The sequence below is a fragment of the Serratia sp. BNK-4 genome, from assembly GCF_048685115.1.
In the GTDB taxonomy this organism is placed as follows: domain Bacteria; phylum Pseudomonadota; class Gammaproteobacteria; order Enterobacterales; family Enterobacteriaceae; genus Serratia; species Serratia bockelmannii.
The window spans coordinates 569,702-626,146 of the sequence record NZ_JBLQTM010000001.1 but is presented as its reverse complement, the minus strand read 5'-3'; the positions used below and the strand labels follow the sequence as shown (position 1 = coordinate 626,146).

The following is a 56,445-nucleotide window of genomic DNA, read 5'->3' as shown; positions in this document are numbered from 1 at the left end:
CCAACGCGTGGAAACGGGTGCCCACCGGCTTGCCTTCAATCACGTCCGCCACCACACCCGGCTTGCTGCCGGCGGCGATCACTACGTCGATGCCGGCGCGGCAGGCCACGTCGGCCGCCTGCAGTTTGGTGCCCATGCCGCCGGTGCCCAGACCGGAGACGCTGTCGCCGGCGATGGCGCGCAGCGCGTCGTCGATGCCGTGCACTTCACGGATCAGTTCGGCCTGCGGATTGTTGCGCGGATCGGCGGTGTAGAGGCCCTGCTGATCGGTCAGCAGCAGCAGTTTGTCGGCCCCGGCCAGAATGGCCGCCAGCGCCGACAGGTTATCGTTGTCGCCCACCTTGATTTCGGCGGTGGCGACGGCGTCGTTCTCATTGATTACCGGCACGATGCGGTTATCCAGCAGCGCCGTCATGGTGTCGCGCGCGTTGAGGAAGCGCTCGCGGTCCTCCAGATCGGCACGCGTCAGCAGCATCTGCCCGACGTGAATGCCGTAAATGGAGAACAGCTGTTCCCACAGCTGGATCAGCCGGCTCTGCCCTACCGCTGCCAGCAGCTGCTTGGAGGCGATGGTGGCGGGCAGCTCGGGGTAGCCCAGGTGTTCGCGCCCGGCGGCGATGGCGCCGGAAGTGACGATGACAATGCGGTGGCCCGCGGCGTGTTGCTGCGCACATTGGCGCACCAATTCGACAATGTGGGCGCGGTTCAGACGCAGCGATCCGCCGGTCAACACGCTGGTGCCCAATTTCACAACCAATGTCTGGCTGCCGTTCATAGTATTTCTGCCGTGTGTAATGATGAGAAGAAGAGTGCAAAGGTCTTTGTAACAGGAGAGACGCGTTATGCCAACAGGCACAACGCGAAATCAGCACAATACGTGGTCAAACGGGGTCAGGCGGAGAGTTTGATCAGTTTTTCTTTGAAATCGTCGGCGGGTTCCAGCCCCAGTTCCATGGTCGCCAGCAGCTCGCCCAGGCGGCGATGGAAGTCGCGCAGGGTGTCTTCCAGCTTGGCGTTTACTTCATCATCCTTAATGTTTTGCGCCGTCCAGTCGCCTTCCTTGTCGAACAGGCCGAATTGGTACGAATAGGTGAAGCGCGCCTCTTCCGCCTGCAGCTCCATCCACCAGCCCCAGAACTCACGCTTCTCCGGAGCGGGCTTTACATTGACGCAGACGGCCAAACAATCAAAGAAAAAACGGTCGTTTTCACATTGCCCTTCACGCAGGTACGGCCCCAAGCTGGCAAAACGTTTCATTAGTCGGCTTTTAGGGTGACCACTCGGTAACGTCATTCTCTAACCTCCTCAATGTAGACCACTCTTTTTAACAAACTGTTAAAATTTAGCAACTAATTAACGCATTTTGTCCCTCAGCCAACCGGACATCTGCAGCAACGCCCGGTGGAAGCTGTCGTACACCGGGGTGCGCGGGATGGCGACCAGCTTGCCGCTCACCGAGGAGGTGACGATCAGCTGCGACTCCTCTTTCGGACTGAGCGTATCGCGCTCCCAGTAGCCGGAGATCATCGGCGTCGGGCAACGGCGCCCCAGCAGCCCCTGCATTTTCAGCGAGTAGCTGTTCAGCTCCACCTTCAGCACGTTGTCCGAGGCGTTAGCCATGCCCATGCGGCTGGCCAGCACGTCCATATACATGTCCGGCACGTTCAACTGGGTGCTGCTGTCGCACAGCAGGCGATGCACCACCGGCCCCAGGCAGGCTACGCCGCGCAGCCGCTGCGGCTCCAGATAGGCCAGCCGCACCGCCACGTTGGCGCCGAAGCGGAAGCCGAAGGCGCTCACCCGCTGATGATCCACCCACGGCACCGAGGCCAGCTGGATCAGCACCTGTTGGTGCAGGTAGCTGGAGTCCTGCGTCAGCTTCCATTTGCACGAAGAACCGATCGACGGCATGTCGAGCGTCAGCATGGCGATGCCGTGCGGCGCCAGGTAGTCGCGGAACAGGCGATGATAGTCGGTCTGCAGCGTATCGAGGCTGCCGCACATCAGCACCGTCGGGAACGGCGCCTCGCCCTTCTCCGGCATGTGCAGGAAACCGGTGACGCTGCCGCCGCCTTCGATGCGGAACTCCAGCTCTTTCAGCTGATACGGCAGCAACAGCGCCGCCTCTTCGTAAGCGCGGTTGGCGAGCATCTCCGCCTGTTCGGCCAGCTCGTCGCCCTTCAGGTGCGGGTAACCGGCGATGCTGTACAGGCTCGCGGCCTTCAGCCAGTACTCGCCGCCGAGCAGCGGATCCTGCTGTTCCGTCGCCCGCTGCTGCCACTGCATGCCCTGATGGATCCACTCGTAGATCCAGTTGCCGTTGCGGTAGCCCACCACGGTATCCAGCCGCTGCGGATTGCTGCGTTCGGCGTCAGAGGCGGCGATGCGCGCCAACACTTCGTGGATTTCGATCGGGCTGACGCCGCGCCAGGCCCACAGCAGCGGGTTCAGCATGCGGTACCAGCTACCGGTGGTGTCGCCTTCCAACGCGGAATGCATGGCGGCGCTCACTTTGTTGCGCGCGCGCAGCACCAGCGTCGAGGTTTCAGGGTGTTTGAATTTGGGCTTGAAAAGAATTTCAGAAAGGTTGGCCTGTGCCATGGTAACAACAGCCTCCGTAAATCTGGCGATAGGCCGCAAAAGGCCTACTTAACTGGAGGTAGTGTACCTAACTCTGGCGGGATAAACCAAGATAACGCAAACGCCCGGCATAACCGGGCGTTTGGCTGGAACTGGCTGGGCTTAGCGGCCGCCGATCGGGGGAACGAAGCTGACGCCCATGTCCCACGGCTGTTCGATCCAGGTATCCTGCGGGATGTCGACTTCGTAGTCGTCCACCAGCGGACGGCCCGCCGGCTTGGCGAAGATGGTGACGAAATGCGCTTTCGGGTACATGTCGCGGATCGCTTTCGCGGTGCCGCCGGTATCCACCAGATCGTCCACCACGATGAAGCCTTCACCGTCGCCTTCGGCGCGCTTGAGCACTTTCATTTCGCGTTGGTTGTCATGGTCATAGCTGGAAATGCAGACGGTATCCACATAGCGGATGCCCAGTTCGCGCGCCAGCAGGCCCGCCGGTACCAGACCGCCGCGGCTTACGGCAATGATGCCTGTCCATTTGTCGGCAGGCAGCAGGCGGTGCGCCAGCTTGCGTGCGTGCATTTGCAGCATATCCCAGGTAACAACGTATTTTTCGCTCATAGAATCGTGTCCCAGCCGGCGGTGAAGCGGCTTATTTGTAGTTCAGGGGAAAAAAGGTTGCGCGAGATTATAGAGACTGGCCGCGTTGAATTCCAGCTGTACCGAGGAAAACCTCGCGATTTCCGCCGGGCGGCTTTTCGGTGATTGATGCTGAAAAAGCGAGCGTTCCCGCAGCGAAGCCATGTGATCAAGCGCTTAAACCGCACAATACGGGGGGCGCACCGCCGGAAATAAAGTGATATTCTCTGACGATCGTGCCACGACGCACAGATACCCGCTCACCTTAACCGCGCGGCATGCCCGTCCTGTCGGAGCCTGCCGTCACAGGAGACTTATAGTGTCTGAATTGTCTCAGCTTTCGCCACAGCCGCTGTGGGATATTTTCGCCAAGATCTGTTCTATCCCGCACCCTTCTTATCATGAAGAAGCGCTGGCGCAGCACATCCTCACCTGGGCCAAAGAAAAGAACCTGCACGCCGAGCGCGATCAGGTCGGCAATATCCTGCTGCGCAAGCCGGCCACCAAAGGCATGGAAAACCGCAAGCCGGTCGCGCTGCAGGCGCACCTGGACATGGTGCCGCAAAAGAATAACGACACCGTACACGACTTCGCCAAGGATCCGATCCAACCTTATATCGCCGGCGAGTGGGTGAAAGCGCGCGGCACCACGCTGGGCGCCGACAACGGCATCGGCATGGCCTCCGCCCTGGCGGTGCTGGCCGACGACAGCGTTGAGCACGGCCCGCTGGAAGTGCTGCTGACCATGACCGAAGAAGCGGGTATGGACGGCGCCTTCGGGCTGCAGCCGAACTGGCTGCAGGCGGATATCCTGATCAATACCGATTCCGAAGAAGAAGGCGAAATCTACATGGGTTGCGCCGGCGGTATCGACTTCATCACCACCCTGCCGCTGCAGCGCGAAGCGGTGCCGGCCGGTTACCAAACCCTGAAGCTGACCCTCAAGGGCCTGAAAGGCGGCCATTCCGGCGCCGAGATCCACGTCGGGCTGGGCAACGCCAACAAACTGCTGGCGCGCTTCCTGTTCGCCCATGCGGCAGCGCTGAACCTGCGCGTGCTGGACCTGAACGGCGGCACCCTGCGCAACGCCATCCCGCGTGAAGCCTCCGCGGTGGTAGCGGTGCCGGCGGACAAGGCCGACGTACTGAAAGCGCTGAGCCAGGAGTTCCTGGCCGTGCTGCAGAACGAACTCTCCGCCAAAGAGAAGAACATCACCGTGCTGTTGGAGCCGACCACCAGCGCTTCGCTGGCGCTGAGCGCCGACAGCCAGCAGCGCTTCCTGGCGCTGCTGAACGGCACGCCGAACGGCGTGATCCGCATGAGCGACGCGGTGAAAGGCGTGGTGGAAACCTCGCTGAACGTCGGTGTGGTCACCACCAGCGAAAACGAAGCGGAAATCATCTGCCTGATCCGCTCCCTGATCGACAGTGGCAAAGACTACGTGGTCGAGATGCTGACCGCGTTGGGCCAGCTGGCCGGCGCTAAAGTGGCGCCGAAGGGCGGCTACCCGGGCTGGCAGCCGGACGCCGACTCGCCGGTGATGCACCTGGTGCGCGAGCTGTATCAGGATCTGTTCGACAAGACGCCGAACATCATGGTGATCCACGCCGGTCTGGAATGCGGTCTGTTCAAAAAGCCATATCCAAACATGGACATGGTATCGATCGGGCCAACCATCACCGGCCCGCATTCGCCGGATGAGCAGGTGCATATCGAAAGCGTCGGCCTGTACTGGAAGCTGCTGACCTCGTTGCTGAAAGCAATCCCTGAGCGCGCGTAATCTGCACGCTTAACGCAAAAAGCCGGCGACCGCCGGCTTTTTTATTCCCACGACAGCGCCAGCTGCCGCTCCAGCTGCGGATCGAGCAGCGTCACATGCAACCCCACTAGCCGCACGCCGCGCCCTTCGCGCCGCTCGCGCCACGCCTGCCGCGCCACCTCCAGCAAATCCTGCCGGTTCAGCACCGGGAACACGTGCTCCTGGGTGGTTTGCTGAAAATCCTGAAACTTCAGCTTCACGCCCTGCCGGGCGATGTGCAGATCCGGCTTCACCTTGCGCAGCCGCATCTCCAGCTCGGGATAGAGTTTGTCGATAATCAGCGTTTCGCAGTCTTCCCAGTCGTGAATATCCTCCGCCAGCGTGCGCTCCACCCCCACCGATTTGCGCAGCCGCTCAGGAGAGATTTCGCGCCGATCGATGCCCTGACAGCGCTCCCACAGCACCCGGCCGAACTTGCCGAAGCGCTTGAGCAGCTGCGCCAAATCGTATTGCTGCACGTCGGCGCAGGTGATAAGCCCCACTTCCTCCAGCCGCTTGGCGGTCACCTTGCCGACGCCGGGGATCTTGCTGAGCGGCAGCTGCTGCAAAAACGCCGGCACCTGCGCCGGCGTGATCACGTATTGCCCGTTCGGCTTGTTCATCTCGGAGGCGATTTTAGCGAGAAACTTGATTGGCGCGATGCCGGCCGACGCGGTGAGGTTCAGCTCGTCGGCGATCGCCTGACGGATTTCCTGGGCGATCAGCGTCGCCGAACCGTTGCATTGCGGGCTGTCGGTCACGTCGAGATAGGCTTCATCGAGCGACAGCGGCTCGATCAGCGGGGTATAGCGGGCGAAGATTTCGCGGATGTGCAGCGAAGCTTCTTTGTAGGCCGCCATGCGCCCCGGCAGCAGGGTGAGATGCGGGCACAGTTTGAGCGCCATCGCCGTGGACATGGCACTGTGCACGCCGTAGCGCCGCGCCGGGTAGTTGGCGGTGCTGATCACCCCGCGGCGATCGGCGCTACCGCCAATCGCCAGCGGGATATCGCGCAGGCTGGGATCGTCGCGCATCTCCACTGCCGCGAAGAAGCAGTCCATATCGACATGAATGATTTTACGCATCGCACCCTCCAACAATACTGTATAAGTATACAGCCAGGTGCCAAAAGCTCAAGGCCGCAGAGCTCGAGGAAAGCGGCGTTTCTGACAGATATTTCCGCGTTGTTAAAAAAGCTTAATTTTTCAATAGTATGATTTCCGCCATCCCGTGCGGCTCACCACAACGATAACGACAAGGTACCCTACATGATCAGATTTTCTCATTTGCTGCTGGCTTCCGCGCTGTCGCTGAGCGCGCTGGCGGCCAGCGCCGCCGCCGGTCATGCGCCGGCGATCGTCGCCCATCGCGGCGGCACCGCCGATGCGCCAGAAAACACTCGCATCGCCATCGAAACCGCGCTGAAAAACGGCGCCGACGCCATCTGGATCACCCTGCAAGCATCCAAAGACGGCATCATCGTGCTGTATCGCCCCTCGGACCTGAAAGCGCTGACCAATCGGCAGGGCCCGGTTTCTGCCTATACCGCCGCGCAGCTGGCCGAGACCGACGCCGGTTGGGCCTTCGCCAAGGGTGACGCACACCCGTTCCGCGGCCAGGGTATCGGCATTCCACGGCTCGACGACGTGCTTAAAGCGTTTCCGCACGTCACTTTTTATCTGGACATCAAATCCCCGGACGCCGATCCGGCGCAGTTTGGCCAAACGCTGCTGGCGACGTTGCAAAGCACCGACAGCCTGAACCGCATCCGCGTCTACTCTACCGACGCCAAATACCTGCAGGCGCTGCCGCCGGCCATCCCGCGCTTTGAAAGCCGCGACGAAACCCGCACGCTGCTGGCCAACGTCACCATGGCGCACCAGTGCGACGTCAAACCGGACAACCGGCAGCCGCGTTGGTACGGGCTGGAGCTGAAGCGCGAGGTGGAAGTGGTGGAGAAATATACCCTCGGCGAAGGGCGTTCGAAGGCGTTTCTGACCTGGGATAAAGAGTCGATGGACTGTTTCCGCTCGCAGGGCCCGGCGCACATTATCCTGTTCGGCGTCAACTCGCCGCAGGAATATCAGCAGGCGCTGGCGCTGGGCGCTGACGGCGTGATGGTCAACTCGCCGGCCGAGGCGAAAAGCTTCCGCAAGGCGAAATAAAAAACCCGGCCAAGGCCGGGTTTTCGCTACAGAATACGGTGCTTTTCCAACTGCTCGCGCCGCTGCGCCGCTTTGGCTTCGCGCTTTTTGCGCGCATCGCACGGCTCCGGGCAGTCGCAGACTTTCTCCATGCCCAGCGCGGTGATGCCGCCGCAGCTGCCCTGCAGGCTTTTGCGTTTGAACACATAGCCCAGCGACATGCCGCCGACGATCAGCAGGAACAACACGAAAGTAGCGGCGAATACCGTCAACATAGCAACCTCACGAACGCTTTTTCAGATAGGGCTTGAACGCGTCTGAGTAACGCTCCTCAAACCCGTCGGCGGTTTTCACGATCATGAACACCGGGATACCGAGCAGGTTGGCCAGCGCCAGGCCGCGCTCCGGCCCCATCACGTTCAGGCCGGTGGACAGGCCGTCGGCGGTCATGCAGGTCGGGCTCAGCACGGTGATCGACACCAGGCGGTGGTTGATCGGCCGGCCGGTGATCGGATCGATGGTGTGCGAATAGCGCACCCCGTCCTGCTCGAAGTAGTTGCGATAGTCACCCGAAGTAGCGATCGACATCTCCCCCGGCTGGATCACCAGTTGCGCCTGCTGCTGCGTGCCGGCGGTCGGGCGCTCGATGGCGATGCGCCACGGCTTTTGCTCGCCGTTGCGCCCGCGGGTGCGGACTTCACCGCCGATATCCACCATGTAGTTTTGCACGTGTTGTGATTGCAGGTACTCCGCCACCACGTCCACGCCGTATCCTTTGGCGATCGACGACAGGTCGACATACAGCTCGGGGATGTTTTTCACCAGCGCGTTGCCCTGCACCGACAGCTTATCGGCCCCGGTCCAGGCGCGACGGTGCGCCAGCTCCGCCTCGCTCGGCACTTTGTCCGGCCGCCCTTCCGGGCCGAAGCCCCACAGGTTGACCAGCGGCCCGACGGTCACGTCCAGCGCGCCGTCGGTGACGCGGTTGATGCGCAGCGCTTCGCGCACCACTTCGGCGGTGGCCGGCGAAACCGGGAACGGCCGGTCAATGTCGCGGTTGGCATTGAAGCGGCTCAGCTCGGAATCCGGCCGGTAGGTGGACATCTGATCGTTCACCTGCTCCAGCCGTTTGTCGATCTCCGCCTGCATCTCGCGCGCCGACGGCGTATCTTCGCCGGTCACGTAACGGATCGAATACGAGGTGCCCATGGTTTTACCCATCAGGTCCACCTGTTCCGGCCCGCAGCCGGTCAGCAGCAGGGTGGCGCTCAGCGCCACACCCGTCAGCCAGTTCTTCATCGCCAATGCGCGCAATTTAGCCACCAAAGTCATCCAGCATGATGTTTTCGTCTTCGACGCCCAGATCTTTGAGCATCTTGATCACCGCGGCGTTCATCATCGGCGGCCCGCACATGTAAAACTCGCAGTCCTCCGGCGCCGGGTGGTTCCTCAGGTAGTTCTCCAGCAGAACATTATGGATAAAGCCGGTGTAGCCGGTCCAGTTATCTTCCGGCTGCGGATCCGACAGCGCCACGTGCCAGGTGAAGTTTTCGTTCTCCGCCTGCAGCTGGTTGAAGTCGTCTTCATAGAACATCTCGCGCAGCGAACGCGCGCCGTACCAGAAGGTGATCTTGCGCTTCGAGTTCAGGCGCTTGAGCTGATCGAAGATGTGCGAACGCATCGGCGCCATGCCCGCGCCGCCGCCGATGAAGATCATTTCGGCGTCGGTGTCCTTGGCGAAGAACTCGCCGAACGGCCCGGAGATGGTCACCTTGTCACCGGCTTTCAGCGACCAGATATAGGAAGACATGATGCCCGGCGGCACGTCCGGATTATTCGGCGGCGGCGTGGCGATACGCACGTTGAGCATGATGATGCCCTTCTCTTCCGGGTAGTTGGCCATCGAGTAGGCGCGCACCGTGGTGTCGTTCACCGTCGAGCGGTAGCGGAACAGGTTGAACTTGTCCCAGTCGCCGCGATACTCCTGCGGCACGTCGAAGTCGGCGTAGCTGATGTCGTGCGCCGGTGCTTCGATCTGGATAAAGCCGCCCGCGCGGAACGGCACGTCCTCACCATCGGGGATCTTCAGCTTCAGCTCTTTGATAAAGGTGGCTTTGTTATCGTTGGAGATAACCTCGCACTCCCATTTCTTCACGCCGAAGATCTCTTCCGGCAGCTCGATCTTCAGGTTCTGCTTCACGTTCACCTGGCACGCCAGGCGGCACCCTTCTTTCGCTTCGCGCTTGTTGATGTGCGAAAGCTCGGTCGGCAGGATATCGCCGCCGCCCTCTTTGATCACCACCCGGCACTGGCCGCAGGAACCGCCGCCGCCGCAGGCCGAGGAGACGAAGATCCCCTGGCTGGAGAGCACGTTGAGCAGCTTGTCGCCCGCCGGCGCATGGAAGCTCTTATCCAGATCGCCGTTGATCTCCACCGCGATGTCACCGGTGTTCACCAGCTTCGATTTGGCGAACAGGATCAGCAACACCAGCACCATCACGATGGTGGTGAACATGGCTACGCCTAAAATAATTTCCATAAATTCTTCCCGCCTTTACAACTGAACACCGGAGAAGGACATGAAGCCCAGCGCCATCAGTCCGGTGGTGATAAAGGTAATGCCCAGGCCGCGCAGCCCTGCCGGCACGTTGGCATACTTGAGTTTTTCGCGGATCCCCGCCATGGCGACGATCGCCAGCATCCAGCCGGTGCCGGAACCAAAGCCGTACACCACCGATTCTGCGAAGTTATAGTCGCGCTGCACCATGAAGGACACGCCGCCGAAGATGGCGCAGTTCACGGTGATGAGCGGTAGGAAGATGCCGAGCGCGTTATACAGCGACGGGAAGAAGCGATCGAGGATCATCTCCAGAATCTGCACCAGCGCCGCGATCACGCCGATGAAGGTAATGAAGTTGAGGAAGCTCAGATCGACGCCTTCCACCAGCGCGCCGTCGCGCAGGATCAGGTTGTAGACCAGGTTGTTCACCGGCACCGAAATGCCGAGCACGATGGTCACCGCGATGCCTAGACCAAAGGCGGTCGAGACCTTCTTCGACACCGCCAGGAAGGTACACATCCCGAGGAAGAACGCCAGCGCCATGTTCTCGACGAACACCGCGCGCACAAACAGGCTGATATAGTGTTCCATCGGCCTTTACTCCTTTTCGATCTGCGCCGGCTTCAGGGTGCGCAGCACCCAGATCAGCAGGCCGATGATGAAGAACGCGCTCGGCGCCAGCAGGAACAGGCCGTTCGGCTGGTACCAGCCGCCGTTCTGCACCGTTTCCAGCACCGGGACGCCGAACAGCTTGCCGGAGCCGATCAGCTCGCGCAGGAAACCGACCAGCACCAGGATCACCCCGTAGCCCAGCCCGTTGCCGATGCCGTCCATAAAGCTCTCGATCGGCGGCGACTTCATGGCGTAAGCCTCGGCGCGCCCCATCACGATGCAGTTGGTGATGATAAGGCCGACGAACACCGACAGCTGCTTGGAGATCTCGAACGCATAAGCGCGCAGCAGCTGATCGACCACGATCACCAGCGAGGCGATGATCGCCATCTGCACGATGATGCGCACGCTGTTGGGAATATGGTGACGGATCAGCGAGATGAAGAAGCTGGAGAACGCGGTCACCAGCGTCACCGCAATGGTCATCACCACCGCCGTCTCCAGCTTGGTGGTCACCGCCAACGCAGAACAGACGCCCAACACCTGCAGGGCGATCGGGTTATTGTCGAACAGCGGCCCCAGCAGGACCCGCTTTATCTCTTTGGAATCAGCCATTTTTCAGCGCTCCTTCACGAACTTTTTTCAGGAACGGGCCGAAGCCGTGCTCGCCCAACCAGAAATCAAACGTATGCTGCACGCCGTTGGAGGTCAGCGTGGCGCCGGATAGGCCGTCCACTCCGTGCACATCCCCCTGACGTGCGCCGCCTTTCACCACGCGGATCGCCGGCTGGCCGTTGTCGTCGAACAGCTGCTTACCGACCCACTGCTGGCGCCAGGACGGATTCTCGACCTCACCGCCCAGCCCTGGGGTTTCCCCCTGGTCGTAGTAGGTGATGCCCTTGACCGTATTGCCGTCGTTATCCAGCGCCACGAAGGCGTACATCATCGACCACAGGCCGGTGCCGTATACCGGCAGCACAAGCTTGTTCACCTGGCCGCTTTCGTCACGCACCAGGTAGATTTCCGCCTGGTTGCTGCGGCGCTTGATGCCGGCCGGATCGTCGCCCGCGGGCAACGCCACGCTTTTGGCGTCGTCGCGCAGCGCGGCGCCCAGATCGAACGCCGCCGCCTTGCCGGCGACAAACTCACCGCTGTTCAGATCCACCAGGCGCGGTTCGATGCGTTCGCTGTATAAGCGCTTGACCTGCTCGCTCTCCATTTTCGGCTGCAACAGGCCGGCTACGTCGAGAATATTGCGCTGCTTATCGAGCAGCTTTTGCTCCTGCTGTTTGGACTTCAGGCCGACGGCGGAGCCCGCCACCACCACTGAACACACCAGACATAGCAGCAGCACTACCAGCAGCGTTTTACCGATGCCGTCGTTTTTCGCTTCATTCGCCACGGGCTTTTCTCCGCTTGATGTTGGCCTGCACCACCAGGTAATCGAACAGCGGTGCGAACAGGTTGGCGAACAGGATCGCCAGCATCATGCCTTCCGGATAGGCGGGGTTGACCACCCGGATCAGCACGCACATCACGCCGATCAGAATGCCGTACCACCATTTCCCCTTGTTGGTGAAGGAGGCGGAAACCGGGTCGGTCGCCATAAAGATCATGCCGAAGGCGAAGCCGCCCAGCACCAGATGCCAGTACCACGGCATGGCGAACATCGGGTTGGTGTCCGAACCGATGGCGTTGAACAACAGGGCGGAAGCCACCATGCCGAGCATTACGCCGGCGACGATGCGCCAGGAGGCCACGCGGCCGAGCAGGATTATCGCCCCGCCGATCAGGATCATCAGCGTGGAGACTTCACCGATGGAGCCGGGAATGTTGCCGAGGAAGGCGTCCAGCCAGCTGATGGACTGGCCGGTGGCCACGTTGCTCAGGCTGTGCGCCCCGCCAGCGCTCCACTGCGCCAACGGCGTCGCACCGGAGAAACCGTCCGCAGAGGTCCACACCAGATCGCCGGAGATCTGCGCCGGATAGGCGAAGAACAGGAAGGCGCGGCCGGCCAACGCCGGGTTGAGGAAGTTGCGCCCGGTGCCGCCGAAGATCTCTTTGGCCACCACCACGCCGAAGGTGATGCCCAGCGCGGCCTGCCACAGCGGCAGGGTCGGCGGCACGATCAGCGCGAACAGGATAGAGGTGACGAAGAAGCCTTCGTTGACCTCATGTTTGCGGATGATGGCGAACAGCACTTCCCAGAAGCCGCCGACGACGAACACCACGGCGTAGATCGGCAGGAAGTAACAGGCACCCAGCACCATTTTGCTGACCCAGCCGGCGTCGGCCGCCAGCGAGGCGCCGAGCCACTGCGCCAGACGATAATGCCAGTCGCCCGCCAGCACCTGTTGCAGCGCGTCGCCGCTGTACAGATGGTGCAGCGCCGGGATCGCCTGCTGGCCGACGTTGTACATGCCCCAGAACATCGCCGGGAACACCGCCAACCACACCAGGATCATCATGCGTTTCAAATCGATGGCGTCACGCACGTGCGAAGCGCCGCGCGTCACCGTGCCGGGGGTATAAAACACCGTGGTGGTCGCTTCATACAGCGGGTACCACTTTTCCAGTTTGCCGCCCGGCGTGAAGTGATGCTCTATCTTCTCAAAATAATTCTTCAGGCCCATCGGGTTATCCTTCCTGCTCAATCTTGGTCAGCACTTCGCGCAGCACCGGCGCGTACTCATACTTGCCGGGGCAAACGAAGGTGCACAGCGCCAGATCTTCCTCGTCCAACTCCAGGCAGCCCAGCGCCTGCGCGCTGTCGCTGTCGCCCGCCAGCAGATCGCGCAGCAGCAGCGTCGGCAAAATATCCAGCGGCATCACCCGCTCGTAGTTGCCGATCGGTACCATGGCGCGCTCGCCGCCGTTAGTGGTGGTCGAGAAGGCGAACAGTTTGTTCTTCAGGAAATGGCCCAGCGTGGTGCGGGTAATGGAGAACTTGTTCGGCGAAGGCACGATCCAACCGAACAGCTCTTTGTCGCGCCCTTCTTCCAGCACCGACACCTGCGAGTGGAAGCGGCCGAGCCAGGCGTTCGGCCCGGCGGCGTGCATGCCGTTCAGCACCGAACCAGAGATCACCCGGTTCTCACCGTCTTTCAGGCGGCCGGCGGTCAGCTCCTCGAGGCTGGCCCCCAGGCGGGTGCGCAGCAGCGCCGGCTGCGCCACCTGCGGCCCGGCCAGCGCCACGACCCGGCGGGTATCGAGCTTACCGGTGGTGAACAGCGTGCCGATGGCGATGACGTCCTGGTAGCCGATGTGCCAAACGATTTTCTTCAGGCTGACCGGTTCAAGGAAGTGAATGTGGGTGCCCACCAGCCCGGCGGGATGCGGGCCGGCAAATTCGCTGTAGGCGATCTGCGGGCCGCTCTGCTGGCCAACGGAGGCGCCGGCGGCGTGACATACGTGCACCTTGCCCGCCGTCAGGCGTGCCAAGACCACCAGCCCGGCGTTGAACGCCGCCTGCTGCTCGGCGATGATCACCTGCGGATCGGCGGCCAACGGTTGGGTATCCATCGCGGTGACGAAAATGGCGTGCGGTTCGCTGCCGGGGCTTGGCGTTTTACTGAACGGGCGGGTGCGCAGTGCGGTCCACAGGCCACTGGCGATCAGTTCGCTCTCGACCTGTTCGCGTGGCAACTGGGCCAATTCCCCCTGCGGGTAGTGCGCAAACTCGAGCTGATCGTCGCCGCCGTTTTCCAGCGCAATCACCACCGATTGCAATACGCGCCGCTCGCCGCGGTTAATCGCGACGATGCGGCCGCTGGCGGGAGCCGTGAAGAAAACCCCGGGGTTTTTCTTATCTTCGAACAACGCCTGGCCTTTCTTAACGGTATCGCCTTCCTGCACCAGCATGGAGGGGCGCATTCCGACATACTCTTCCCCAAGCAGGGCGACATGCTGAATGTTCGGGCCATCTTGGATCGCCTGAACCGGGGCTCCGGCTATCGGCAGATCTAACCCTTTTCTGATCTTAATCATAGGATTTATACGATGTAGTTGGGTTTACACGTCTGACCGGCCCCAGAGGCGGGTGCTGACGATGCCAGGATTGCCGGGCAGTGCGCACAACGGCACGCCCAACATGAACTTTCTCGCAGTGAAAAACTGGGGTAACGCGCATTCCCTTGATTCCCCTTTTCCGTTGTTTGCGCGACAGTCGATGTGTTAACGGCCTGTAGCCAAATAACCATCAAAACGGCTGGGTTATATGCAATAACTCTTGCCGCTTCAATCGCCACAGCGCGTTAAATTGAAGAGAGAATATTAACATTGTTCGCAACATTGTTCTGCGTTACGTCGTGACTTGGGTCAAGCAAACGCAATTAAATTTCGCCTGTTTTTCACTACTTATCGTTAAAATCTGCCGGTCATTTCACTTTTATCGAGCTTTGTCGTTTTTTTATACATATCACGTATTGCTAAAAATAAACGCGCTGGTAATCTGGCGGTGTTTTGCAGCAGTAAAAACAATAATCAGTGGCATGCTGGCCAACCTCAATTGCGCCGGCAAATAAATATAAGCAGGAATAATAATGAGCAAAATCGCGCTGTTGTTTGCGATGCTTGTTTCTATGCCGATGATCACGGCCTGCAGCGCCAGCGAGCAGGTACCCGAAGCGCCGGTAGTTAAACAGCAATTATTGGGTTCGCCGGTCTATATTCAGATCTTCAAAGAGGAACGCAAGCTGGAATTGTATGCCCGAATGGGCAATGAATTCCGCCTGGTCAACACGTTCCCGATCTGTAATTTCTCCGGTGGGCTGGGTCCTAAACGTCGTGAAGGCGACTTTAAAAGTCCGGAAGGCTTTTATAGCGTTGACGCGCGCCATCTGAAACCCGACAGCAAGTATTACCGGGCGATCAATATCGGTTTCCCTAATGATTACGATAAATCGCAGGGCTATTCCGGCGCTTATCTGATGATCCACGGCGAATGTAAATCGATTGGCTGTTATGCGATGACCAACACCTATATGGATGAGATCTATCGCTACGTCGAAGCCGCCTTCGCCTATGGCCAAAGCCGCGTCGACATCAGCATCTACCCGTTCCGCATGACCGAGCAAAACCTCAAGCGCCATGCGTCATCCAGCTATATCGCTTTCTGGCGCCAGCTGAAGCCGGGTTACGATTACTTCGCGAAGAACCACCAGCCGCCGATGATGACCGTAGACAACGGCCAGTATGTGCTGGGTCAACCGTTGATGAGCAGCGGCCAGATGACGCAGTACGCGTCAGCCAATCCGACGCCCAACACCAATCCCTTCGCTCAGAACAAGCCGCTCACCGAAGTGAAATAACGCGAACTCGCCTGGCTCAATCTTGTGCCAGGTTTCGTTGGCGGTCAGCGGTTGGGTGGCGATCACCGTGACCACATCGTTCGGTGTGGTCTGCTGCTGAAAATCGATTTCCACATCCTGATCGAGCAGCGTCGCCTTGCCAAACGGCGCGCGGCGCGTGATCCAATACAGGTTGGTGGAGCAATAGGCCATCACGAAGCGCCCGTCCGACAACAGCATATTGAAGACCCCTTTCTTGCGCAGCTGGCTCGCCAACAGGCCGATATAGCGGAAAACCGCCGGCCACTGGCTCGGGGTGCGCGGGTATTTCAGCGCCAGCTGATGCAGCAGCCAGCAGAACGCGTATTCGCTGTCGGTCTGGCCGACCGGGCGGAACGTGCCGGTATCCAACTGACGATAGCCTTTCAATTGGCCATTGTGCGCGTAGGTCCAGTTGCGGCCCCACAGTTCGCGGGTGAACGGGTGGGTGTTTTCCAACGCCACTTCGCCGCGATTGGCCTGGCGAATATGGGACACCACCGCACAGGACTTGATCGGGTAGTCCTGTACCAGGCGGGCGATCGGCGAGTTGAAGCTCGGCTGCGGATCCTTGAATGTGCGGCAGCCGTTCCCTTCATAGAAGGTAATGCCCCAGCCATCCTTATGCGGCCCGGTGCGGCCGCCGCGCTGTACCAGGCCGGTAAAGCTGAAGCAGATATCGGTCGGTACGTTTGCGCTCATCCCGAGCAGTTCACACATCGCCAGCACTCCTTAACCACACTGACACAGGCTGTGCGGACGCACCATGCGGCGTCCGTCGTCTTATCCATGGGGAGCCGCAGCTCCCCGAAGGCTATCAAGCCTTAACCATCTCTTTTTCGATCAGCTGAATCAAGATGTGAATCGCTTTGATGTGGATTTCCTGAATGCGGTCGGCGTAGCCGAAGTGCGGCACGCGAATTTCCACATCGGCGGAACCCGCCATCTTGCCGCCGTCCTTGCCGGTCAGGGTGATCACTTTCATCCCCTTGGCACGCGCCGCGTCGATGGCCTTGATGATGTTGCCGGAGTTGCCGGAGGTAGAAATGCCCAGCAGCACGTCGCCTTCGCGGCCTACCGCTTCCACATAGCGAGAGAATACGTACTCATAGCCGAAGTCGTTGCTGACGCAGGACAGGTGACTCACGTCCGAGATGGCAATCGCCGGGTAGCCCGGACGGTTTTCACGGTAGCGGCCGGTCAGCTCTTCGGCGAAGTGCATCGCGTCGCAATGGGAACCGCCGTTGCCGCAGGAAATCACTTTACCGCCGGCTTTGAAGGAATCCGCCAGCAGCACCGCCGCACGTTGGATGGCGTCGATGTTGGCGTCGTCATTGATAAATTTCGCCAGGGTATCAGCCGCTTCGTTCAGTTCACTGCGAATAAGGTCGTGGTACATGAGGAACCTCTTGTTATCGTCAAATCTTCCGCTCCGCAGTGTACCGGATCGCGGAAACAGCGAGAAGCATTCTCAGCCAAACAGCGCGCCGGTTAAGGAAGCGGAGAGGTTTTTGATGATTGGTGCTGTCAGTTTGTGACCTGAGTTGTAATTAAACTGTAAACGCATTGATAAAAATTCTGCCTTGTACTAAAACCTATTACATACACACAACAGGTCAGACCTCTTACTACTTCGGAGCTTCTTATGATGGTTCTTAGTATCGTCGTTTTCCTGGCTCTCCTCGGCGTGGTGTTCTACCACCGAGTGAACCTTACCCTCAGCAGCCTGATCCTGGTGGCGTACACCGCCGCCATGGGTGCTATCGGCCTGTGGAGCTTCTGGCTGTTACTGCCGCTGGCGATCGTGCTGCTGCCGCTGAACCTTTCCTCTGTACGCCGTTCCCTGCTCTCCGCGCCGGCGCTGCGCGCCTTCCGCAAGGTGATGCCGCCGATGTCCACCACCGAGAAGGAAGCGATCGACGCCGGTACCACCTGGTGGGAAGGCGATCTGTTCCGCGGCGCGCCGGACTGGAACAAGCTGCACAGCTACCCGAAACCGCGCCTGACGGAAGAAGAGCAGGCGTTTATCGACGGCCCGGTGGAAGAAGCCTGCCGCATGGCCAACGACTTCCAGATCACCCACGAACTGGCCGATCTGCCGCCTGAACTCTGGGCGTACCTGAAAGAACACCGTTTCTTCGCGATGATCATCAAGAAAGAGTACGGCGGTCTGGAATTCTCACCTTACGCTCAGGCGATGGTGCTGCAAAAACTGGCCGGCGTTTCCGGCATCCTGGCGATCACCGTCGGCGTGCCAAACTCCCTCGGCCCGGGCGAACTGCTGCAGCACTACGGTACCGAAGAACAGAAAAACCACTATCTGCCGGGCCTGGCGCGCGGCGACGAAATTCCTTGCTTCGCGCTGACCAGCCCGGAAGCGGGTTCCGATGCCGGCGCGATCCCGGACGTGGGCACCGTGTGCATGGGCGAATGGCAAGGCAAGCAGGTACTGGGCATGCGCCTGACCTGGAACAAGCGCTACATCACGCTGGCGCCGGTCGCTACCGTACTGGGCCTAGCGTTCAAACTGCATGACCCGAATCGCCTGCTGAGCGACAACGAATCCCCGGGCATCACCTGTGCGCTGATCCCAACCAGCACGCCGGGCGTGGAAATCGGCAACCGTCACTTCCCGCTGAACGTGCCGTTCCAGAACGGCCCAACCCGCGGCACCGACGTGTTCGTGCCGATAGATTACATCATCGGCGGGCCGAAAATGGCCGGCCAGGGCTGGCGCATGCTGGTTGAGTGCCTGTCGGTCGGCCGCGGCATCACCCTGCCGTCCAACTCTACCGGCAGCCTGAAATCCATCGCCCTGGCGACCGGCGCCTACGCGCACATTCGCCGTCAGTTCAAGATCTCCATCGGCAAGATGGAGGGGATCGAAGAGCCGTTGGCACGCATCGCCGGCAACACCTATGTGATGGACGCCGCCGCTTCGCTGATCACCTACGCGCTGGTGCAGGGCGAGAAACCGGCCGTGCTGTCGGCCATCGTCAAATACCACTGTACACACCGCGGCCAGCAGTCGATCGTTGACGCCATGGACATCGCCGGCGGTAAAGGCATCATGCTGGGCGAATCCAACTTCCTGGCTCGAGCCTATCAGGGCGCACCGATCGCCATCACGGTGGAAGGCGCGAACATCCTGACCCGCACCATGATGATCTTCGGCCAGGGCGCAATCCGCTGCCATCCTTATGTGCTGGATGAAATGGCAGCGGCACAGAACAACGATCTGAACGCCTTCGATAAATCGCTGTTCGGCCACTTGGGCCACGTCGGCAGCAACAAGGTACGCAGCTTCTGGCTGGGCCTGACCAACGGCCGCACCAGCGCCACGCCGACCAAGGATGCGACCCGTCGTTACTATCAGCAGTTGAACCGCCTGAGCGCCAACCTGGCGCTGCTGTCGGACGTTTCCATGGGCGTGCTGGGCGGCAGCCTGAAGCGCCGTGAGCGCATCTCCGCTCGCCTGGGGGATATCCTCAGCCAGATGTATTTGGCTTCCGCCGTGCTGAAACGCTTTGACGACGAAGGCCGTCAGAAAGAAGATCTGCCGCTGGTGCATTGGGGCGTGCAAGACAGCCTGCATAAAGCCGAACAGGCGCTGGATGACCTGCTGCGCAACTTCCCGAACCGCTTTATCGCTGGCGCGATGCGCTTCGTGGTCTTCCCGTTCGGCCGCGTGCATACCGCACCGTCCGATCGCCTGGATCACCAGTTGGCCAAGATCCTGCAGGTGCCTTCCGCCACCCGCAGCCGCCTGGGGCGCGGTCAGTACCTGACGCCGAGCGAACATAACCCAATCGGCCTGCTGGAAGCGGCGCTGGCCGACGTGATGGCCGCCGAGCCGATTCACGAACGTCTGTGCAAGGCAGCCGGCAAAAACCTGCCGTTCACCCGTCTGGATCGTTTGGCGGAACGCGCGCTGGAAGAAGGCAAGATCAGCGCCGACGAAGCGAAGATCCTGGTGAAAGCCGAAGAGAGCCGTCTGCGCTCCATCAACGTGGACGACTTTGCACCGGATGCGCTGGCGGCCGCCAAGCCGGAAAAGCCGGCGGCGCAGTCTAAGCGCCAACAGCAGACCGAAGCGGCTTAACGCCAATTCCCACTCCACGCATCCAAGGGGCGATCATCATCGCCCCTTTTTCTTTTCTTGCACCGCAAACTGCGCACCGCGCCGCAGGTTGGCGCAACGGCGGATTTCACGGGAAGGAAGTTCGAGTAAACTGCGCGGCGGGTGCTCTGGATCTTTCTGTCCGGAGCCTTGGCAAAGGAGAGAAAGAGAAAGGCCCCGAGTCGATATTATCAACCCGAGGCCACTCTGATGCCTAGCAACATCAGGTTAGCCTCTTACCCGCCGCAAGGCAAGGATAGGGAGGTCAAAAATGCAGCAAAAACGGGTCGTGCTTAAGCTGGTGATCGTCTGTATGACGCTGATCGCGTTCATCTGGCTAACCCGCGGTTCGCTGTGCGAACTGCGCATCAGGCTGGGAGACTCGGAGGTTGCGGCCACTTTGGCTTACGAATCCGAACGGTAAGGCAACCCAACGGCGGGGTTCGCCCCGCCCGTTGGCTGATGGTGTCAGGCAGGATCCACGAGCACCCGCCTTTTCAGCCCTGCTGGCGAATGCGCGCCAACAGCGCATCGATATGCTCGATCTGTGGCGCATTGACGATCAGCGTGCGCCCCAATCCCAGGGCGTGACGCTGACAGTCGAGGCGCATGTCGGCGTCGGCGATGCTGTCCAGATCGGCGACGTGCGCCAGGCCGATGGTGCGCCGGATCAGTTCGGTGCCACAGTACCCTACTGCGTCAGCCCAGACCTGCTGCAGGAACTGCTCGGCGTAACCCGGCGTCGCCAGCGCCGCATCGCGGCTTTGCTGATGGCACAGCGCCAGGAAGCGATCGGCGAAAATCAGCCACAGCTCGCGCACATCCTGCAGGCGCTGCTCGCGCCCGGCGGCGGCGTCGCGCGGCCCGAACAGCCCCGGCTGACCACAATAGTTGAGCAGCAGGTTGCCTAACGCAGTGCCGACATCGAAACCGATCGGGCCGTAGAAACCGAATTCAGCGTCGATCGCTTTCAATCGCCCTTCCGCCACGAAAATTGAACCGCTGTGGATATCCCCGTGCAACAACGCCTCCGCTTTGCTGAGGAAGCGATGTTTCAGGCCGGCGACCGCCAGCTTCAGCGGCGCATCCTCACGCAGCGCCCGCACCTGCGGCAACAGCGCCGCCTCGAACTGATTACGCTCATGGTCGATATAGGGGTCGGTAAAGAACAGATCTTCGGTGATCTGGCACAGCTCGGGGTTGGTGAAACGGCTGACTTCCGCCTTCTTCTGCTGCGCCGACTGATAAAAATCGGAGGTGTGGAACAGCGTCTGCGCCAGGTATTCCGCCAGCTGTCCGGCCGCCAGCGGGTGATAGTTCCCCTGCACCAGTTCACTGCGCCAGATGCGATGATCGGAGAGATCTTCCTGCACCATCACCGCCAATTCGGGATCGTGATGCAAGACTTTTACCGTATGCCTTGGGCAGAAACTGCCGTGGACCAGCAGCGTTTCCGCTTCGATGCGCGCCCGGTCCAACGTCAGCGGCCAGGATTCGCCCACGCAGCGCACATAGGGCAGCGCCTGTTTGACGATCACCCGACTCACGCCTTCGCGATCGCGGATCTTGAACACCAGGTTCAGGTTGCCGTCACCGATCTCGTCGGCGCTCACCAGCGCCTGCGGTTCGGCCACCTGCCCGTATTGGCGGGCATATTCAACGGCATCGGCAGCCGTAAACGTACGATAAAGCGACATTCCCCAACCCCTCTGTTCTCTCTCACTGACCCAGCGACTCTGATTATTTAGACGTAAAAGCATTTGGACGTCTATACATCTGGAAGTCATGTTGGCAGAATAGCGTTTCAGATGCAATAACCACGCAACAAGGAATTAACCGCCGATGCAAGCGCTTAACACCACCAGTTTGACCCTGCGAGATAACCGCCTTTGGATCCTCGATCAGCAAGCTCTGCCGCAGGAAAAGCGGTGGCGGGCCTGCGACAGCGTGGAAGAGTTGGTCGGGCACATTCACAGCCTGCGGGTGCGCGGCGCGCCGCTGATCGGGCTGTCCGCCAGCCTGCTGTTGGCGCTGCTGGCGGAACGCGGTCTGCCGCGCGCCGAGCTGGAACAGGCGCTGCACACGCTGCGCGCCGCGCGCCCGACGGCGGTTAACCTGATGAACAATCTGGATCGCATGAAGCTGGCGCTGGCGGAGCCTGACTGGGCGCCGGCAATGGTGAACGAAGCGCTGCGGCTGGTGGAGGAAGATCGCCGGCTGTGCGATCGCATCGCCGATCACGGCGCTGGGCTGGTCAAGCCCGGCAGCCGCCTGCTGACCCACTGCAATACCGGCGGGTTGGCCACCGCCGGCGTCGGCACCGCCATCGGGGTGCTGCTGCGCGCCCACCAGCAGGGCAAAGTGCAACAGGTGTGGGTCGATGAAACCCGGCCGCTGCTGCAGGGCGGCCGTCTGACCGCCTGGGAACTGGGTGAGCTGGGCATTCCCTATCGTCTGATCTGCGATTCGATGGCCGCCAGCCTGATGGCGCAGGGCCAGGTCGATGCGGTGTGGGTCGGCGCGGATCGCATCGCCGCCAACGGCGACGTCGCCAACAAGATTGGCACCTACAGCCTGGCGGTGCTGGCGCACTATCACGGCATCCCGTTCTACGTGGCCGCCCCGCACACCACCCACGATCCGCACTGTCCGGACGGCGCCGCCATCCCGATCGAGCAACGCGCGGCGGCCGAAGTCACCGGCGTTTCAGGCAGCTTCGGCGCCTGCCAGTGGGCGCCGAACGAGGCACCGGTGTACAATCCGGCGTTCGATGTCACGCCGGCGAAGCTTATCAGCGGGTGGGTGTTCGACAGCGGCGTGATCACGCCGCAACAGGTTGAAGCGGGGATTTTCCAGCGGGCGCTGGGGTAACGCCCGCCGGTTGACGATCAGTCCAAACGCGGATAGGCATCGGCGATCGTGTCGCCGGTGAAATGCGCCACCCAGCCTTCCGGGTTGTCAAATACCCGGATCGCGGTAAAGTGCGGCGCCGAGCCCATATCGAACCAGTGACGGGTGTTGGCCGGCACCGAGATCAGATCGTTCTTTTCGCACAGGATCTGAAAGATCTTGCCGTCCAGATGCAGGCAAAACAGCCCCGCCCCTTCAACGAAAAAGCGCACTTCATCCTCGCCGTGCGTGTGTTCGGACAGGAATTTTTCGCGCAGCGCCTGACGCTGCTCGTGGTCCGGCCGCATGCTGATCACGTCCCAACTCTGGTAGCCCTTTTCCGCCACCAGCCGGTCGATCTCATGCTGGTAGGCGGCGATCACTGCCTCCGGCTGCGGGTTGTCGCCCAGCTCGCGATCCGCCTGCCAGCGCTCAAAGCGCACGCCGATTTGCGCCAGCTGGCGCTGGATCTCCTGCGCGTCGCGGCTCTGCCACAGCGGCTGCTGCGGCGCTTTATCGCTGAAAATGGTCAATCCACTCATGAGACGAACTCCCCTAAATCGATACGATCAAAACGGTTAACCTGCGGATGCCGGCTTTGCTCGTCCGCCTCATCGCGGATCAGCTGGCAGGTATGCCAGCCGGCGGCCTGCGCGGCGTCCAGCTCCTGGTGAATATCGGACAGGAACAGCAGTTCGTCGGGCGCGATGCCGATAGCCTGCGCGATGTTGCGGTACGACGCGGTTTCACGCTTGGCGCCGACGTGCGTATCGAAATAGCCGCTGAACAGCGGCTGCAGATCGCCCGCGTCGCTGTGGCCGAACAGCAGCTTCTGCGCTTCCACCGAACCGGAGGAATAGACGTAAAGCTTCACTCCCTGCCGCTGCCAGGCGGCCAACTGCCCGGCGACTTCCGGGTACAGATGCCCGCGGAAGTCGCCCTCGCGATAGCCGCTGCGCCAGATGATGCCCTGCAGCGCCTTGAGCGCGGTAGATTTGCGATCTTCATCCATAAAGCGGTACAGGGCGGCAATCAGCGCGTCAAGATCTGCCTGCGGCTGGTCAATTTCAGCGCGCAGCGCCGCCAGCGGCGCGGCGACTTCGCTCTCAGCGGCATGGTGGCGCACAAAATCCGCCAGCCGTTCGCGGGCATAGGGAAACAGTACCTGATGCACAAAGCGAATATCGCTGGTGGTGCCTTCAATATCGGTCACGATAGCGCGGATCATTTCGCCTCCAGTAAGCGGCGTTGCAGTTCACACTGGAACAGGAATTCCAGCCCTTCGAGATGGCGGCGGGCTTCCGCTACCTGGCTTCCCCAGCAATAGAGACCGTGGCCGCGCACCAGAAAACCGTACTGCAGTGGCGTGGCCTCGGCATAGGCCGCCACACGCGCCGCCAACCGGGGGATATCCTGATCGTTATCAAAAATGGGGATCGCCACACTGTCCAGGTGGCTGCGCTGGCCGGCCAGCGACTTCTGCATTTCGTATCCCTGCAGCACCAGCGCATCGCCGCGTTCCACCCGCGACAGTACGGTAGCGTTGACGGAATGGGTATGCAGCACCGCGCCGATGTGCGCAGACAGGCGGTAGAGCAGCGTATGCAGCCCGGTCTCCGCCGACGGCGTGCGGCCGCTCGGCACATGATTGTCGGCGATATCCACCCGCAGAAAATCGGCGGCGCTCAGGCTGCCCTTGTCTTTGCCGGACTCGGTGACCAGGCACTGACGTTCGTCGAGGCGCAGCGACATGTTGCCGCCGGTCGCCGGGCACCAGCCTTTGTCGCCAATCCAGTGGCAGGCCGCCAGCAATGCGGTAAATTGCGGATTATCCGTCATTATTATCATTTCCCGTTCGGTAAGGCGGCCGGCAGAGGAAACTTTGCCTGCCGCGTGGCGGGCTAAGCACTTTTTCGCATTTAGCCATCTAAGCGTCTTGATTGCCAAATACTAGCATCGTGTTATATTGACGGCAATATAAGCGCCTGGAGTATTCACCTGCTATGAGCACTTCCGCATTGATTCCCGAAAGTAAACTGCCTGCCCTGGGCACCACCATCTTTACCCAAATGAGCGCGCTAGCGCAGCAGCATCAGGCGATCAACCTGTCTCAGGGCTTCCCTGATTTCGACGGGCCGGACTACCTGAAAGAACGCTTGGCCTGGCACGTCGCCCAGGGCGCCAACCAATATGCGCCGATGACCGGGGTGGCGCCGCTGCGCGAAGCCATCGCCGACAAAACCGCCGAGCTGTATGGCTGGCAGCCGGACGCCGCTGCTGAAGTGACCGTCACCGCCGGCGCCACCGAAGCGCTGTTCGCCGCCATCAGCGCGCTGGTGCGCCCCGGCGATGAGGTGGTCTGCTTCGATCCCAGCTACGATAGCTATGCGCCGGCGGTGACGCTGGCCGGCGGCGTACTCAAACGCCTCGCCCTGCAGCCGCCCGCGTTTGCCGTGGATTGGCAACGGTTCGCCGCCGCGCTGTCGCCGCGCACCCGCCTGGTGATCGTCAACACGCCGCACAACCCGTCCGCCACCGCCTGGCAGGCGGAAGATATGCAGCAGCTGTGGCACGCCATTGCAGAACGCGAAATCTACGTGCTCAGCGACGAAGTCTACGAACACATCTGCTTCGCCAAAGGCGGCCACGCCAGCGTGTTGGCCCACCCGCAGCTGCGCCAACGGGCGATCGCGGTGTCCTCCTTCGGTAAAACCTTCCACATGACCGGCTGGAAAGTGGGTTACTGCGTGGCGCCCGCCGCGCTGAGCGCCGAGGTGCGCAAGGTGCATCAATACCTGACCTTTTCGGTCAACACCCCGGCGCAGCTGGCGCTAGCGGATAGCCTGCGTGCCGAGCCGGAGCACTGGCGGCAGTTGCCGGCGTTCTATCGCGCCAAGCGCGATCGCTTTGTGCAGGCGCTGGCGCGCAGCCGACTGGAAATTTTACCCTGCGCGGGTACATACTTCTTACTGGCGGACTACAGCGCCATCTCCGATCTGGACGATGTGGCGTTCTGCCATTGGTTAACCGAGCACGTGGGCGTGGCGGCCATTCCGCTGTCGGTCTTCTGTGCCGATCCTTTCCCCCATAAATTGATCCGGCTGTGCTTCGCTAAACAGGACGCCACGCTGGATGCAGCTGCGGAGCGGTTATGTCGACTTTAAAAATTACCCTGTTGCAGCAACCTCTGGTCTGGCGCGACGGCCTCGCTAACCTGGCCGCCTTCGACGCGTTGCTGGCGCCGATCGCCGGGCGCGATCTCATCGTTTTGCCGGAAATGTTCACCACCGGTTTTGCCATGGATGCCGGCGAGAGCGCCCTGCCCGAACAGCAGGTGATCGACTGGCTGCGCAGTTGGGCGGTGAAAAGCCACGCGTTAATCGGCGGCAGCGTGGCGCTGAAAACGCCCGAAGGCGCGGTCAACCGCTTCCTGCTGGTAGAGCCGGGCGGCCAGGTGCATGCCTATGATAAACGCCACCTGTTCCGCATGGCCGGCGAACACCTGCATTACCAGGCCGGCAACCGGCGTGAAATCTTCGAGTGGCGCGGCTGGCGCATCCTGCCGCAGATCTGCTACGACCTGCGTTTCCCGGTCTGGGCGCGCTATCAGCAGGATTACGATCTGGCGCTGTACGTCGCCAACTGGCCGGCGCCGCGCAGCCACCATTGGCAAACGCTGCTGACGGCGCGGGCGATTGAGAATCAGGTGTATGTGGCGGGCTGCAACCGGGTGGGCGAAGATCCTAACGGACTGAGCTACAGCGGAGACAGCTTAATCATCAGCCCTCAGGGCGAGATCCTGGCGGATGCGGAACCCGGCGCGGCCACGCGCCTGGACGCCGAGCTGTCGCTGGAAACCCTGCAGAGCTACCGCAGCGCCTTCCCGGCCTGGCGCGATGCCGACAGCTTTCTGCGTCTCGACTGATTAAACACGCTCCCAGCCGGCGATTAGCGCGTCGATCTTCGGCAGAGAGATAAAGACTCCGCGCCGATGCCGGAAAAGGACGGCTCGTTCAGCACCAATAGGCCATGAAGTTGACGGTGGAGCGATCCAGATCGCGTTCGCCAATCAGGTAACGCCGCAGCGTTTTCACCGCAGAAGATTCGGCCGCCACCCAGGCATAAAAAGCGTTGCTGCCGCCCGCCCGCTCCCACAGCACCTCATCGCTCAGGCTGCTTTCCGCCAGTGACTGCGCCTGTGCGCACGCCGATGCGGGGATATCCACCCGCTGGCGCACCGCTTCCACCAGCAGCGTACCGTGTGCCAGCTGGCGGCCGACGTCACGCGGCAGCCAGTAGACCTCGGCGAACGGGAAATGCGCCAAATCTAGGCAATCCCCCGCCACCGGCACCTCAAAAAACGCCTGCACCCGCGGCGGATTGGCCTGCTGCGCCAGCTGTTCCAGAATCGCCATCGCCGCCGGCACCGCCGTCTCATCGGCGATCAGCAACGCCTGTTGCAACTGCGCCGGCGGCGCCCATTCGTAACCGCCGCTGTCGCCGTCGAAGTCACCGTTGGGGGCGACCGTTTGAATCGTGTCTCCGGGTTCGGCATGGGTCGCCCAGGCGGAAGCCGGGCCGTTCACGCCATGCAACACGAACTCGACGTCCATCTGATTCTGCTCGCGGCGCAGCGCACGCAACGTATAGGTGCGCATCACCGGACGCTGTTCTTTGGGGATCGCCATGTAATCGCCGTACCAGTCAGAGCTGTTGACCAACTGCGGGATCTTGCCGTCCGCCGCCGGGAACAACAGTTTGATGCGCTGGTCCGGCGCTTCGAGCTTCATCCGATGAATATCCGCACCTTCAAACACGCAGCGCACCAGCGAAGATGAAATCAGCGTTTTGCTTTTCAAGGTGATATCAAAAATTCTGTAGCTGGCGGACATGTTCTCGATTCTCCGGCAACGGCTGTCGCTTGTGCGTATGGCCGATCGGCTGCCGTGTTGACGGCGTGGGGTGCTCGATCGCGCAGCGGGCAAAATGTTAATAAAACTAATTAATTACGTTAATGTATCGCAAAAAATCATATCACGATTTTATTGATAACAAGAAACGTTATTGATAAAAGAAGCATTCTCAAAAAAACACAATAACAATATCACCAGGAAATAACGATGAAACGCAAACACCTTTGGGTATTGAACCCTTGTCTGCTGGCAATGCTTGCGCCGGCGGCTTGGGCTGAAGATCAGAAAGCCGGCACCGAAGAGCAGATGGTGGTCTCCGCCAGCCGTTCGCACCGCAGCACGGCGGAAATGGCACAGACTACCTGGATCATTGAAAGCCAGGAGATCGAACAGCAGGTTCAGGGCGGTAAAGAGATCAAGGACATGTTGGCGCAGCTGATCCCCGGCATGGACGTCAGCGGCCAGGGCCGTACCAACTATGGCATGAATATGCGCGGCCGCTCGATGATGGTGATGATTGACGGCGTGCGCCTGAACTCGTCGCGCAGCGACAGCCGCCAGTTGGATTCGATCGACCCGTTCAATATCGACCATATTGAGGTGATTTCCGGCGCGACCTCGCTGTACGGCGGTGGCAGCACCGGCGGCCTGATCAATATCGTCACCAAAAAAGGGCAACAGGAACAGCAGGTCGAGTTGCAGGTCGGCGGTAAAACCGGCTTTGGCGGCCATCACGATCACGACGAGAACGTGGCGGCGGCGGTCAGCGGCGGCAACGACAACGCCTCTGGGCGCCTGTCCGTTTCTTACCAGCGCTATGGCGGCTGGTATGACGGCAAAGGCAATGAGGTACTGATCGACAATACCCAAACCGGCCTGCAGTATTCCGATCGCCTCGACGTCATGGGCACCGGCACCCTCAACATCGACGATCATCAACAGCTGCAACTGACCACCCAATACTACAAAAGCCAATCCGACGGCGATCACGGCCTGTTCCTGGGAGAGAACTTTGCGGCGGTGACGGGCAACGCCAAGGCATATAACAGCGGTAACTTAAATTCCGACCGCATCCCCGGTACCGAACGCCACCTGATCAACCTGCAGTATTCCAACACTGATTTCCTCGGCCAGGATTTGGTGGCGCAGGTCTACTACCGCGACGAAACGTTGACCTTCTACCCGTTCCCGACGCTGGCGGGCAAAGCGCCGAACTATTACGTCAACAGCATTGGTGCTTCGCAGCAAAAAACCGATTTCTACGGCGGCAAGCTGACGTTAAACAGCAAACCTGTCGACGCACTGACGCTGACTTACGGCATTGACGCCGAGCATGAAAGCTTCAACGCCAATCAGCAGTTCTTTAACCTGGCGAAGGCTCAGCAGTCCGGCGGCATGATGCTGGAGAACGCTTACAGCACCGGCCGCTACCCGAGCTATACCACCAGCAACCTGGCGTCGTTCCTGCAGGCCAGTTACGACATTAATCCCATTTTCACCCTGAGCGGCGGCGTGCGTTACCAGTACACCGAAAACAAGATCGACGACTTCGTCGGTTATAACCAGCAGCAGGCGATCGCCACCGGCGCCGCGACATCCGCCGACGCTATACCGGGCGGGCAAACCGACTACAACAACGCGCTGTTCAACGCCGGCCTGTTGGCACATCTGACCGAGCGCCAGCAAACCTGGTTCAACTTCTCTCAGGGCTTCGAGATCCCGGATCCGGGCAAATATTACGGTAACGGCACCTACGCGTTGAACGGCGGCCATTACCAGTTGTTGAAGAGCGTCAACGTCGGCGATTCCAAGCTGGAAGGCATCAAGGTCAATGCCTACGAGCTGGGCTGGCGCTATACCGGCGATAACCTGCGCACGCAAATCGCCGCTTACTACTCGCTGTCCGACAAGAGCATCGCTATCAACAAAACCGACATGACCATTAACGTCAATGCGGATAAGCGGCGCATCTATGGGGTGGAAGGCGCGGTGGACTACTTCTTTGAAGACAGCGACTGGAGCGCCGGCACCAACTTCAACGTTATCCGTTCCGAAACCAAGGTCAACGGCGAATGGAAGAAGCTGGTGGTCGATACCGCCAGCCCATCGAAAGTCACCGCTTATGTCGGCTGGGCGCCGGGCGACTGGAATCTGCGCTTACAGTCGCAGCAAACCTTCGATGTGTCGGACGACGGCGATTACACCAAGGCCAACTCCACCCAAGGCCGCAAAATCGATGGCTACAACACCCTCGATTTTCTCGGCAGCTATACCCTGCCGGTAGGGAAAATCAGCTTCAGCGTGGAAAACCTGCTGGACAAGGAATACACCACCGTTTGGGGCCAACGCGCGCCGATCCTGTACAGCCCGACCTACGGCTCGCCTGAGCTGTACAGCTATAAGGGCCGCGGACGCACCTTCGGTTTGAACTACTCGGTGTTGTTCTGAGGAATAAGGGACCGGTCTGCCGGCCCCGTTCATTGGGCCGTACCGTTTTGCCGAGAGCAGAAACGACGAAGCCCTGAGTTATCGCTAACTCAGGGCTTCTGAATAGTGGCGGAACGGACGGGGCTCGAACCCGCGACCCCCTGCGTGACAGGCAGGTATTCTAACCAACTGAACTACCGCTCCGCGCCATTCCCTCTTGCGGGGGAACGAGGCGCATATTACGGACGCCTCTCGGTTCCGTCAACGCCTTTTTCTCACCAAATGAACCGTTTGCACAGTTTTTCAACGAAGGTTCATCCGGTGCGTTTTTTTCGTGCAAAAATGCCGTTACTCGGCCGGCGCACCGCGCCACAGGCAGCTGCCGCCCTTTTTCGCCACCAGATCCAGACGCGCCTCGTGCGCCTTCACTTCTTCGTCGCTGGCGTAGACCACTTTCATCGCCGTCGCCGGGCGGACGATGCGCTGAATTTCTTGCGTGGCGTCGTTTTGCTGGGTATCGCCTTCCATTTGGAACGCTATCGAGGTCTGACCGCCGGTCATCGCCAGATAGACTTCCGCCAGGATCTCGGCATCGAGCAATGCGCCGTGCAGCGTACGCTTGCTGTTGTCTATCTCATAACGGCTGCACAAGGCATCGAGGTTGTTGCGCTTGCCCGGGAACAGGCGGCGCGCCATCAGCAGGCTGTCGGTGATGGTGCAGAAGGTCTCGGTCTTCGGGATGCCCTGCTGCAACATGCGGAATTCGTGATCCATAAAGCCGATGTCGAACGCCGCGTTATGGATCACCAGCTCGCCGCCGCGGATAAAGTCGAGGAATTCGTCGGCAACCTGATCGAAGGTCGGCTTGTCGGCCAGGAAGTCGTCGCTGATGCCGTGTACGCCGTACGCTTCCGGATCCACCAGCCGATCCGGCTTGATGTAAACGTGGAAGTTGCGCCCGGTCAGGCGGCGGTTAATCACCTCCACCGCACCGATTTCAATGATGCGGTGCCCTTCGTAGTGCACCCCAAGCTTGTTCATACCGGTGGTTTCGGTATCGAGGACAATCTGTCTGGTGGTTGTAGAGATCATATTGCAGTGCTCACAGCGCTCGTTTATGTCAGACTTGGCTTTTATAAAACTGATAGGAAGAGTCTACCAGAGATGCTCAAACAGGTAGAAATTTTCACCGACGGCTCCTGCCTTGGCAACCCCGGCCCCGGTGGCTACGGCGCGATATTACGCTATAAGCAAACGGAAAAAACCTTCAGCGAGGGTTTTCGTCTGACCACCAATAACCGCATGGAAATGATGGCGGCGATCGTGGCGCTGGAAGCGCTGACCGTGCCCTGCGCCGTGACGCTCAGCACCGACAGCCAGTATGTGCGCCAGGGCATCACCAGTTGGATCCATAACTGGAAGAAGCGCGGCTGGAAAACCGCCGACAAAAAGCCGGTCAAGAATGTCGATCTGTGGCAGCGGTTGGATCTGGCCATTCAGCGCCACGAGGTGAAATGGGAATGGGTCAAAGGCCACGCCGGCCACCCGGAGAACGAACGTTGTGACGTGCTGGCGCGCGAAGCGGCCGGTAAGCCGACGCAAGAAGACGTCGGTTACCAACCGGAAGCCTAAGGCAGCTTGCGATAGCTCTTGGTCGCGCCCACCGCGCGGCTAAGAGACGGCTTTCTCGCCCCCAGTTTCATCGGCGTAGGCGTTAGCGGCAAGGTGCGTTTGCGCGCCACAATCACGCTCATGCAGCCCAGCGCTGGCAAATGGGTACATAAAAACTTGCCGCCCTTGCGGTGCCACGGCAGCACGTGAAAACGCGACTGATGCAGCACCTCATAATTCAGCAGGCTGAGCCAATCCAACAGCCGCATCTGGGTAAACATGCGGCTGACATAGGGCTGGCGATGACGCAACCCGGGCACCAGCTTGCCCAATCCCAGCAGGCTGAACGGATTGAAGCTGCTGATAACCAACCAGCCGTCGTCGATCAATATCCTGTCCACCTCACGCAGCATGCGGTGCGGATCGTCCGCATAGGACAGCGTATGCGCCAACAGGCAGGCATCCACCGACTTGGCGGCGAACGGCAGTTGATAGGCATCGGCGATCACCTGCAGCCCGTCCCCCTCCAGCCCTACGTTGACCTGATGGGAAATCGCACATTTGTCCGTGGCCAGCTCGGCGCTGAGCATGCCCATCTTCAGCAGATGGAAACCGAACAGCTTGGGCCACCAGGGTTGCAACTGCCGCTCGAGCGCTTCACGATAGTACTCCCCCCACGGCAGCTCAGCCCAGGACTGCGGGCCGGTGAGCTTTTGTAGAGTATGGGCTGGTTTCATGATTTATTATCTTCTTTCAAGCCGTTGCCAACGAGAGGTACACCATGAATCTTATCAGCATTCCCGCCTTCCAGGACAATTACATTTGGTTATTGGATGACCGACAGGGGCGCTGCATTATCGTCGATCCGGGTGAAGCGCAGCCGGTACTCGAAGCGTTGCAGCGCCTGCAGCTGGCGCCGGCGGCGATCCTGCTGACCCACCATCATCACGATCACGTCGGCGGCGTGGCGCAAATCGTAGCGAAGTATCCCGGGCTGGTCGTCTATGGGCCGCAAGAAACCGCGGACAAAGGCGCCAACCACATCGTCCGCGACGGCGACACCTTTGACATCGATGGCCGCCAATACAGGACTATCGCCGTTCCCGGCCATACGTTGGGCCATGTGGCATTCTATAGTGCCCCTTATCTGTTCTGCGGCGACACCATTTTCTCCGCCGGCTGCGGCAGGCTGTTTGAAGGCACCGCCAAACAAATGTACGACTCATTTCAACAACTCGCGCAACTTCCCGATAACACCTTAATTTGCTGCGCGCATGAATATACTCTTTCTAATCTTAAGTTTGCGCGGGCTATTTTGCCGGAAGATCGAGAGATTGAAACATATCAACAACATGTTGAAGCGTTAAGGGCAAAAGGCCAAGCCAGTGTGCCGACCACGTTGCAATTAGAGCGCAAAATTAACCTGTTTTTACGTTGCCATGACGCTGATTTACAAAAGAAATTAGGCTTTAATTCACCACCGGAAAGCCTTCATTCAGTTTTTTCCGAATTACGCCTGCGGAAAGATAACTTCTAAGCTTTTAGTTGTGTTATTTGGCGAAGCAAAGTATTATTGCTCGTCTTTTAAGCAACTACATTGACACACACATGAAGGCTAAAGCGATATTTCTCGCCTCAGTCTTGCTAGTGGGTTGCCAGTCGTCCAGGCAGGACGCACCGGCGCCAGAACAGCATGCACAGAGTTTGTCTTCGGCTGGTCAAGATGGTGAAGCAGGAGAGTACACAGCAAATGGCCGAGCGAGCTCGGCGCGGTGGTTGGATAACAACAGTCCCGCCGCGCAACAGGACCTGTGGAACTTCATTAGCGACGAGCTGAAGATGGAGGTTCCGGAAAATTCCCGGATCCGTGATCAGAAAAGAAAGTACTTAAAAAGTAAGAGCTATCTCCACGATGTAACATTACGGGCAGAGCCGTACATGTACTGGATAGTCGGGCAGATTAAGAAACGTAATATGCCGATGGAACTGGTACTGCTACCCATAGTGGAGAGCGCTTTTGACCCACACGCCACGTCAAGTGCCAACGCCGCAGGGCTATGGCAAATCGTGCCGCAAACGGGTCGCAATTATGGTTTGAAAAACAATCAGTGGTATGACGGTCGACGCGATGTCGTCGCCTCGACAACCGCTGCGCTTAACATGATGCAGCGCTTGAACCGCATGTTTAACGGCGACTGGTTACTGACCGTAGCCGCCTATAACAGTGGTGAAGGCCGCGTGATGCAAGCGGTGAAGGCAAACAAACGCCAGGGTAAGCCAACCAATTTCTGGGCATTGTCGCTTCCGCGTGAAACGTCAATCTATGTCCCGAAAATGCTGGCACTGAGCGACATCATCAAGAACAGCAAGAAATACGGCGTGAAACTCCCGAAAACGGATGAAACCCGTGCGCTGGCTCGTATCGATGTCGGGCAGCAGATCCAGCTAACTCAGGCGGCTGAGATGGCAGGGCTTTCAGTCACCAAGATGAAAGCGTATAACCCAGGCTACAAAAAAGGCGTTACGGCACCCAACGGGCCCCATTACATCATGGTTCCCAAAGGGCATGCCGATCAGCTGAAAGACTCGCTGGCCGATGGCCAGATCGCCGTGACTCAACCAACGACGCAGTTGGCGAAGAACAGCGGTTTGTCCGGTGGCAGTTCGTATAAAGTGCGCTCCGGCGACACCTTATCGGGCATTGCCAAGCGGCTGAACGTTAAGACCAGCGATTTGCAGAGTTGGAACAACTTACGCGCCAAGAGCGCCATAAAAGTTGGGCAAACCCTGCAAGTGGCCAGCAATACTGGCAGTAACAGCAGTATCACCTACCAGGTTCGTAAAGGTGATTCGCTCGCCAGTATCGCACGTCGTCACGGCGTCGATATTAACGACGTGATGCGTTGGAATTCAACGCTCGCCAAAGGCAACCTGCAGCCAGGTCTGAAGCTGACCCTGTTTGTCGGCAACAAGATGACGCCGGATACTTAAATGTTCGGCACAAAAAAAGCACCCTTCGGGGTGCTTTTTTATTACCTGCGATTCACCATACCGGCGAGTCTTTCTCCGGATGAAACTCCACCAACAACGGATTGTGATCCGACGCGCTGGTCACCAGCACCGACGCCTCTACGACCCCAAGATTGCGGTAAAACACGAAGTCCAGCGGACGGCCAAAAGCCTTGCGACGGTGATCGTCGGTGAAGCTCACTTCGCGCAGCGCCATTTCGCCGGCGAAGTCATACAGCGCATTGATGCGCTTGCGGCTCCACGCGTTGAAATCCCCCGCCATAATCACCGGCCCCCGGTGACTGGCGATCTGTTCGCCTATCGGCCCCAACTGCTTGCTGTAGACGTCGACGCCCAGGCTAAAGTTCACCGCATGGATGTTCACCACCATCAACAGTTCCCCGTTGTACAGCGGATAAACAGTGATCAGGGCCGACTTAGAAAGCCGCAGCAGGGGCTCTCGCTCGCGCAGCGGGCAGCAGTAAACAGGATGAGCGGCCGCCAGCGTCATCACGCCGGAAGGATGCTGCGGCAGCACAAAGGCCGGTACCTGATCGGCCGCCAGGTAGTTGGCAGTAGCGTAGCTCACCAGTTCCGGCGTGGTTTGCGCCTCTTGCAACAACACCAGCTGCGCGTCTTTGCCATGGTTTTTCAGCACCGAAAGCCAGTCGGCTCGCTGCTGTTTGAAAATATTCCACACCATAACGCGCAAGGCGCCGGTCGTCGGCAGCGCCGCCCCTGGCGGCAACGGCTGGTTAACGGCGCCAGGAAAGATTCGCTCAACTGGCTGACCTGCAACATACCTCATTGCATAAGTTCGTTTCGGCACGCGATTCGCCTATTACCCATTAACATGAAAACTGGCGATGAACACTCGCCAACGATGAATTGATTATACGCCTACCCCGCATAGAGGGCATGGCTTTTGCGGGCATCACCTTTTCAGTTATAGGGGCCACCTGCAGCGATTTCAATCTTCTGACGGTATAGCTGTGTAAAGACAGGGAGTAATAGGTGAAAAATGCGAAAAGGCCCGCAAAATGCGGGCCAGACAACAATGATTTTGTGCATCAAGCCGTTTGCAGCTGAGACTTTTTATCCAGGCGGCCGCTGAGGCTAACCAGCAACAGTGCAACTACCACGATCAGCGCGCCAATCCAGGGGGTCTGCGCCAGCCCCAGTGAGGCGACGGTCTGACCGCCAATCACCGAACCGAGCGCAATACCGATGTTGAACGCCGCGATATTGAGACCGGACGCCACATCTACCGCATTTGGCGTGTATTGCGCGGCTTTCTGCACCACATAGACCTGCAGCCCCGGCACGTTGCCGAAAGCGAACACACCCATCGCAATCACCGTCAGCAAAGCGGCAATACTGTGGCTGGCGGTAAACTGAAACACCAGTAACAAAACAGCCAGCGCGGCAAAGATAAAGCTCAACGCACGCACCGCCCCATGGCGATCGGCCAGCTTGCCCCCCCAGATGTTACCCACCGCCACCGCGACACCATAAGCCAACAGTATCCAGCTCACGGTCGGAGCAGAGAAGCCCGCCAGTTCCTGCATCATTGGCGCAAGGAAGGTAAAGGTCGTGAAGACCCCGCCGTATCCCAATGCGGTAATTGCGTAAATCAGCAGCAGACGAGGATGGGTCAGTACTTTCATCTGTTCCCGCACGCCGGCGCTGCCCTGGTTCTTGATATTGTTCGGCACCAGAATAATGCTGGCCACCGTAGCGACCGCGCCAATCAGAGAAACGGCCAGGAAGGTTTCACGCCAGCCAAACTGCTGGCCGATGAACGTCCCTAACGGTACGCCGGTCACCAGCGCCACCGTCAGGCCGCCAAACATGATGGCGATGGCGGAAGCCGCCTTCTCTTTCGCCACCAGGCTCGTCGCGATAGTGGAGCCGATAGAGAAGAACACGCCGTGCGCCAGGCCGGTCAACAACCGGGCAATCACCAGCGATTCATAGCTGGGTGATTGCCAGGCCAGCAGGTTACCGAGAGTGAACAGTACCATCAGGCCAACCAGCAGCAGCTTGCGCGGTATACGGCTGGTCAGGGCCGTCAGCACCGGCGCGCCAATGGCCACGCCGAGGGCATAGATAGTCACCAGCAATCCAGCGGACGGTACGGTCACCCCAATCTGCTCCGCGATAGTCGGGATCAACCCAACAATCACGAACTCGGTCGTGCCGATAGCAAAAGCGCTGATGGTTAAGGCAAGTAATGCGAGTGGCATTTTTTACTCCGAAATAGCATTCAAGTTGATGACGGCTATTATCTGCCTATGCTTAAATGATAAAAATGCTCAAAATTTCAAATTAACTTTGCTATAGGAGCAAAAATGAAAGCAAACTCAGACGAGCTGATCACCTTTGTCACCGTAGTGGAAAGCGGCAGTTTCAGCCGGGCGGCCGAACGCCTGGAACAAGCGAACTCCGTAGTCAGCCGAACGGTAAAAAAACTGGAAAGCAAACTGGGCGTGACGTTGCTCAACCGCACCACGCGCCAAATCAGCCTGACTCAGGAAGGAGAGAATTACTTTCGCCAGGTGCAGAAGGTACTGAACGACATGGCCGCGGCGGAAAATGCGCTGATGGAAAGCCGCCAGCGTCCGCAAGGTCTGCTGCGCGTCGACGCGGCAACGCCGGTGGTGCTGCACATGCTGACGCCTTTAGTGGCGGAGTTCCGCGAACGTTATCCTGAAATGTCGTTATCGTTGGTGTCTTCGGAAAACTTTATCAACTTGATCGAGCGAAAAGTGGATATCGCAATCCGCGTAGGCGAACTGACCGATTCCACACTGAAAGCGCGCAAACTGATGACCAGCTACCGGCATGTGCTCGCCTCTCCCGCCTATCTGGCTCAACACGGCACGCCGCTAACGGTAGAAGATCTTGAACATCACTGCTGCATCGGCTTCAACGACCTTCCCAGCTTGAACCGCTGGCCACTGGCTTGCTCAGATGGCAGCCAGTTGGAAATCACCCCAGGCTTGACGACCAATAGCGGAGAAACCCAGCGCCATCTCTGTCTGCATGGCAACGGTATCGCCTGCCTGTCGGACTTTATGAGCGACGAAGATATCAAACGTGGAGATTTGGTCCCGATTCTGGTGGAAGCGACACTGCCGGTCGCCATGCCGATCAACGCGGTTTATTACAGCGACAGCGCCGTCAGCAACCGTCTGCGCAGCTTTATTGATTTTGTGAGTGAATACCTGAAACGATAAAAAAGGCGCCCCGATGGACGCCTTATGCTGACTACTGCGAGGAATGATTAATCCCAGTTTGGCGCCAGACCTTCTGGGCTAACCAGACGGCCGTTGCACTCCAGTGCGGCAATCTGCGCCATATCTTCGTCGGTCAGCGTCAGTTGCTGCGCCAACAGGTTGCTCGCCAGGTTTTCACGCTTGGTCGAAGAAGGAATAACCGCATAACCCAGCGTCAATGCCCAAGCAAGGACAACCTGTGCTGGGGTCGCATTGTGACGAGCAGCAATGCTTTTGATCGTTTCGTCCTGCAGCGCTTTGCCGTAGGCCAACGTCATGTAAGAGGTGATGGCGATGCCGTGCTGCTGCGCAAATTCTACCACTTTGCGGTTCTGCAAGAACGGTGACAGCTCGATTTGGTTGGTGGCGATTTCATCGGCGCCAATCGCGTCAATCGCTTGCTGCATCAAGTCGATGGTGAAGTTAGATACGCCGATTTGGCGGGTCAGCCCCAGCTTTTTCGCTTCCAGCAGCTCAGCCATAAATTCGGCAACCGGCACTTCGTCGTTGGGTGACGGCCAGTGGATCAGCGTCAGATCAACGTAGGACGTTTGCAGTTTTTTCAGGCTTTCTTGCAGGCTTGGGATCAGCGCGCCTTTCGCCAGGTTCGCGATCCAAATCTTGGTGGTGATGAACAGGTCTTCACGTTTCACGCCGCTGGCAGCGATAGCCTGGCCAACAGCCGCTTCGTTTTCATAGATCTGTGCAGTATCAATAGTGCGATAGCCCAGCTCGAGTGCGGTGCTGACAGAATCGATAACAACCTGATCCTGAAGGCGGAAGGTACCTAAACCAAATGCAGGGATGCTCATAATGTTTTCTCTCATTAATGGGTAGATGTGGTATGAGGAAGATTATGGCAACTTTTTTATTGATCAAAAACGCCTGGTTCGGCATAAGACTTTTGATCTAAAGGCAACAATATGGGGAGTAAGGCGGTAAGGAAGGACAATTCCGGCCTGAAAATCGCAAAATATAGATATGAAAAAGCCCTGAGTCAGAGACTCAGGGCTTATCAATTAAGTGGCGGAACGGACGGGGCTCGAACCCGCGACCCCCTGCGTGACAGGCAGGTATTCTAACCAACTGAACTACCGCTCCACCGATTCTTTTACGTTGCATCTTTCGATGCCGGCAAATTCGCGCTTTTCGATTTGCGCATTACCAGTCGTCACACTGATAACGTTTATTTGATGCCTGGCAGTGTCCTACTCTCGCATGGGGAGACCCCACACTACCATCGGCGCTACGGCGTTTCACTTCTGAGTTCGGCATGGGGTCAGGTGGGACCACCGCGCTATTGCCGCCAGGCAAATTCTGTTTCATTCCAACCGCCTCACTTCCATGAAGCCATCAGAACCAATCTCGGAACTTCGCTGAAAATCTCTCTAAAAACACCTTCGGTGTTGTAAGGTTAAGCCTCACGGATCATTAGTACTGGTTAGCTCAATGCATCGCTGCACTTACACACCCAGCCTATCAACGTCTTAGTCTTAAACGTTCCTTCAGGGACCTTAAAGGCCCAGGGAAGACTCATCTTGAGGCAAGTTTCGCGCTTAGATGCTTTCAGCGCTTATCTTTTCCGCACTTAGCTACCGGGCAATGCCATTGGCATGACAACCCGAACACCAGTGGTGCGTTCACTCCGGTCCTCTCGTACTAGGAGCAACCCCTCTCAATCTTCCAACGCCCACGGCAGATAGGGACCGAACTGTCTCACGACGTTCTAAACCCAGCTCGCGTACCACTTTAAATGGCGAACAGCCATACCCTTGGGACCTACTTCAGCCCCAGGATGTGATGAGCCGACATCGAGGTGCCAAACACCGCCGTCGATATGAACTCTTGGGCGGTATCAGCCTGTTATCCCCGGAGTACCTTTTATCCGTTGAGCGATGGCCCTTCCATTCAGAACCACCGGATCACTAAGACCTACTTTCGTACCTGCTCGAGCCGTCACTCTCGCAGTCAAGCTAGCTTATGCCTTTGCACTAACCTCACGATGTCCGACCGTGATTAGCTAACCTTCGTGCTCCTCCGTTACTCTTTGGGAGGAGACCGCCCCAGTCAAACTACCCACCAGACACTGTCCTCACCCCAGATTATGGGGCCGAGTTAGAACATCAAACATTAAAGGGTGGTATTTCAAGGATGGCTCCACGCAGACTGGCGTCCACGCTTCAAAGCCTCCCACCTATCCTACACATCAAGGCTCAATGTTCAGTGTCAAGCTATAGTAAAGGTTCACGGGGTCTTTCCGTCTTGCCGCGGGTACACTGCATCTTCACAGCGAGTTCAATTTCACTGAGTCTCGGGTGGAGACAGCCTGGCCATCATTACGCCATTCGTGCAGGTCGGAACTTACCCGACAAGGAATTTCGCTACCTTAGGACCGTTATAGTTACGGCCGCCGTTTACTGGGGCTTCGATCAAGAGCTTCGCCTTGCGGCTGACCCCATCAATTAACCTTCCAGCACCGGGCAGGCGTCACACCGTATACGTCCACTTTCGTGTTTGCACAGTGCTGTGTTTTTATTAAACAGTTGCAGCCAGCTGGTATCTTCGACTGGCTTCAGCTCCATCCGCGAGGGACTTCACCTACATGCCAGCGTGCCTTCTCCCGAAGTTACGGCACCATTTTGCCTAGTTCCTTCACCCGAGTTCTCTCAAGCGCCTTGGTATTCTCTACCTGACCACCTGTGTCGGTTTGGGGTACGATTTAATGTTACCTGATGCTTAGAGGATTTTCCTGGAAGCAGGGCATCAACTACTTCTGCACCGTAGTGCATCGTCATCACGCCTCAGGGTTGATATGCAACCGGATTTACCAGGTCACACCCCCTACACGCTTAAACCGGGACAACCGTCGCCCGGCTAGCCTAGCCTTCTCCGTCCCCCCTTCGCAGTAACACCAAGTACAGGAATATTAACCTGTTTCCCATCGACTACGCTTTTCAGCCTCGCCTTAGGGGTCGACTCACCCTGCCCCGATTAACGTTGGACAGGAACCCTTGGTCTTCCGGCGAGCGGGCTTTTCACCCGCTTTATCGTTACTTATGTCAGCATTCGCACTTCTGATACCTCCAGCAACCCTCACAGGCCACCTTCAACGGCTTACAGAACGCTCCCCTACCCAACAACGCCTAAGCGTCGCTGCCGCAGCTTCGGTGCATGGTTTAGCCCCGTTACATCTTCCGCGCAGGCCGACTCGACCAGTGAGCTATTACGCTTTCTTTAAATGATGGCTGCTTCTAAGCCAACATCCTGGCTGTCTATGCCTTCCCACATCGTTTCCCACTTAACCATGACTTTGGGACCTTAGCTGGCGGTCTGGGTTGTTTCCCTCTTCACGACGGACGTTAGCACCCGCCGTGTGTCTCCCGTGATAACATTCTTCGGTATTCGGAGTTTGCATCGGTTTGGTAAGCCGGGATGGCCCCCTAGCCGAAACAGTGCTCTACCCCCGAAGATGAGTTCACGAGGCGCTACCTAAATAGCTTTCGGGGAGAACCAGCTATCTCCCGGTTTGATTGGCCTTTCACCCCCAGCCACAAGTCATCCGCTAATTTTTCAACATTAGTCGGTTCGGTCCTCCAGTTAGTGTTACCCAACCTTCAACCTGCCCATGGCTAGATCACCGGGTTTCGGGTCTATACCTTGCAACTATTCGCCCAGTTAAGACTCGGTTTCCCTACGGCTCCCCTATACGGTTAACCTTGCTACAAAATATAAGTCGCTGACCCATTATACAAAAGGTACGCAGTCACACCACGAAGGTGCTCCCACTGCTTGTACGTACACGGTTTCAGGTTCTATTTCACTCCCCTCGCCGGGGTTCTTTTCGCCTTTCCCTCACGGTACTGGTTCACTATCGGTCAGTCAGGAGTATTTAGCCTTGGAGGATGGTCCCCCCATATTCAGACAGGATGTCACGTGTCCCGCCCTACTCATCGAACTCACGACCTGTGCATTTTAGTGTACGGGGCTATCACCCTTTACTGCGCGACTTTCCAGACGCTTCCACTAACACACAAGCCGATTCAGGTTCTGGGCTCCTCCCCGTTCGCTCGCCGCTACTGGGGGAATCTCGGTTGATTTCTTTTCCTCGGGGTACTTAGATGTTTCAGTTCCCCCGGTTCGCCTCATGCCACTATGTATTCATGACATGATAGTGTGTCGAAACACACTGGGTTTCCCCATTCGGGTATCGCCGGTTATAACGGTTCATATCACCTTACCGACGCTTTTCGCAGATTAGCACGCCCTTCATCGCCTCTGACTGCCTAGGCATCCACCGTGTACGCTTAGTCACTTAACCTCACAACCCGAAGATGTTTCCATCGTTCGCGCTGCAAACATTTGAGAGACTCTATGACAGGTTACTCTTCATCCCAGTACATCTACGGAGGGATAAATTTCAGCCGTCATGTTTCAATTTTCAGCTTGTTCCAGATTGTTAAAGAGCAATATCTTAAACATGACTCGCAAGTCATCTTTAAGATTTTTTCGGTTATCGCTAACCGGTGATAATGTCTTTCACTCATTATCGGAATGGCGTCCCCAAGGGGATTCGAACCCCTGTTACAGCCGTGAAAGGGCAGTGTCCTAGGCCTCTAGACGATGGGGACCCGAAATTGGCTTATCGAATCACCGATTCGATAATTTCGGGTAAAGGTGAGATTTTTCGTGAAAAATCGAGCGCCATTGTCGTTTGTCACTGCACTGGACAGTCACAAATCTCCCGGCACTTACCTATACCACAAGGTTTTGTTTGCTCATTACTTTTTCATCAGACAATCTGTGTGAGCACGCCACTCGAACTAATATCTTTAGGTAAGGAGGTGATCCAACCGCAGGTTCCCCTACGGTTACCTTGTTACGACTTCACCCCAGTCATGAATCACAAAGTGGTAAGCGCCCTCCCGAAGGTTAAGCTACCTACTTCTTTTGCAACCCACTCCCATGGTGTGACGGGCGGTGTGTACAAGGCCCGGGAACGTATTCACCGTAGCATTCTGATCTACGATTACTAGCGATTCCGACTTCATGGAGTCGAGTTGCAGACTCCAATCCGGACTACGACATACTTTATGAGGTCCGCTTGCTCTCGCGAGGTCGCTTCTCTTTGTATATGCCATTGTAGCACGTGTGTAGCCCTACTCGTAAGGGCCATGATGACTTGACGTCATCCCCACCTTCCTCCAGTTTATCACTGGCAGTCTCCTTTGAGTTCCCGGCCGAACCGCTGGCAACAAAGGATAAGGGTTGCGCTCGTTGCGGGACTTAACCCAACATTTCACAACACGAGCTGACGACAGCCATGCAGCACCTGTCTCAGAGTTCCCGAAGGCACCAAAGCATCTCTGCTAAGTTCTCTGGATGTCAAGAGTAGGTAAGGTTCTTCGCGTTGCATCGAATTAAACCACATGCTCCACCGCTTGTGCGGGCCCCCGTCAATTCATTTGAGTTTTAACCTTGCGGCCGTACTCCCCAGGCGGTCGATTTAACGCGTTAGCTCCGGAAGCCACGCCTCAAGGGCACAACCTCCAAATCGACATCGTTTACAGCGTGGACTACCAGGGTATCTAATCCTGTTTGCTCCCCACGCTTTCGCACCTGAGCGTCAGTCTTCGTCCAGGGGGCCGCCTTCGCCACCGGTATTCCTCCAGATCTCTACGCATTTCACCGCTACACCTGGAATTCTACCCCCCTCTACGAGACTCTAGCTTGCCAGTTTCAAATGCAGTTCCCAGGTTGAGCCCGGGGATTTCACATCTGACTTAACAAACCGCCTGCGTGCGCTTTACGCCCAGTAATTCCGATTAACGCTTGCACCCTCCGTATTACCGCGGCTGCTGGCACGGAGTTAGCCGGTGCTTCTTCTGCGAGTAACGTCAATTGATGAGCGTATTAAGCTCACCACCTTCCTCCTCGCTGAAAGTGCTTTACAACCCGAAGGCCTTCTTCACACACGCGGCATGGCTGCATCAGGCTTGCGCCCATTGTGCAATATTCCCCACTGCTGCCTCCCGTAGGAGTCTGGACCGTGTCTCAGTTCCAGTGTGGCTGGTCATCCTCTCAGACCAGCTAGGGATCGTCGCCTAGGTGAGCCATTACCCCACCTACTAGCTAATCCCATCTGGGCACATCTGATGGCAAGAGGCCCGAAGGTCCCCCTCTTTGGTCTTGCGACGTTATGCGGTATTAGCTACCGTTTCCAGTAGTTATCCCCCTCCATCAGGCAGTTTCCCAGACATTACTCACCCGTCCGCCGCTCGTCACCCAGGGAGCAAGCTCCCTTGTGCTACCGCTCGACTTGCATGTGTTAAGCCTGCCGCCAGCGTTCAATCTGAGCCATGATCAAACTCTTCAATTAAAAGCTTGATTTGCTTCCACTCGAGAAGCGATGCTCAAAGATTTACTGCATGAATTTTACTTCAGTTAGTCACTCTTCAAGACTTGATATTTTTTTGCATCCGAAGATGCTGGATATCGTCTTGTGGAGTGCCCACACAGATTGTCTGATAAATTGTTAAAGAGCAGTGCCGAGAAACTCATCGGCGCGGGCTGCGTATATTACGCTTTTCGCCCAGAGAGTCAAGCGTTTATTTCGCTTTTCTCTCGCTGACCCGGCGGCTTGTCAGTCGTTGTTCCCGGTCAGTGGAGGCGCATTATAGGGAGTTCTCGGCAGGCCGCAACCCCTAAATGCAAAAAACTTTTCAAGCGTTCAAATAATCACCAAAAACGCCTTTTTAGGATGTTTATTAGTCAGAAAATACCGGTTTTAGCACAGTAATAGCGGCAAACCCTGTAAACAGGGACAAACGAAGGTAAAGAAAAGGGAGCGGTCACCCGCTCCCTTTCATCTTTATTACGCTTAATTGCCGTTATTGTCGGGCAACGATATGGTCGTTTTCCACATCCAGCGTTACCAGCTTGCCGGGGATCAGCTTGCCAGACAGGATTTGCTGCGCCAGCGGGTTCTCGATCTCCTGCTGAATAGCACGCTTCAACGGACGCGCACCATACACAGGGTCGTAACCCGTTTTGCTCAACAGAGCCAGGGCCGGTTCGGTCATGGTCACTTCGTAACCGCGCTCTTCCAAACGCTTGTACAGACGCGACAGCTGAATCTTGGCGATCGCGGCAATGTGTTTCTCGCCCAGCGGGTGGAACACCACCACTTCGTCGATACGGTTGATGAACTCCGGACGGAAGTGGTGACTCACCATCTCCATCACCGACTCTTTCATCTGCGCGTAGTTCATCTGACCGAAATGCTCCTGGATCAGATCGGACCCCAGGTTGGACGTCATGATCACCACAGTATTGCGGAAATCGACGGTACGGCCTTGACCATCGGTCAGGCGGCCGTCATCCAACACCTGCAACAGAATATTGAACACGTCCGGATGCGCTTTCTCGACTTCATCCAGCAGAATCACCGAATAAGGCCGGCGACGTACGGCTTCCGTCAGGTAGCCGCCCTCTTCATAACCGACATAACCTGGAGGCGCACCGACCAGACGCGACACGGAGTGTTTCTCCATAAACTCGGACATATCGATACGCACCATAGCGTCGTCGCTGTCGAACAGGAACGAAGCCAGTGCCTTGCAGAGCTCGGTTTTCCCCACCCCGGTCGGGCCGAGGAACAGGAACGAACCGATCGGCCGATTAGGATCGGACAGCCCCGCACGGCTGCGGCGGATCGCATTGGAGACCGCGCTGACCGCTTCGTCTTGGCCAATCACTCGCGAATGCAGTTCTTGCTCCAGGCGCAGCAGCTTGTCGCGCTCACCTTCCAGCATTCTGGCCACCGGGATCCCGGTGGCACGCGCCAGCACTTCAGCAATCTCCGCATCGGTCACCCGGTTACGCAACAGCTTCATGCTCTTGCCTTCGGCCTGCGTAGCGGCGGCGAGCTGTTTCTCCAGCTCAGGGATCTTGCCGTACTGCAGTTCCGACATCCGCCCCAGATCGCCGACGCGGCGCGCCTGCTCCAGGGTGATTTTGGCCTGCTCGAGTTCAGCCTTGATGTTCTGGGTGCCGGAGAGCGACGCTTTTTCCGCCTTCCACTCTTCTTCCAGCTCAGAATATTCGCGCTCTTTCTGCCCCAGCTCATCGCTGAGCATGTCCAGGCGTTTCTTGCTGGCGTCGTCAGACTCTTTATTCAGCGCCTGCTGTTCCAGCTTCAATTGGATGATGCGGCGCTCAAGCCTGTCGAGCGACTCCGGCTTAGAGTCCATCTGCATGCGAATGCTGGACGCCGCTTCGTCGATAAGGTCAATAGCCTTGTCCGGCAATTGACGATCGGCGATATAGCGGTGCGAAAGCGTTGCCGCCGCCACGATGGCCGGGTCGGTGATTTGCACGTGGTGGTGCAGTTCATAACGCTCTTTCAGGCCGCGCAGGATAGCGATGGTGTCTTCCACGCTCGGCTCCGCCACATACACTTTCTGGAAACGACGTTCGAGCGCCGCATCCTTCTCTATATATTGACGATACTCGTCGAGCGTAGTCGCGCCGACGCAGTGCAGCTCGCCGCGCGCCAGCGCCGGTTTGAGCATGTTGCCTGCATCCATCGCGCCATCCGCCTTACCGGCGCCGACCATGGTGTGCAGTTCGTCGATAAACAGGATAACGCTGCCTTCCTGCTTGGCCAGATCGTTGAGCACGCCTTTCAGACGCTCTTCAAACTCGCCGCGATATTTGGCCCCGGCGATCAAGGCGCCCATATCGAGGGACAATACGCGCTTGTGCTTCAGCCCTTCCGGCACTTCGCCGTTAATGATGCGCTGCGCCAGGCCTTCGACGATGGCGGTTTTACCCACGCCAGGCTCGCCGATCAGCACCGGGTTGTTTTTGGTACGACGTTGCAGCACCTGGATGGTGCGGCGGATCTCTTCGTCACGGCCGATCACCGGATCAAGCTTGCCCTGCTCGGCGCGCTCGGTCAGATCAATAGTGTATTTCTTCAATGCTTGCCGTTGGTCTTCGGCGCCTTGATCTTCCACGCTGTCACCGCCTCTCATTTGTTCAATGGCTTTGCTGATTTTGTCGGCCGTCGCGCCGGCCGCTTTCAACAAGTCGGTCAACGAGCCGCGATCTTCCAGCACCGCAAGCACAAACAGCTCGGAAGAAATGAATTTGTCCGCGCGCTTCTGCGCCAGCTTGTCGCACAGGTTCAGGACGCGCACCAGCTCATGGGACGGTTGAACGTCGCCACCGGTGCCTTCTACCTGCGGTAAACGGGACAGCGCCTGTTCGATCTCGGTGCGCACACGCCCGGCATCGATACCTGCGGAAGTTAATAGTGGACGAACCGTGCCCCCTTCCTGATTAAGCAGGGCGCTCATCAGATGTAGCGGTTCAATAAACTGGTTGTCGTGCCCAAGGGCTAGTGACTGGGCATCGGCGAGGGCAAGCTGGAATTTGTTGGTAAGACGATCCAGACGCATAACACCTCCAAGATGGGTCGAAATTGCTACTGGAGATTAAATGAGGTCATCCCTCAAATTTTCAAGGTTATCTCGACGCTAAATTTTCGGTACAACGCCATGCGTCGTTGGATCGTCCTAATTCAATAGGTTATATCAGCCAGATTAAACTTGCCAGACGTCCGGTTATTCCGTCGCGTCGATAGGAGAAAAAATGGCTCGTTTCGTTAACCGTGCAGCGATCGCCACCATAGATGGCCTGAACGCCCGCACGCAACAAGCGTTGGCGAGCCAGCAGGTAGATATTAGCCAAAAACTTATCGCCGTGCGGGGTAAATGCCGCTGCAGCTTCAGCATCTTCCGCCATGAAAGCGGCCCGCACCTCTGGCCCGACCTCAAACTGCTGCGGACCGATCGCTGGCCCCAGCCAGGCGCTAATCTGGCTCGGTGCGGCGCTGAACGCCGCCACGGTTTGCTCCAGCACGCCGTGGCACAATCCGCGCCAGCCGGCGTGGGCGGCAGCCACTTCGTCACCGTGCTGCGAGCAGAACAACACCGGCAGACAATCCGCCGTCATCACGGCACACACCTGCCCCGGCACGTTGCTGTACACCGCATCCGCCCGCAAATCGGCAGGTGCTTTCCCCGTCAACGTCACCACGCGAGTGCCGTGCACCTGCTCGAGCCACACCGGCATCTGCGGCAAACCGGCGGCGATAACCAATCGTTCCCGATTGCGTGTCACCGCTTGCTCCTCGTCACCGACGTGGGTGCCGAGGTTCAGCGAGTCATAAGGCGGCAGGCTGACGCCGCCGCCGCGCGTGGTACTGCAAGCTTTAACGCCGGTAGGCAACGGCCAGTCAGGCAGAATGAGCGAGCTCATTACCAGTCCATCTGATCTTTGAATTCTTCGGTGTCCGCCTTCAGCGCGTTGATCAGATCAACCATGTCCTGCGGCAGCGGCGCATGCCACTCCATCTGGATGCCGCTGATCGGATGATACAAACGCAGCATGGTGGCGTGCAGCGCCTGACGGTCAAAGCCGCGCAGCGTGCTGATGAAGGCTTCCGAAGCACCTTTCGGCGGACGTGGACGGCCGCCGTACAGCGGATCGCCCACCAGCGGATGGCTGATATAGGCCATGTGCACGCGGATCTGGTGAGTACGGCCGGTTTCCAGGCGCAGGCGCAGGCGAGTATGCGCACGGAAGTGTTCCATGATGCGGTAGTGCGTTACCGCCGGCTTACCCATCGGGTGCACCGCCATGTGGGTACGCTTGGTGGAATGGCGCGCGATAGGCTCTTCTACCGTACCGCCGGCGGTCATGGTACCGATCGCCACCGCTTCGTATTCACGGGTGATTTCACGCGCCTGCAGCGCCTCCACCAGCCGGGTTTGCGCCGGCACGGTTTTCGCCACCACCATCAGGCCGGTGGTGTCTTTATCCAGACGGTGCACGATGCCGGCACGCGGCACGTCGGCAATTTCCGGGTAGTGATACAACAGCGCATTGAGCACCGTACCATCCGGGTTACCGGCGCCGGGATGCACCACCAAATCGCGCGGCTTGTTGATCACCAGGATGTCGCTGTCTTCATAGACAATATCCAGCGCGATATCCTGTGGCTCCCAACGCGCCTCTTCTTCAATCTGTGCATCGATGGCGACTGTCTCTCCGCCCAGCACCTTCTCTTTCGGTTTGTTTGACGTTTTGCCATTGACCTTCACCCGATCGCCCAGGATCCACTCTTTTATGCGAGATCGTGAATAATCAGGGAACAATTCGGCCAAAGCCTGATCTAAACGTTGTCCGAGTTGAGATTCGGCCACCGTTGCGGTGAGTTGTACTTGTTGTGCCATATGCAGCTTCTTCGTTAACGTTGGGTTTTCACGGCGATGCCGTTTAATATAATGTGCTATTGTACCTGGTCTTTGTCGGGAGCTTAACGGACAGTCTCCCGGAATAACACCCTGAGGATAATCAAAACGTCATGACGCGTATGAAATATCTGGTGGCGGCAGCCACGTTGAGCCTGGCGCTGGCAGGTTGCTCCACATCCAAGGATGCGGTTCCCGACAACCCACCTTCGGAAATCTATGCTACCGCGCAGCAAAAACTGCAGGACGGTAACTTCAAGGGCGCGATTACGCAACTCGAAGCGTTAGATAACCGCTATCCTTTCGGGCCGTATTCCCAGCAGGTCCAGCTGGATTTGATTTACGCCTACTATAAGGCCGCCGACTTGCCGATGGCTCAGGCATCCATCGATCGCTTCATGCGTCTGAACCCGACGCACCCGAACATCGATTACGTGATGTACATGCGCGGCCTGACCGACATGGCGCTCGATGACAGCGCGCTGCAGGGCTTCTTCGGGGTTGACCGTTCTGACCGCGATCCTCAGCACGCTCGCGCTGCGTTCCGCGACTTCAGCCAGTTGATTCAGCAATACCCGAACAGCCAATACGCGACCGACGCCAACAAGCGTTTGGTGTATTTGAAAGACCGCTTGGCCAAGTATGAGCTTTCGGTGGCGGAATACTACACTAAACGCGGTGCTTACGTCGCGGTCGTTAATCGCGCCGAACAGATGTTGCGTGAATTCCCGGATACCAAAGCGACGCACGACGTGTTGCCGCTGATGGAAAATGCCTACAAGCAGCTGCAGCTGAACGGCCAGGCTGACAAAGTGGCCAAAGTGATCGCCGCCAACCCGCAATAAGCGCGCGTCGGTAACGGCAGAAAAACAAAACGGCAGCCTCGGCTGCCGTTTTCATTGGCGTCGACCGGGTTTCCACTGGAAAAATACACAAGTAAAAACACGGTGTTAGCTCGCGCTCCTCACCGGTCAACTCATCGATAATGCGCCATCCGGCGGCAACTCTCAAGCATTAGATAGCCAATTCAAATGCTGAATCACAGATTGAACTAACTTTGCAAAAAGTGACAAAAAATCGTGATTTACATCACGCATTTAAACAAAAAGCGGGGTATGCTGGGTTCACCAAGACGGAAAGACAGAGAGGTAAGTTATATGACATTGAACATTACCAGCAAACAAATGGATATCACTCCCGCAATCCGCAATCACGTCGAAGACCGTCTCACCAAACTGGAAAAATGGCAGACCCAGCTGATAAACCCACATATCGTCTTATCTAAAGAACCGCAGGGGTTTGTCGCCGACGCTACCATTACCACGCCTAACGGCCCGCTGGTCGCCAGCGCCAAACATGATGACATGTACACCGCCGTTAATGAGCTGATCGCCAAGCTGGAACGCCAGTTGAACAAGGTGCAGCATAAAGGCGAAGCGCGCCGCTGCAATGCCAGCGTGAAAGACATCGTGCCGGAAGTCACGCAAGAGCAGGAATAACCGTCCGACAGCGATTGCCGCATCAAACGCGCCCGAGGGCGCGTTTTTTGTCGGGTATTTTTGTTGACGGGGTAAAAGCCAGCGGTTACTTTAAAACCTGTTCGCATTAACCTTAGGTAGACCATGCCACGCACACCGTTTTTCTTCGCATTCTTTTTTACCTTCCCCTGACTGGGAGGCGTTTCGTCGTGTAAGAAAGAATGCGAAGACGAACAACAAAGCCTCCTGGAAACAGGAGGCTTTTTTTATGGCTGTTTTACAACGAATAAGAACTGAAGGCGGAAGCTGATTATGACTGACAACCCGTTATTGGTGCTGCGCGAGCGCATCAGCGCACTGGACTTGAAACTGTTGGCCCTGCTGGCGGAACGCCGTGAGCTGGCGATCGAAGTCGGCAAGACCAAGCTGCACTCTCATCGCCCGATCCGCGATAAAGAGCGCGAGCGCGATCTGCTGGATGCGCTGATCGCCGCCGCCAAGCCTTACGACCTGGACGGCTTTTACGTCACCCGCCTGTTTCAACTGATCATCGAAGATTCCGTCCTGACCCAGCAGGCGTTGCTACAGCACCAGCTCAACCCCGTCAGCCAACATTCCGCCCGCATCGCCTTCCTCGGCCCAAAAGGCTCTTACTCACATCTGGCAGCACGCCAATACGCTGCCCGCCACTTCGATCAGCTGATCGAATGCGGCTGCCAGAAGTTTCAGGATATCTTCACCCAGGTGGAAACCGGCCAGGCGGACTATGCGATTCTGCCTATCGAGAACACCAGCTCCGGGTCGATTAACGAGGTGTACGATCTGCTGCAGCACACCAGCCTGTCGATCGTCGGCGAACTGACCAACCCGATCAACCACTGCGTTCTGATTGCCGGCGACAGCGATCTGAGCCAGATTGAAACCGTCTACAGCCACCCGCAACCGTTCCAGCAGTGCAGTCAGTTCCTGAACCGCTTCCCACACTGGAAAATCGAATACACTGAAAGCACAGCGGCCGCGATGGAGAAAGTCGCCAAGCTGAATTCGCCGAAGGTGGCTGCTCTGGGCAGCGAAGCCGGCGGCGCACTGTATGGGCTGCAGGTGCTGGAACACAACCTCGCCAACCAGCAGCAGAACATCACCCGTTTTATCGTCCTGGCGCGCAAAGCGATCGACGTCTCCGAACAGGTGCCGGCCAAAACCACGCTGATCATGGCGACCGGCCAACAATCCGGCGCACTGGTCGAAGCGCTGCTGGTACTGCGCGACAACGGCATCATCATGACCAAGCTGGAGTCACGCCCGATCAACGGCAATCCGTGGGAAGAGATGTTTTATATCGATGTGCAGGCCAACCTACGCGCCGAGGCGATGCAAAAAGCGCTGCGCGATCTGACGCCAATCACCCGCTCGCTGAAGGTGCTGGGCTGTTACCCGAGCGACACCGTGGTGCCGGTCAACCCATCCTGAAACCATAAAAAAGGGTTCGGCTTGGCCGAACCCTTTACGTTTACTGCCCGCGTTTCACTGCCGGCTGTCGTTAGCCTGCCGCAACAGCGTGCGGCTCTCCACCAGAAAGCGCTGGGCGTAATCGCCGAACCAATGCTCTACCTTGCGGAAGCTATCGATAAACGCCTGTTTGTCGCCATGCTCCAACAGCTTGATCGCCTCGCCGAAGCGCTGGTAGTAACGCTTAATCAGCGCCACGTTTTCTTCCGACGACATGATGATGTCAGCGTACAGCTGCGGATCCTGCGCGAACAGTCGGCCAACCATCGCCAGCTCCAGCCGGTAGATCGGCGAGGAGAGCGCCAGCAGCTGCTCCAGTTGCACGTTCTCTTCCGCCAGGTGCAGCCCGTAGGCGAAGGTGGCGAAGTGCCGCAGCGCCTGAATAAACGCCATATTCTGATCGTGTTCGACCGCGCTGATACGATGCAGCCGCGCCCCCCACACCTGCAGCTGTTCAAGCAGCCATTGGTAAGCCTCCGGTTGGCGGCCATCGCAGTAAACCACCACCTGCTTCGCCACGCTGCCCACGTCCGGACCAAACATCGGATGCAACCCCACCACCGGGCCGCTGTGCGCCGCCAACATCGCATGCAGCGGACGATTCTTCACCGACGCCAAATCCACCAGAATACAGTCGTCAGGCAACGGCGGCAGGCGGCTTATCACCTGCTCGGTCACGTGGATCGGCACGCTGACGATCACCATACCGGCATCCGCCAACAGCTGTTCCGCCTGCGGCCAATCTTCCTGATCCAATACCCTGACCTGATAACCCGACAGCGTCAGCAGACGGTTGAACAGCCGGCCCATCTGGCCGTTGCCGCCGATGATGACGATCGGCCGCAGCTGCGGGCACAGAGTTTTAAAACCTTTATCGTTCTCGCTGACGTACGATTCGCGCATCACACGGCGCAAGACGTCCTCGATCAAATCCGGCGGCACGCCGAGGTTTTCCGCCTCCTGGCGGCGCGAGGCCAGCATCGCCGCCTCGCGCTCCGGCACATAAACCGGTAAACCGTGGCGGCTTTTCACCTCCCCCACTTCCGCTACCAGATGCAGGCGTTTCGCCAGCAGATCCAGCAACGCTTTGTCCACCTCGTCGATTTGATCGCGCAGCGCGGTCAGTTCTGCCACCATAACTTACTTTTCTCCCGTGCGTGCCTTCAGCGCAGCGCCGAGTTCCTGATGCATGTGGCGCAGCAGCGTTTCCGTCCTCTCCCAGTCGATGCAGGCGTCGGTGACGGATACGCCGTAACGCATGTCAGCACGCGGCTGTTCGGAAGACTGATTGCCCTCATGCAGATGGCTCTCCAGCATAATGCCGGTAATCGAGCGGTTACCCGCTTTAATCTGCTCCACCACGGACTCGGCCACCGCCGGCTGACGGCGATAGTCTTTATTCGAGTTGCCATGGCTGCAATCTATCATCAAGGACGGATGGAGTCCCGCCTCGAGCATCTGTTTTTCACAGGCCGCAACGTGCTCGGCGCTGTAGTTCGGGGTTTTACCGCCGCGCAGGATCACGTGCCCGTCCGGATTGCCCTGAGTCTGCAGCAAGCAAACCTGGCCCGCCTGGTTGATGCCGACGAAGCGGTGCGGCATAGCGGCGGCGCGCATGGCATTGATGGCGGTACCCAGGCTGCCGTCGGTGCCGTTTTTGAACCCGACCGGCATCGACAGGCCAGAAGCCATTTCACGGTGGGTCTGCGATTCGGTGGTACGCGCACCGATCGCCGACCAGCTGAACAAGTCCCCCAGGTACTGCGGGCTGTTCGGATCCAACGCTTCGGTAGCCAACGGCAAGCCCATGCCCACCAGATCCAGCAACAGGCGACGCGCGATATGCAAGCCTGCTTCAACGTCAAACGAACCGTCCATGTACGGATCGTTGATCAAACCTTTCCAGCCGACAGTGGTTCTGGGTTTTTCAAAATAAACGCGCATAACGATATACAGCTGATCGCTCAAGTCAGCCGCCAGGGTTTTCAAACGACGGGCGTAGTCCAGTGCCGCATCCGGATCGTGGATCGAACAAGGCCCACACACGACCAACAGGCGATGATCGCGCCCCTGCAAAATGTTGGCGATGGTGTTACGCGCGGTGGCGATTTCATTTTCGTCGTCGGCGCTGAGCGGGAACTGGTTCTTCAGCTCCTCCGGCGTGATGAGAACCTGTTCTGCACTGATGTGTACGTTATTGAGCGCGTCTTTTTGCATGATGCTATTCCTGTCGTTTGGCGTTATGCGTTGAAATGGAACATTGAGCGTTTCAGGGCTCTACCCTATCACGATATGTAAAGTTTTCAATCCAATTTCCGTAAATAAAAAATTACCATAATTTCTCTTATGAGATAACATGCATAAACACATCAAGAAAATACAATAAAAACAAACAAATTCAATTAAATAATAAATTCACAAGCGCCTCAAAACGCACCTGTTCGCCTTCCCGGCGAAAGTCCTACATCGTAAACATATATGTACAACTTGTTTTACAGTCAAGATACGCCGCCCGTCTCGGCGCCAACGAACGGGCAGGCGCGGATACCGTCAGACTCAGCACGAAATGCCGCCGAAAGCGATGAATTTCAGTAGAAGAAAAGCGAATAAATGAGGAATAAAAATTAAAAACTTAAGCTAATAGCGGCTATTTTTGTCGCTGAAATGAACCGATATAATGTGACCGTCATCAACAATAACCACCCTTAACAACTGGATCCAAGATGCTCTCTTCTCGCGCTCGTCGCGCTTTTCCGCTGTATATTTGCTGCTTAACGACTTTCACCAGTGTTTCAGCCTTTGCCGACAATACGCTTTTCACCGCGATGGACGATCCGGCCACCGCCAAGAAACCATTCGAAGGCAACGTGCAGGCGGGCTACAACGCCCAGTCAGGCAACTCGCAGAGCTCCACCCTGCTTGCCAACACCAACATGACCTGGTTCAACAGCGACGCGGCGTACAGCCTGTGGGGGGCGGCTAACAACACCACCTCCTCCAACGTGCGCTCGTCCGAAAAATACCAGGCCGGTGGCCGTACGCGCTATAACCTGACCGATCGCAACTACCTGTTCGGCCAGGCCAGCTGGCTGAGCGACCGTTTCAACGGTTACGACTCACGCTCCACGCTGACCGGCGGCTACGGCCGTCAACTCCTCAACGGGCCGCTTAGCGATCTGCGGGTGGAATTCGGTCCCGGCGTGCGCCATGACGAATACCATGGCGGCGGCCGCTCGACCAAAGGGTTGGCCTATGGCGCGGCCAACTATTCCTATCAGCTGACCGACAACACCAAGTTCATTCAGGGCGTTTCCGCACTGGCGAACGAAGAAACCACGCTGAACTCGGAAAGCGCGTTGAACGTGGCGATCAACGATCGCTTCTCGCTGCGCGTGGCTTACACCGTGACCTACAACAGCAAACCGCCGGCCTCGGCGCCGAAGAACACCGACACGACGACCTCGGTCACGCTGGTCTACGGCCTGTAATTTCCCCCCAATATTTCTCAAAGCCCATCATTGATGGGCTTTTTTTATGCCTGCCGCCCTCTTTTGCACAATCTGCTAAAAATATTCACCCCACCCATTGACGACTTTAGCAAATAGCTTAATACTGTATGCATATACAGTAATTATTATACAGCCTCGGGGCATGATGGATTTCGATAGAGAGTGGCCAGAAACGCATCGATAGCCGCCACAGCTCCCGAGAGACTGTAAACAAAGCGAGCATAAGCTATGGAGAAAATCACCTCATTCATCACCTACGCCATGGCGTTGTTTCTCGCCTGGCTCGGCAAGCTGTCACCGCAGGACATTGCCTTTCTAGTCGGTGCGGCGGTAGGCATCGGCACGTTTCTGGTGAACTGGTACTACCGACGTAAAAGCCTGCAGATCTTGAAGGCTATTGAACGCAATGCGGCATCACGGAGGAAAATTTACGATGAATGCAATCGTTAAGCGCTGCAGCGTCGCCACCGTTTTGGCCATCGCCGTGCTATTGCCGTCATTTGGCGAGCTGCAAACCTCAGAAGCCGGCCTCAGGCTGATCGCCGATCTCGAAGGCTGCCGCCTGTCGCCTTACCAGTGTAGCGCCGGGGTGTGGACACAGGGCATTGGACACACTGCCGGCGTCATCCCAGACAAGATGATAGATGAACGCAAAGCCGCGGTGGATTTGGTAGACGATGTTCGCCGCACCGAACGCGGCATGGCCGCTTGCCTGCCGCATACG

50 protein-coding genes, 3 tRNA genes, 3 rRNA genes and 1 other annotated feature (2 of these 57 only partly in view) are annotated in these 56,445 nt (G+C 58.1%); of the genes, 20 read left to right on the top strand and 36 right to left on the bottom strand.

The window, feature by feature from the left end; genetic code table 11:
• The 4 genes from proB to gpt all read right to left on the bottom strand — a co-directional run.
• Positions 1-775, bottom strand: partial view of a glutamate 5-kinase gene (gene proB / locus ACMGGW_RS02945; RefSeq protein WP_015376738.1) — the 5' portion only. It extends 329 nt beyond the left edge of the window; the window shows 775 of its 1,104 coding nt (coding positions 1-775); it begins with the start codon at positions 773-775; the stop codon falls past the left edge of the window.
• A 116-nt stretch (positions 776-891) separates the two neighbouring features.
• Positions 892-1,293: a sigma factor-binding protein Crl gene (gene crl / locus ACMGGW_RS02940; RefSeq protein WP_004930258.1), complete on the bottom strand. Its 402-nt coding sequence runs from the start codon at positions 1,291-1,293 to the stop codon at positions 892-894.
• Between the two features lie 60 nt (positions 1,294-1,353).
• Positions 1,354-2,601, bottom strand: a complete 1,248-nt coding sequence (frsA, locus tag ACMGGW_RS02935; RefSeq protein WP_021504999.1) for an esterase FrsA — start codon at positions 2,599-2,601, stop codon at positions 1,354-1,356.
• A 141-nt stretch (positions 2,602-2,742) separates the two neighbouring features.
• Positions 2,743-3,201 carry a xanthine phosphoribosyltransferase gene (gpt, locus tag ACMGGW_RS02930; RefSeq protein WP_025301674.1) on the bottom strand — a complete coding sequence of 153 codons (459 nt, stop codon included), beginning with the start codon at positions 3,199-3,201 and terminating at the stop codon, positions 2,743-2,745.
• 337 nt (positions 3,202-3,538) lie between these two features.
• Here gpt and pepD point away from each other — a divergent pair, with 337 nt between their 5' ends.
• Positions 3,539-4,999, top strand: a complete 1,461-nt coding sequence (gene pepD, locus ACMGGW_RS02925) for a beta-Ala-His dipeptidase (RefSeq protein WP_025301673.1) — start codon at positions 3,539-3,541, stop codon at positions 4,997-4,999.
• Positions 5,000-5,040: 41 nt separating this feature from the next.
• Here the strand turns inward: pepD and dinB are convergent, their stop codons facing one another.
• Positions 5,041-6,102: a DNA polymerase IV gene (gene dinB / locus ACMGGW_RS02920; RefSeq protein ID WP_025301672.1), complete on the bottom strand. Its 1,062-nt coding sequence runs from the start codon at positions 6,100-6,102 to the stop codon at positions 5,041-5,043.
• 183 nt (positions 6,103-6,285) lie between these two features.
• Here dinB and ACMGGW_RS02915 point away from each other — a divergent pair, with 183 nt between their 5' ends.
• On the top strand, positions 6,286-7,182 hold the full coding sequence (locus ACMGGW_RS02915) for a glycerophosphodiester phosphodiesterase family protein (protein ID WP_049206249.1): 897 nt from the start codon (positions 6,286-6,288) through the stop codon (positions 7,180-7,182).
• Between the two features lie 26 nt (positions 7,183-7,208).
• On the opposite strand, the gene nqrM is transcribed toward ACMGGW_RS02915, so the two are convergent.
• Genes nqrM through ACMGGW_RS02875 form a run of 8 tightly spaced genes read right to left on the bottom strand, consistent with a single transcriptional unit; the run spans position 7,209 to position 14,320 of the window.
• On the bottom strand, positions 7,209-7,436 hold the full coding sequence (gene nqrM / locus ACMGGW_RS02910) for a (Na+)-NQR maturation NqrM (RefSeq protein ID WP_016928987.1): 228 nt from the start codon (positions 7,434-7,436) through the stop codon (positions 7,209-7,211).
• Positions 7,437-7,443: 7 nt separating this feature from the next.
• Positions 7,444-8,493, bottom strand: coding sequence for an FAD:protein FMN transferase (locus ACMGGW_RS02905; RefSeq protein WP_197832600.1), 1,050 nt, complete (start codon positions 8,491-8,493; stop codon positions 7,444-7,446).
• Positions 8,477-9,700, bottom strand: a complete 1,224-nt coding sequence (gene nqrF / locus ACMGGW_RS02900; RefSeq protein WP_043135532.1) for an NADH:ubiquinone reductase (Na(+)-transporting) subunit F — start codon at positions 9,698-9,700, stop codon at positions 8,477-8,479. The genes ACMGGW_RS02905 and nqrF overlap by 17 nt, the downstream gene beginning before the upstream one ends.
• 15 nt (positions 9,701-9,715) lie before the next feature.
• A complete protein-coding gene (nqrE, locus tag ACMGGW_RS02895) occupies positions 9,716-10,312 on the bottom strand; it encodes an NADH:ubiquinone reductase (Na(+)-transporting) subunit E (RefSeq protein ID WP_004930235.1) in 597 nt (198 codons plus the stop codon).
• A 6-nt stretch (positions 10,313-10,318) separates the two neighbouring features.
• Positions 10,319-10,948, bottom strand: a complete 630-nt coding sequence (locus ACMGGW_RS02890) for an NADH:ubiquinone reductase (Na(+)-transporting) subunit D (RefSeq protein WP_004930232.1) — start codon at positions 10,946-10,948, stop codon at positions 10,319-10,321.
• A complete protein-coding gene (locus tag ACMGGW_RS02885) occupies positions 10,941-11,735 on the bottom strand; it encodes a Na(+)-translocating NADH-quinone reductase subunit C (RefSeq protein ID WP_025301668.1) in 795 nt (264 codons plus the stop codon). The genes ACMGGW_RS02890 and ACMGGW_RS02885 overlap by 8 nt, the downstream gene beginning before the upstream one ends.
• Positions 11,725-12,966 (bottom strand): NADH:ubiquinone reductase (Na(+)-transporting) subunit B, encoded by a 1,242-nt coding sequence (locus ACMGGW_RS02880; protein WP_197832601.1) that lies wholly within the window; start codon positions 12,964-12,966, stop codon positions 11,725-11,727. The genes ACMGGW_RS02885 and ACMGGW_RS02880 overlap by 11 nt, the downstream gene beginning before the upstream one ends.
• A 4-nt stretch (positions 12,967-12,970) precedes the next feature.
• A complete protein-coding gene (locus ACMGGW_RS02875) occupies positions 12,971-14,320 on the bottom strand; it encodes a Na(+)-translocating NADH-quinone reductase subunit A (RefSeq protein WP_197832602.1) in 1,350 nt (449 codons plus the stop codon).
• Positions 14,321-14,874: 554 nt separating this feature from the next.
• Here ACMGGW_RS02875 and dpaA point away from each other — a divergent pair.
• The gene (gene dpaA / locus ACMGGW_RS02870; protein WP_060432495.1) at positions 14,875-15,642 is read left to right on the top strand and encodes a peptidoglycan meso-diaminopimelic acid protein amidase; all 768 of its coding nucleotides are present in this window, start codon (positions 14,875-14,877) and stop codon (positions 15,640-15,642) included.
• Here dpaA and ACMGGW_RS02865 read toward each other — a convergent pair.
• Complete coding sequence (locus ACMGGW_RS02865) at positions 15,577-16,380, bottom strand: class II glutamine amidotransferase (protein WP_060432493.1); 804 nt, start codon at positions 16,378-16,380, stop codon at positions 15,577-15,579. The genes dpaA and ACMGGW_RS02865 overlap by 66 nt on opposite strands.
• Positions 16,381-16,477: 97 nt before the next feature.
• Positions 16,478-17,059, bottom strand: coding sequence for a D-sedoheptulose 7-phosphate isomerase (gene lpcA / locus ACMGGW_RS02860; RefSeq protein ID WP_004930220.1), 582 nt, complete (start codon positions 17,057-17,059; stop codon positions 16,478-16,480).
• Positions 17,060-17,305: 246 nt separating this feature from the next.
• Between lpcA and fadE the strand changes: the two genes are divergently transcribed.
• Together fadE and ACMGGW_RS02850 are read left to right on the top strand one after the other, a co-directional pair.
• Positions 17,306-19,762: an acyl-CoA dehydrogenase FadE gene (fadE, locus tag ACMGGW_RS02855; protein WP_025301664.1), complete on the top strand. Its 2,457-nt coding sequence runs from the start codon at positions 17,306-17,308 to the stop codon at positions 19,760-19,762.
• Positions 19,763-20,051: 289 nt separating this feature from the next.
• A complete protein-coding gene (locus tag ACMGGW_RS02850) occupies positions 20,052-20,204 on the top strand; it encodes a Hok/Gef family protein (protein WP_004930217.1) in 153 nt (50 codons plus the stop codon).
• Between the two features lie 73 nt (positions 20,205-20,277).
• On the opposite strand, the gene mtnK is transcribed toward ACMGGW_RS02850, so the two are convergent.
• Positions 20,278-21,477, bottom strand: a complete 1,200-nt coding sequence (gene mtnK / locus ACMGGW_RS02845; RefSeq protein ID WP_173890314.1) for an S-methyl-5-thioribose kinase — start codon at positions 21,475-21,477, stop codon at positions 20,278-20,280.
• A 145-nt stretch (positions 21,478-21,622) separates the two neighbouring features.
• Here mtnK and mtnA point away from each other — a divergent pair, with 145 nt between their 5' ends.
• Positions 21,623-22,651 carry an S-methyl-5-thioribose-1-phosphate isomerase gene (mtnA, locus tag ACMGGW_RS02840; protein ID WP_025301662.1) on the top strand — a complete coding sequence of 343 codons (1,029 nt, stop codon included), beginning with the start codon at positions 21,623-21,625 and terminating at the stop codon, positions 22,649-22,651.
• Positions 22,652-22,668: 17 nt separating this feature from the next.
• Here the strand turns inward: mtnA and ACMGGW_RS02835 are convergent, their stop codons facing one another.
• The 3 genes from ACMGGW_RS02835 to ACMGGW_RS02825 are packed head-to-tail and all read right to left on the bottom strand — an operon-like array spanning position 22,669 to position 24,508.
• Positions 22,669-23,211 carry a 1,2-dihydroxy-3-keto-5-methylthiopentene dioxygenase gene (locus ACMGGW_RS02835; RefSeq protein WP_043135518.1) on the bottom strand — a complete coding sequence of 181 codons (543 nt, stop codon included), beginning with the start codon at positions 23,209-23,211 and terminating at the stop codon, positions 22,669-22,671.
• Entirely contained in the window at positions 23,208-23,897 is a 690-nt protein-coding gene (gene mtnC, locus ACMGGW_RS02830) for an acireductone synthase (protein ID WP_197758386.1), read from the bottom strand. The genes ACMGGW_RS02835 and mtnC overlap by 4 nt, the downstream gene beginning before the upstream one ends.
• Positions 23,894-24,508 (bottom strand): methylthioribulose 1-phosphate dehydratase, encoded by a 615-nt coding sequence (locus ACMGGW_RS02825; protein ID WP_025301659.1) that lies wholly within the window; start codon positions 24,506-24,508, stop codon positions 23,894-23,896. The genes mtnC and ACMGGW_RS02825 overlap by 4 nt, the downstream gene beginning before the upstream one ends.
• Positions 24,509-24,672: 164 nt before the next feature.
• On the opposite strand from ACMGGW_RS02825, the gene ACMGGW_RS02820 reads away from it, so the two are divergent.
• Both ACMGGW_RS02820 and ACMGGW_RS02815 read left to right on the top strand, forming a co-directional pair.
• Complete coding sequence (locus tag ACMGGW_RS02820; RefSeq protein WP_049208700.1) at positions 24,673-25,833, top strand: pyridoxal phosphate-dependent aminotransferase; 1,161 nt, start codon at positions 24,673-24,675, stop codon at positions 25,831-25,833.
• Positions 25,821-26,594 carry an amidohydrolase gene (locus tag ACMGGW_RS02815; protein WP_043135508.1) on the top strand — a complete coding sequence of 258 codons (774 nt, stop codon included), beginning with the start codon at positions 25,821-25,823 and terminating at the stop codon, positions 26,592-26,594. Before ACMGGW_RS02820 ends, ACMGGW_RS02815 begins: the two co-directional genes overlap by 13 nt.
• An 88-nt stretch (positions 26,595-26,682) precedes the next feature.
• On the opposite strand, the gene ACMGGW_RS02810 is transcribed toward ACMGGW_RS02815, so the two are convergent.
• Positions 26,683-27,561 (bottom strand): siderophore-interacting protein, encoded by an 879-nt coding sequence (locus ACMGGW_RS02810; RefSeq protein WP_060447682.1) that lies wholly within the window; start codon positions 27,559-27,561, stop codon positions 26,683-26,685.
• Between the two features lie 228 nt (positions 27,562-27,789).
• On the opposite strand from ACMGGW_RS02810, the gene ACMGGW_RS02805 reads away from it, so the two are divergent.
• Positions 27,790-30,030: a TonB-dependent siderophore receptor gene (locus tag ACMGGW_RS02805; protein ID WP_197832603.1), complete on the top strand. Its 2,241-nt coding sequence runs from the start codon at positions 27,790-27,792 to the stop codon at positions 30,028-30,030.
• A gap of 106 nt (positions 30,031-30,136) precedes the next feature.
• Here the strand turns inward: ACMGGW_RS02805 and ACMGGW_RS02800 are convergent.
• Both ACMGGW_RS02800 and dnaQ read right to left on the bottom strand, forming a co-directional pair.
• A tRNA-Asp gene (locus ACMGGW_RS02800) sits at positions 30,137-30,213 on the bottom strand.
• A gap of 144 nt (positions 30,214-30,357) precedes the next feature.
• Entirely contained in the window at positions 30,358-31,101 is a 744-nt protein-coding gene (dnaQ, locus tag ACMGGW_RS02795) for a DNA polymerase III subunit epsilon (protein ID WP_025301654.1), read from the bottom strand.
• A gap of 72 nt (positions 31,102-31,173) precedes the next feature.
• Here dnaQ and rnhA point away from each other — a divergent pair, with 72 nt between their 5' ends.
• The gene (gene rnhA, locus ACMGGW_RS02790) at positions 31,174-31,641 is read left to right on the top strand and encodes a ribonuclease HI (RefSeq protein WP_033649910.1); all 468 of its coding nucleotides are present in this window, start codon (positions 31,174-31,176) and stop codon (positions 31,639-31,641) included.
• On the opposite strand, the gene ACMGGW_RS02785 is transcribed toward rnhA, so the two are convergent.
• Complete coding sequence (locus ACMGGW_RS02785; protein WP_025301652.1) at positions 31,638-32,357, bottom strand: class I SAM-dependent methyltransferase; 720 nt, start codon at positions 32,355-32,357, stop codon at positions 31,638-31,640. The two genes, rnhA and ACMGGW_RS02785, sit on opposite strands and share 4 nt — an antisense overlap.
• Positions 32,358-32,401: 44 nt before the next feature.
• Between ACMGGW_RS02785 and gloB the strand changes: the two genes are divergently transcribed.
• Positions 32,402-33,157, top strand: a complete 756-nt coding sequence (gloB, locus tag ACMGGW_RS02780) for a hydroxyacylglutathione hydrolase (protein ID WP_043135494.1) — start codon at positions 32,402-32,404, stop codon at positions 33,155-33,157.
• Between the two features lie 71 nt (positions 33,158-33,228).
• Entirely contained in the window at positions 33,229-34,611 is a 1,383-nt protein-coding gene (mltD, locus tag ACMGGW_RS02775) for a murein transglycosylase D (protein WP_060447684.1), read from the top strand.
• A 52-nt stretch (positions 34,612-34,663) separates the two neighbouring features.
• Here the strand turns inward: mltD and ACMGGW_RS02770 are convergent, their stop codons facing one another.
• Together ACMGGW_RS02770 and ACMGGW_RS02765 are read right to left on the bottom strand one after the other, a co-directional pair.
• A complete protein-coding gene (locus ACMGGW_RS02770; protein ID WP_025160092.1) occupies positions 34,664-35,458 on the bottom strand; it encodes an endonuclease/exonuclease/phosphatase family protein in 795 nt (264 codons plus the stop codon).
• 241 nt (positions 35,459-35,699) lie between these two features.
• Positions 35,700-36,875, bottom strand: coding sequence for an MFS transporter (locus tag ACMGGW_RS02765; RefSeq protein WP_025301649.1), 1,176 nt, complete (start codon positions 36,873-36,875; stop codon positions 35,700-35,702).
• 105 nt (positions 36,876-36,980) lie between these two features.
• Between ACMGGW_RS02765 and yafC the strand changes: the two genes are divergently transcribed.
• Entirely contained in the window at positions 36,981-37,868 is an 888-nt protein-coding gene (yafC, locus tag ACMGGW_RS02760) for a DNA-binding transcriptional regulator YafC (protein WP_025301648.1), read from the top strand.
• A gap of 47 nt (positions 37,869-37,915) precedes the next feature.
• On the opposite strand, the gene dkgB is transcribed toward yafC, so the two are convergent.
• From dkgB to rluD, 9 genes are all read right to left on the bottom strand, one after another.
• Positions 37,916-38,719, bottom strand: coding sequence for a 2,5-didehydrogluconate reductase DkgB (gene dkgB / locus ACMGGW_RS02755; RefSeq protein WP_197832604.1), 804 nt, complete (start codon positions 38,717-38,719; stop codon positions 37,916-37,918).
• Between the two features lie 212 nt (positions 38,720-38,931).
• Positions 38,932-39,008 (bottom strand) — tRNA-Asp (locus ACMGGW_RS02750).
• 94 nt (positions 39,009-39,102) lie between these two features.
• Positions 39,103-39,218: ribosomal RNA gene (rrf, locus tag ACMGGW_RS02745) — 5S ribosomal RNA — on the bottom strand.
• Between the two features lie 99 nt (positions 39,219-39,317).
• Positions 39,318-42,225 (bottom strand): 23S ribosomal RNA (locus tag ACMGGW_RS02740).
• A gap of 234 nt (positions 42,226-42,459) precedes the next feature.
• Positions 42,460-42,535: transfer RNA gene (locus ACMGGW_RS02735), tRNA-Glu, on the bottom strand.
• A gap of 206 nt (positions 42,536-42,741) precedes the next feature.
• Positions 42,742-44,283, bottom strand: a 16S ribosomal RNA gene (locus ACMGGW_RS02730).
• Together the 16S, 23S and 5S rRNA genes with 2 tRNA genes alongside form the textbook arrangement of a ribosomal RNA operon.
• 511 nt (positions 44,284-44,794) lie before the next feature.
• Positions 44,795-47,368 (bottom strand): ATP-dependent chaperone ClpB, encoded by a 2,574-nt coding sequence (gene clpB / locus ACMGGW_RS02725; protein WP_025301647.1) that lies wholly within the window; start codon positions 47,366-47,368, stop codon positions 44,795-44,797.
• A gap of 130 nt (positions 47,369-47,498) precedes the next feature.
• Positions 47,499-48,230, bottom strand: a complete 732-nt coding sequence (yfiH, locus tag ACMGGW_RS02720) for a purine nucleoside phosphorylase YfiH (protein WP_151428281.1) — start codon at positions 48,228-48,230, stop codon at positions 47,499-47,501.
• Entirely contained in the window at positions 48,230-49,207 is a 978-nt protein-coding gene (gene rluD, locus ACMGGW_RS02715; RefSeq protein ID WP_025301645.1) for a 23S rRNA pseudouridine(1911/1915/1917) synthase RluD, read from the bottom strand. The genes yfiH and rluD overlap by 1 nt, the downstream gene beginning before the upstream one ends.
• Before the next feature lie 131 nt (positions 49,208-49,338).
• On the opposite strand from rluD, the gene bamD reads away from it, so the two are divergent.
• The 4 genes from bamD (at position 49,339) to pheA (ending at position 52,173) form a co-directional block, all read left to right on the top strand.
• Positions 49,339-50,070, top strand: a complete 732-nt coding sequence (gene bamD, locus ACMGGW_RS02710) for an outer membrane protein assembly factor BamD (protein WP_004932456.1) — start codon at positions 49,339-49,341, stop codon at positions 50,068-50,070.
• 312 nt (positions 50,071-50,382) lie between these two features.
• Complete coding sequence (gene raiA, locus ACMGGW_RS02705) at positions 50,383-50,724, top strand: ribosome-associated translation inhibitor RaiA (RefSeq protein ID WP_004932457.1); 342 nt, start codon at positions 50,383-50,385, stop codon at positions 50,722-50,724.
• 122 nt (positions 50,725-50,846) lie between these two features.
• Positions 50,847-50,973 (top strand) — a sequence feature (Phe leader region).
• Complete coding sequence (locus tag ACMGGW_RS02700; RefSeq protein ID WP_101428074.1) at positions 50,848-50,895, top strand: hypothetical protein; 48 nt, start codon at positions 50,848-50,850, stop codon at positions 50,893-50,895. It overlaps the preceding feature by 48 nt.
• Before the next feature lie 42 nt (positions 50,974-51,015).
• Entirely contained in the window at positions 51,016-52,173 is a 1,158-nt protein-coding gene (gene pheA, locus ACMGGW_RS02695) for a bifunctional chorismate mutase/prephenate dehydratase (RefSeq protein WP_025301644.1), read from the top strand.
• Positions 52,174-52,227: 54 nt separating this feature from the next.
• On the opposite strand, the gene tyrA is transcribed toward pheA, so the two are convergent.
• Positions 52,228-53,349, bottom strand: a complete 1,122-nt coding sequence (gene tyrA, locus ACMGGW_RS02690; protein WP_016929015.1) for a bifunctional chorismate mutase/prephenate dehydrogenase — start codon at positions 53,347-53,349, stop codon at positions 52,228-52,230.
• 3 nt (positions 53,350-53,352) lie between these two features.
• Positions 53,353-54,429, bottom strand: coding sequence for a 3-deoxy-7-phosphoheptulonate synthase (locus tag ACMGGW_RS02685; protein WP_142591891.1), 1,077 nt, complete (start codon positions 54,427-54,429; stop codon positions 53,353-53,355).
• Positions 54,430-54,935: 506 nt separating this feature from the next.
• Here ACMGGW_RS02685 and ACMGGW_RS02680 point away from each other — a divergent pair.
• From ACMGGW_RS02680 to ACMGGW_RS02670, 3 genes are all read left to right on the top strand, one after another.
• Positions 54,936-55,700, top strand: coding sequence for a DUF481 domain-containing protein (locus tag ACMGGW_RS02680; protein ID WP_025301642.1), 765 nt, complete (start codon positions 54,936-54,938; stop codon positions 55,698-55,700).
• A gap of 249 nt (positions 55,701-55,949) precedes the next feature.
• Complete coding sequence (locus ACMGGW_RS02675) at positions 55,950-56,171, top strand: HP1 family phage holin (RefSeq protein ID WP_025301641.1); 222 nt, start codon at positions 55,950-55,952, stop codon at positions 56,169-56,171.
• Positions 56,155-56,445: the 5' portion of a lysozyme gene (locus ACMGGW_RS02670; protein ID WP_049208782.1), read on the top strand. 225 nt of this gene lie beyond the right edge of the window; the window shows 291 of its 516 coding nt (coding positions 1-291); it begins with the start codon at positions 56,155-56,157; its stop codon lies beyond the right edge, outside the window. Before ACMGGW_RS02675 ends, ACMGGW_RS02670 begins: the two co-directional genes overlap by 17 nt.

What these genes read in the sequence shown, in the direction of transcription:
- ACMGGW_RS02915 (WP_049206249.1), top strand. Translation starts at nt 6,286, where the DNA reads ATGATCAGATTTTCTCATTTGCTGCTGGCTTCCGCGCTGTCGCTGAGC.
- dpaA (WP_060432495.1), top strand. Translation starts at nt 14,875, where the DNA reads ATGAGCAAAATCGCGCTGTTGTTTGCGATGCTTGTTTCTATGCCGATG.
- fadE (WP_025301664.1), top strand. Translation starts at nt 17,306, where the DNA reads ATGATGGTTCTTAGTATCGTCGTTTTCCTGGCTCTCCTCGGCGTGGTG.
- gloB (WP_043135494.1), top strand. Translation starts at nt 32,402, where the DNA reads ATGAATCTTATCAGCATTCCCGCCTTCCAGGACAATTACATTTGGTTA.
- yafC (WP_025301648.1), top strand. Translation starts at nt 36,981, where the DNA reads ATGAAAGCAAACTCAGACGAGCTGATCACCTTTGTCACCGTAGTGGAA.
- dkgB (WP_197832604.1), bottom strand. Translation starts at nt 38,719, where the DNA reads ATGAGCATCCCTGCATTTGGTTTAGGTACCTTCCGCCTTCAGGATCAG.
- ACMGGW_RS02875 (WP_197832602.1), bottom strand. Translation starts at nt 14,320, where the DNA reads ATGATTAAGATCAGAAAAGGGTTAGATCTGCCGATAGCCGGAGCCCCG.
- clpB (WP_025301647.1), bottom strand. Translation starts at nt 47,368, where the DNA reads ATGCGTCTGGATCGTCTTACCAACAAATTCCAGCTTGCCCTCGCCGAT.
- ACMGGW_RS02765 (WP_025301649.1), bottom strand. Translation starts at nt 36,875, where the DNA reads ATGCCACTCGCATTACTTGCCTTAACCATCAGCGCTTTTGCTATCGGC.
- ACMGGW_RS02810 (WP_060447682.1), bottom strand. Translation starts at nt 27,561, where the DNA reads ATGTCCGCCAGCTACAGAATTTTTGATATCACCTTGAAAAGCAAAACG.
- ACMGGW_RS02850 (WP_004930217.1), top strand. Translation starts at nt 20,052, where the DNA reads ATGCAGCAAAAACGGGTCGTGCTTAAGCTGGTGATCGTCTGTATGACG.
- crl (WP_004930258.1), bottom strand. Translation starts at nt 1,293, where the DNA reads ATGACGTTACCGAGTGGTCACCCTAAAAGCCGACTAATGAAACGTTTT.
- ACMGGW_RS02835 (WP_043135518.1), bottom strand. Translation starts at nt 23,211, where the DNA reads ATGAGTGGATTGACCATTTTCAGCGATAAAGCGCCGCAGCAGCCGCTG.
- ACMGGW_RS02865 (WP_060432493.1), bottom strand. Translation starts at nt 16,380, where the DNA reads ATGTGTGAACTGCTCGGGATGAGCGCAAACGTACCGACCGATATCTGC.
- ACMGGW_RS02825 (WP_025301659.1), bottom strand. Translation starts at nt 24,508, where the DNA reads ATGACGGATAATCCGCAATTTACCGCATTGCTGGCGGCCTGCCACTGG.
- lpcA (WP_004930220.1), bottom strand. Translation starts at nt 17,059, where the DNA reads ATGTACCACGACCTTATTCGCAGTGAACTGAACGAAGCGGCTGATACC.
- nqrE (WP_004930235.1), bottom strand. Translation starts at nt 10,312, where the DNA reads ATGGAACACTATATCAGCCTGTTTGTGCGCGCGGTGTTCGTCGAGAAC.
- ACMGGW_RS02905 (WP_197832600.1), bottom strand. Translation starts at nt 8,493, where the DNA reads ATGACTTTGGTGGCTAAATTGCGCGCATTGGCGATGAAGAACTGGCTG.
- rnhA (WP_033649910.1), top strand. Translation starts at nt 31,174, where the DNA reads ATGCTCAAACAGGTAGAAATTTTCACCGACGGCTCCTGCCTTGGCAAC.
- mtnK (WP_173890314.1), bottom strand. Translation starts at nt 21,477, where the DNA reads ATGTCGCTTTATCGTACGTTTACGGCTGCCGATGCCGTTGAATATGCC.
- dinB (WP_025301672.1), bottom strand. Translation starts at nt 6,102, where the DNA reads ATGCGTAAAATCATTCATGTCGATATGGACTGCTTCTTCGCGGCAGTG.
- gpt (WP_025301674.1), bottom strand. Translation starts at nt 3,201, where the DNA reads ATGAGCGAAAAATACGTTGTTACCTGGGATATGCTGCAAATGCACGCA.
- tyrA (WP_016929015.1), bottom strand. Translation starts at nt 53,349, where the DNA reads ATGGTGGCAGAACTGACCGCGCTGCGCGATCAAATCGACGAGGTGGAC.
- raiA (WP_004932457.1), top strand. Translation starts at nt 50,383, where the DNA reads ATGACATTGAACATTACCAGCAAACAAATGGATATCACTCCCGCAATC.
- yfiH (WP_151428281.1), bottom strand. Translation starts at nt 48,230, where the DNA reads ATGAGCTCGCTCATTCTGCCTGACTGGCCGTTGCCTACCGGCGTTAAA.
- mtnA (WP_025301662.1), top strand. Translation starts at nt 21,623, where the DNA reads ATGCAAGCGCTTAACACCACCAGTTTGACCCTGCGAGATAACCGCCTT.
- frsA (WP_021504999.1), bottom strand. Translation starts at nt 2,601, where the DNA reads ATGGCACAGGCCAACCTTTCTGAAATTCTTTTCAAGCCCAAATTCAAA.
- mtnC (WP_197758386.1), bottom strand. Translation starts at nt 23,897, where the DNA reads ATGATCCGCGCTATCGTGACCGATATTGAAGGCACCACCAGCGATATT.
- ACMGGW_RS02785 (WP_025301652.1), bottom strand. Translation starts at nt 32,357, where the DNA reads ATGAAACCAGCCCATACTCTACAAAAGCTCACCGGCCCGCAGTCCTGG.
- ACMGGW_RS02675 (WP_025301641.1), top strand. Translation starts at nt 55,950, where the DNA reads ATGGAGAAAATCACCTCATTCATCACCTACGCCATGGCGTTGTTTCTC.
- nqrM (WP_016928987.1), bottom strand. Translation starts at nt 7,436, where the DNA reads ATGTTGACGGTATTCGCCGCTACTTTCGTGTTGTTCCTGCTGATCGTC.
- ACMGGW_RS02815 (WP_043135508.1), top strand. Translation starts at nt 25,821, where the DNA reads ATGTCGACTTTAAAAATTACCCTGTTGCAGCAACCTCTGGTCTGGCGC.
- ACMGGW_RS02890 (WP_004930232.1), bottom strand. Translation starts at nt 10,948, where the DNA reads ATGGCTGATTCCAAAGAGATAAAGCGGGTCCTGCTGGGGCCGCTGTTC.
- ACMGGW_RS02685 (WP_142591891.1), bottom strand. Translation starts at nt 54,429, where the DNA reads ATGCAAAAAGACGCGCTCAATAACGTACACATCAGTGCAGAACAGGTT.
- dnaQ (WP_025301654.1), bottom strand. Translation starts at nt 31,101, where the DNA reads ATGATCTCTACAACCACCAGACAGATTGTCCTCGATACCGAAACCACC.
- bamD (WP_004932456.1), top strand. Translation starts at nt 49,339, where the DNA reads ATGACGCGTATGAAATATCTGGTGGCGGCAGCCACGTTGAGCCTGGCG.
- mltD (WP_060447684.1), top strand. Translation starts at nt 33,229, where the DNA reads ATGAAGGCTAAAGCGATATTTCTCGCCTCAGTCTTGCTAGTGGGTTGC.
- ACMGGW_RS02820 (WP_049208700.1), top strand. Translation starts at nt 24,673, where the DNA reads ATGAGCACTTCCGCATTGATTCCCGAAAGTAAACTGCCTGCCCTGGGC.
- ACMGGW_RS02680 (WP_025301642.1), top strand. Translation starts at nt 54,936, where the DNA reads ATGCTCTCTTCTCGCGCTCGTCGCGCTTTTCCGCTGTATATTTGCTGC.
- ACMGGW_RS02805 (WP_197832603.1), top strand. Translation starts at nt 27,790, where the DNA reads ATGAAACGCAAACACCTTTGGGTATTGAACCCTTGTCTGCTGGCAATG.
- ACMGGW_RS02880 (WP_197832601.1), bottom strand. Translation starts at nt 12,966, where the DNA reads ATGGGCCTGAAGAATTATTTTGAGAAGATAGAGCATCACTTCACGCCG.
- rluD (WP_025301645.1), bottom strand. Translation starts at nt 49,207, where the DNA reads ATGGCACAACAAGTACAACTCACCGCAACGGTGGCCGAATCTCAACTC.
- pheA (WP_025301644.1), top strand. Translation starts at nt 51,016, where the DNA reads ATGACTGACAACCCGTTATTGGTGCTGCGCGAGCGCATCAGCGCACTG.
- nqrF (WP_043135532.1), bottom strand. Translation starts at nt 9,700, where the DNA reads ATGGAAATTATTTTAGGCGTAGCCATGTTCACCACCATCGTGATGGTG.